The 57,671-nt window shown below is 49.8% G+C and carries 36 protein-coding genes, 2 tRNA genes, 3 rRNA genes and 1 other RNA gene; 11 read left to right on the top strand and 31 right to left on the bottom strand.

The window, feature by feature from the left end; genetic code table 11:
* Positions 1 to 136: 136 nt before the first annotated feature.
* Positions 137 to 739: a uracil-DNA glycosylase family protein gene (locus tag CCUR_RS00205; protein ID WP_012802463.1), complete on the top strand. Its 603-nt coding sequence runs from the start codon at positions 137 to 139 to the stop codon at positions 737 to 739.
* Positions 740 to 946: 207 nt separating this feature from the next.
* Here the strand turns inward: CCUR_RS00205 and ssrA are convergent.
* From ssrA to CCUR_RS00150, 12 genes are all read right to left on the bottom strand, one after another.
* Positions 947 to 1,317, bottom strand: a transfer-messenger RNA (tmRNA) gene (ssrA, locus tag CCUR_RS07375).
* A 485-nt stretch (positions 1,318 to 1,802) separates the two neighbouring features.
* Positions 1,803 to 3,374, bottom strand: a complete 1,572-nt coding sequence (locus CCUR_RS00200) for an alanine/glycine:cation symporter family protein (protein WP_012802462.1) — start codon at positions 3,372 to 3,374, stop codon at positions 1,803 to 1,805.
* A 417-nt stretch (positions 3,375 to 3,791) separates the two neighbouring features.
* The gene (gene ppdK / locus CCUR_RS00195) at positions 3,792 to 6,503 is read right to left on the bottom strand and encodes a pyruvate, phosphate dikinase (RefSeq protein ID WP_012802461.1); all 2,712 of its coding nucleotides are present in this window, start codon (positions 6,501 to 6,503) and stop codon (positions 3,792 to 3,794) included.
* A 9-nt stretch (positions 6,504 to 6,512) separates the two neighbouring features.
* Positions 6,513 to 7,388: a pyruvate, water dikinase regulatory protein gene (locus tag CCUR_RS00190; RefSeq protein WP_012802460.1), complete on the bottom strand. Its 876-nt coding sequence runs from the start codon at positions 7,386 to 7,388 to the stop codon at positions 6,513 to 6,515.
* A complete protein-coding gene (gene glyS, locus CCUR_RS00185; protein ID WP_012802459.1) occupies positions 7,385 to 9,469 on the bottom strand; it encodes a glycine--tRNA ligase subunit beta in 2,085 nt (694 codons plus the stop codon). The genes CCUR_RS00190 and glyS overlap by 4 nt, the downstream gene beginning before the upstream one ends.
* A gap of 4 nt (positions 9,470 to 9,473) precedes the next feature.
* The gene (locus tag CCUR_RS00180; protein WP_012802458.1) at positions 9,474 to 10,595 is read right to left on the bottom strand and encodes a glycine--tRNA ligase subunit alpha; all 1,122 of its coding nucleotides are present in this window, start codon (positions 10,593 to 10,595) and stop codon (positions 9,474 to 9,476) included.
* A 40-nt stretch (positions 10,596 to 10,635) separates the two neighbouring features.
* The gene (lepB, locus tag CCUR_RS00175; RefSeq protein WP_012802457.1) at positions 10,636 to 11,211 is read right to left on the bottom strand and encodes a signal peptidase I; all 576 of its coding nucleotides are present in this window, start codon (positions 11,209 to 11,211) and stop codon (positions 10,636 to 10,638) included.
* A gap of 188 nt (positions 11,212 to 11,399) precedes the next feature.
* Complete coding sequence (gene trmD / locus CCUR_RS00170) at positions 11,400 to 12,155, bottom strand: tRNA (guanosine(37)-N1)-methyltransferase TrmD (RefSeq protein WP_012802456.1); 756 nt, start codon at positions 12,153 to 12,155, stop codon at positions 11,400 to 11,402.
* The gene (locus CCUR_RS00165; protein WP_012802455.1) at positions 12,155 to 12,859 is read right to left on the bottom strand and encodes a ribosome maturation factor RimM; all 705 of its coding nucleotides are present in this window, start codon (positions 12,857 to 12,859) and stop codon (positions 12,155 to 12,157) included. Before CCUR_RS00165 ends, trmD begins: the two co-directional genes overlap by 1 nt.
* Entirely contained in the window at positions 12,860 to 13,114 is a 255-nt protein-coding gene (locus tag CCUR_RS00160) for a KH domain-containing protein (RefSeq protein ID WP_012802454.1), read from the bottom strand. It lies immediately after the preceding gene.
* Positions 13,115 to 13,118: 4 nt separating this feature from the next.
* On the bottom strand, positions 13,119 to 13,361 hold the full coding sequence (rpsP, locus tag CCUR_RS00155; protein WP_012802453.1) for a 30S ribosomal protein S16: 243 nt from the start codon (positions 13,359 to 13,361) through the stop codon (positions 13,119 to 13,121).
* 170 nt (positions 13,362 to 13,531) lie between these two features.
* On the bottom strand, positions 13,532 to 18,982 hold the full coding sequence (locus CCUR_RS00150; RefSeq protein WP_012802452.1) for an InlB B-repeat-containing protein: 5,451 nt from the start codon (positions 18,980 to 18,982) through the stop codon (positions 13,532 to 13,534).
* A gap of 485 nt (positions 18,983 to 19,467) precedes the next feature.
* Between CCUR_RS00150 and CCUR_RS00145 the strand changes: the two genes are divergently transcribed.
* The 5 genes from CCUR_RS00145 (at position 19,468) to CCUR_RS00125 (ending at position 23,283) form a co-directional block, all read left to right on the top strand.
* Positions 19,468 to 20,010 carry a UBA domain-containing protein gene (locus tag CCUR_RS00145; protein WP_012802451.1) on the top strand — a complete coding sequence of 181 codons (543 nt, stop codon included), beginning with the start codon at positions 19,468 to 19,470 and terminating at the stop codon, positions 20,008 to 20,010.
* On the top strand, positions 20,003 to 20,707 hold the full coding sequence (locus CCUR_RS00140) for a response regulator transcription factor (protein WP_012802450.1): 705 nt from the start codon (positions 20,003 to 20,005) through the stop codon (positions 20,705 to 20,707). Before CCUR_RS00145 ends, CCUR_RS00140 begins: the two co-directional genes overlap by 8 nt.
* Positions 20,688 to 22,031 carry a sensor histidine kinase gene (locus CCUR_RS00135; protein WP_012802449.1) on the top strand — a complete coding sequence of 448 codons (1,344 nt, stop codon included), beginning with the start codon at positions 20,688 to 20,690 and terminating at the stop codon, positions 22,029 to 22,031. The genes CCUR_RS00140 and CCUR_RS00135 overlap by 20 nt, the downstream gene beginning before the upstream one ends.
* Before the next feature lie 291 nt (positions 22,032 to 22,322).
* A complete protein-coding gene (locus tag CCUR_RS00130) occupies positions 22,323 to 22,766 on the top strand; it encodes a LytTR family DNA-binding domain-containing protein (protein ID WP_012802448.1) in 444 nt (147 codons plus the stop codon).
* Positions 22,767 to 22,788: 22 nt separating this feature from the next.
* Entirely contained in the window at positions 22,789 to 23,283 is a 495-nt protein-coding gene (locus tag CCUR_RS00125; protein WP_012802447.1) for a DUF3021 family protein, read from the top strand.
* A gap of 67 nt (positions 23,284 to 23,350) precedes the next feature.
* On the opposite strand, the gene CCUR_RS00120 is transcribed toward CCUR_RS00125, so the two are convergent.
* The 4 genes from CCUR_RS00120 to CCUR_RS00105 form a co-directional block, all read right to left on the bottom strand.
* Positions 23,351 to 24,382 (bottom strand): hypothetical protein, encoded by a 1,032-nt coding sequence (locus CCUR_RS00120; protein WP_012802446.1) that lies wholly within the window; start codon positions 24,380 to 24,382, stop codon positions 23,351 to 23,353.
* A 292-nt stretch (positions 24,383 to 24,674) separates the two neighbouring features.
* Complete coding sequence (locus tag CCUR_RS00115) at positions 24,675 to 26,927, bottom strand: C69 family dipeptidase (RefSeq protein WP_012802445.1); 2,253 nt, start codon at positions 26,925 to 26,927, stop codon at positions 24,675 to 24,677.
* Positions 26,928 to 27,223: 296 nt separating this feature from the next.
* Complete coding sequence (gene fdhF, locus CCUR_RS00110) at positions 27,224 to 29,944, bottom strand: formate dehydrogenase subunit alpha (RefSeq protein WP_012802444.1); 2,721 nt, start codon at positions 29,942 to 29,944, stop codon at positions 27,224 to 27,226.
* Positions 29,937 to 31,775 carry an NAD(P)-binding protein gene (locus CCUR_RS00105; protein WP_012802443.1) on the bottom strand — a complete coding sequence of 613 codons (1,839 nt, stop codon included), beginning with the start codon at positions 31,773 to 31,775 and terminating at the stop codon, positions 29,937 to 29,939. The genes fdhF and CCUR_RS00105 overlap by 8 nt, the downstream gene beginning before the upstream one ends.
* A 264-nt stretch (positions 31,776 to 32,039) precedes the next feature.
* On the opposite strand from CCUR_RS00105, the gene CCUR_RS00100 reads away from it, so the two are divergent.
* The gene (locus CCUR_RS00100; protein ID WP_012802442.1) at positions 32,040 to 32,672 is read left to right on the top strand and encodes a cyclodeaminase/cyclohydrolase family protein; all 633 of its coding nucleotides are present in this window, start codon (positions 32,040 to 32,042) and stop codon (positions 32,670 to 32,672) included.
* 4 nt (positions 32,673 to 32,676) lie between these two features.
* Positions 32,677 to 33,558 (top strand): bifunctional 5,10-methylenetetrahydrofolate dehydrogenase/5,10-methenyltetrahydrofolate cyclohydrolase, encoded by an 882-nt coding sequence (locus tag CCUR_RS00095; RefSeq protein ID WP_012802441.1) that lies wholly within the window; start codon positions 32,677 to 32,679, stop codon positions 33,556 to 33,558.
* Here the strand turns inward: CCUR_RS00095 and CCUR_RS00090 are convergent.
* On the bottom strand, positions 33,537 to 34,421 hold the full coding sequence (locus CCUR_RS00090; RefSeq protein WP_041225144.1) for a methionyl aminopeptidase: 885 nt from the start codon (positions 34,419 to 34,421) through the stop codon (positions 33,537 to 33,539). The genes CCUR_RS00095 and CCUR_RS00090 overlap by 22 nt on opposite strands.
* A gap of 361 nt (positions 34,422 to 34,782) precedes the next feature.
* On the opposite strand from CCUR_RS00090, the gene CCUR_RS00085 reads away from it, so the two are divergent.
* Both CCUR_RS00085 and CCUR_RS00080 read left to right on the top strand, forming a co-directional pair.
* Complete coding sequence (locus tag CCUR_RS00085) at positions 34,783 to 35,007, top strand: hypothetical protein (RefSeq protein ID WP_012802439.1); 225 nt, start codon at positions 34,783 to 34,785, stop codon at positions 35,005 to 35,007.
* Between the two features lie 3 nt (positions 35,008 to 35,010).
* Positions 35,011 to 37,131: a HelD family protein gene (locus tag CCUR_RS00080; RefSeq protein WP_012802438.1), complete on the top strand. Its 2,121-nt coding sequence runs from the start codon at positions 35,011 to 35,013 to the stop codon at positions 37,129 to 37,131.
* Between the two features lie 225 nt (positions 37,132 to 37,356).
* Here CCUR_RS00080 and CCUR_RS00075 read toward each other — a convergent pair whose 3' ends face one another.
* On the bottom strand, positions 37,357 to 38,343 hold the full coding sequence (locus CCUR_RS00075; protein ID WP_012802437.1) for an asparaginase: 987 nt from the start codon (positions 38,341 to 38,343) through the stop codon (positions 37,357 to 37,359).
* Between the two features lie 136 nt (positions 38,344 to 38,479).
* On the opposite strand from CCUR_RS00075, the gene CCUR_RS00070 reads away from it, so the two are divergent.
* The gene (locus tag CCUR_RS00070) at positions 38,480 to 39,421 is read left to right on the top strand and encodes an FAD:protein FMN transferase (protein WP_012802436.1); all 942 of its coding nucleotides are present in this window, start codon (positions 38,480 to 38,482) and stop codon (positions 39,419 to 39,421) included.
* A gap of 163 nt (positions 39,422 to 39,584) precedes the next feature.
* Here CCUR_RS00070 and rrf read toward each other — a convergent pair.
* The 13 genes from rrf to dnaA all read right to left on the bottom strand — a co-directional run bounded on the left by rrf (position 39,585) and on the right by dnaA (position 57,542).
* Positions 39,585 to 39,700, bottom strand: a 5S ribosomal RNA gene (gene rrf / locus CCUR_RS00065).
* A gap of 143 nt (positions 39,701 to 39,843) precedes the next feature.
* Positions 39,844 to 42,851 (bottom strand): 23S ribosomal RNA (locus tag CCUR_RS00060).
* A gap of 467 nt (positions 42,852 to 43,318) precedes the next feature.
* A 16S ribosomal RNA gene (locus CCUR_RS00055) occupies positions 43,319 to 44,830 on the bottom strand.
* The 16S, 23S and 5S rRNA genes sit together here, the layout of an rRNA operon.
* Positions 44,831 to 45,473: 643 nt before the next feature.
* Positions 45,474 to 47,288, bottom strand: a complete 1,815-nt coding sequence (gene typA, locus CCUR_RS00050) for a translational GTPase TypA (protein WP_012802434.1) — start codon at positions 47,286 to 47,288, stop codon at positions 45,474 to 45,476.
* On the bottom strand, positions 47,288 to 47,854 hold the full coding sequence (locus tag CCUR_RS00045) for a J domain-containing protein (protein WP_012802433.1): 567 nt from the start codon (positions 47,852 to 47,854) through the stop codon (positions 47,288 to 47,290). Before CCUR_RS00045 ends, typA begins: the two co-directional genes overlap by 1 nt.
* A gap of 70 nt (positions 47,855 to 47,924) precedes the next feature.
* Positions 47,925 to 48,000 (bottom strand) — tRNA-Ala (locus tag CCUR_RS00040).
* A 75-nt stretch (positions 48,001 to 48,075) separates the two neighbouring features.
* Positions 48,076 to 48,152 (bottom strand) — tRNA-Ile (locus tag CCUR_RS00035).
* A gap of 110 nt (positions 48,153 to 48,262) precedes the next feature.
* On the bottom strand, positions 48,263 to 50,875 hold the full coding sequence (gyrA, locus tag CCUR_RS00030) for a DNA gyrase subunit A (protein WP_012802432.1): 2,613 nt from the start codon (positions 50,873 to 50,875) through the stop codon (positions 48,263 to 48,265).
* A 43-nt stretch (positions 50,876 to 50,918) separates the two neighbouring features.
* Complete coding sequence (gyrB, locus tag CCUR_RS00025) at positions 50,919 to 52,856, bottom strand: DNA topoisomerase (ATP-hydrolyzing) subunit B (RefSeq protein WP_012802431.1); 1,938 nt, start codon at positions 52,854 to 52,856, stop codon at positions 50,919 to 50,921.
* 161 nt (positions 52,857 to 53,017) lie between these two features.
* Positions 53,018 to 53,569, bottom strand: coding sequence for a DciA family protein (locus CCUR_RS00020; RefSeq protein WP_012802430.1), 552 nt, complete (start codon positions 53,567 to 53,569; stop codon positions 53,018 to 53,020).
* Positions 53,559 to 54,695, bottom strand: coding sequence for a DNA replication/repair protein RecF (recF, locus tag CCUR_RS00015; RefSeq protein WP_012802429.1), 1,137 nt, complete (start codon positions 54,693 to 54,695; stop codon positions 53,559 to 53,561). The genes CCUR_RS00020 and recF overlap by 11 nt, the downstream gene beginning before the upstream one ends.
* Before the next feature lie 7 nt (positions 54,696 to 54,702).
* Positions 54,703 to 55,800 carry a DNA polymerase III subunit beta gene (gene dnaN, locus CCUR_RS00010; protein WP_012802428.1) on the bottom strand — a complete coding sequence of 366 codons (1,098 nt, stop codon included), beginning with the start codon at positions 55,798 to 55,800 and terminating at the stop codon, positions 54,703 to 54,705.
* 221 nt (positions 55,801 to 56,021) lie between these two features.
* Positions 56,022 to 57,542: a chromosomal replication initiator protein DnaA gene (gene dnaA, locus CCUR_RS00005; RefSeq protein ID WP_012802427.1), complete on the bottom strand. Its 1,521-nt coding sequence runs from the start codon at positions 57,540 to 57,542 to the stop codon at positions 56,022 to 56,024.
* Positions 57,543 to 57,671 lie beyond the last annotated feature (129 nt).

Here is a 57,671-nt window from a genome sequence, read left to right as displayed (position 1 = left end):
AAGCATTTAAGAGGGTGTCACCCCGATAAAAAGAGCAGGACAAGACACCAAGGTGCAGCCGTACCAAAACCAAGGTTCTAAGACGACCGTTTAGACTGTTTAAGAAGTAGAGGCAACATATTAAAGGAAGTGCCCTATGAGCGATTCAACATCCCAATCAAAATTCGACGAGATCTTTGAAGCCATTCGCCGTGATGAGCAGAATGCTTCATACACCGCACAAGGCATCGATCCTCTTTATAGCGCACATGCCGAGGCGCGCATTGTTATCGTCGGTCAAGCACCAGGGCGCATTGCGCAAGACACTCATATGGTATGGAACGATCGCAGCGGCGATCGCCTCCGTGACTGGCTGGGCATTGACCGCGAGACGTTCTACACCTCAGATAAGCTTGCCATTATGCCTATGGACTTCTACTTCCCCGGTACCGGAAAATCGGGCGATCTTCCCCCTCGCAAGGGCTTTGCAGACAAATGGCATCCGGCCTTACTGGCGCTTATGCCACACGTCGAGCTTACTGTATTAGTGGGTAACTATGCAACCCATGCATACCTGCACTTAAAGTCGTCAGCAAAGCTTACCGATATCGTGCATAACTACCAGCGATATTTGCCCGAACGGCTTCCGCTCGTACACCCTTCACCGCGCAATCAGATATGGATGAAAAAGAACCCTTGGTTTGGAGCAGAAGTACTTCCTGAATTGCAAAAGCGCGTGGCGCACATCATGAATGAATAGACGTAAGAATTACCATCGCCAGCCATCATAAAACCTTTGACAATTCCTGAGAGGGAATTAAATCATTTAACCCTGAGCCGGGATTGTGACCACTTTGATAGGTCTATTCGTCACATATGCCAATTTATGCCATTTAGAAACTATTTAACGATATAAGAAAAACGCCCTGTGACGTGCTTAAACACATATCACAGGACGTATGCTAGTTGGTGGAGGCGCGGAGAATCGAACTCCGGTCCATACCAGACAATCCCCCAGGCTCTACAAGCTTATGCGACGAAAAAATCCGAGACACACGAGCTCATCGCCGTACTGCATGCATCTCTGGCCGGTTCAGTCTTTTTTCAAGCCATACCGACTACGTGCTTGAAAGCATCTTCCTTAAAATAACACCGCAGCGGAAGCAGAAGAAATTCCCGCGTTGGCGCGCTGCGCTATAAATTAAGCAGCGAGGGCGTACTGACGCCCAAAAGATTTGTTGTTGTCAATTAAATTTGACGGTACCCCTGTTTAACGTGGCGAGGAGACCACGACTTGCTCCTCGGTTCAAACCTGCCATGTCGAAACCAGTCGCCCCCCTATTTCATGCGGAATGCCGCATGGGAAGAGCATGGCTCCACCTTTTCAAAGTGCTGCAAACAACTGAGGGTCGTGTGAGCACTGTCGATATCTACCGACATCTACGCGCTTGATCTCGTCTCGCACACTTTCATCATGCGTGACTTCAGCCACAGCCGCTGCGGGAAAGTCATTCTACGCTGTTTGCCGATCGACAACAAGGGCAGTATGAAAGGTGCTCCGTATTGTTAGATAGCATGCAGCTCGACTAACCGCTCAAGCCCCAACTGCAGTGCACTCAGTTACCGAGCGCTCCTGTAATAGCGAACTACTTGACTACCCTTGTTACTAGCTCCGCAGCTACGCGCTATTCATTATCAATGGCGCACACAACTACTCACCAGTTACTGTCCAAGCGCACCACAGCTACTCGACCAGTCGTCGTCCGAGCGTGCCGCAGTTTGGCAGCTTGGCTACTTAGCCACCTAGCTACCTAGTTACCTAGCTACTTATCGTTCAGCAGTTCAACAACCTGATGCTTCATTTTTGCATCGGCTGCAAGCGTACCACGCGCTGCATCAGCTGCAAGTTCCTCGGCTGTTTCATGCCAGCATTCCGTTTTGGGCAAGCCTGGAATAGACGCAGCCAAAAAGACAGGGTTTTCCCCTTTCTGCGATTGGCTTTCGTAGTCGCGCAACGCTTTAACAGCCCATCCTCCCAGTAAGAAAAGGGCAACCAGATTGACGAACGCTTGAAAGCCCATCGCGATATCAGCAAAGTTCCACACTAGGTCAAATCCTGCCTGTGCGCCCCAAAATACTGCAATAATGCAGGTAATACGGAAAATGAACACGACAATGCGGTTATCTTTGATAAACCGCATGTTGCTTTCGGCATAGTAGTAATTGCCAAGCAAGCTCGAAAAAGCAAATAAGAAAATGCTAAACGTAACGAAGTTCACACCGAAATCGCCCAACGAATAGCGCAAAGCCTCTTGGATAAGAGGCATACCGGTAAGAATGGCACCCGTCTGCGGATTTACAAACGAGGTAACATTTGTTATCGGATCGACCATAGTTTCCAAGTTGCTACCCACATAAAACACGAGCACCATCATACCGGTGCAGGTACAGATGATCATCGTGTCAATGAATACTGAGAGTGTCTGCACAAGCCCCTGTTTAACAGGATGAGAAACCGAAGCAGCAGCAGCGGCATTTGGTGAAGAGCCCATACCGGCTTCATTCGAATAAAGACCGCGTTTAATACCCCACGAGACAACCGACCCGGCAAACCCACCTGCAAATGATCGAAAATCAAAAGCCGACGAAAAAATCAGCCCGAATACAGCCGGCACAGCAGAGATATGCATGAAGGTAATAACGAGTGCGATAGCTAAATAGCTAAACGCCATAACCGGCACAATAATGCTCGTAAAGAAACTAATACGGCTCCCGCCACCAAAGATGCAGATAGCAGTAAATGCCGCTAAGAACAATGCAACGGCAACCACAACGTCACTTTTGAAATAGTCTGGCATATAGACTTCCAGTGTTGATGAGGCATTATAGGCCTGTAGTGCATTAAAACCATAGGCGAAGCAGACAATAAGTGCCAGGGCAAAAACCACTCCAAGCCACCGTTTGCCAATCCCCTGCTGAATATAGTATGCCGGACCACCACGAAACGAACCGTCCTCATTCTTTACCTTGAATATTTGAGCCAACGTCGATTCGATAAACGCTGAAGCCGAACCCACAGTGGCCATAATCCACATCCAAAACAGTGCACCAGGGCCGCCAAAAGCAATGGCTGTCGAAACGCCGGCAATATTGCCCGTACCAACCCGGCTGGCCGTGGATATCATCAATGCCTGAAACGATGAGGTAGTCTTTTCACCTTCGTTATATTTCTGTTCGGTAATAGACTTAATCATGTCCTTAAACAGGCGAATTTGCACGCCTTTAGTGCGAATGGTAAACAGCACACCAGATGCAACCAGCATGATAATAAGAATGTAGGTATACATAAACGTATCAATCTGCCCAGACAGATCAACGAGAAACTTCATGTCCATGCTTTGTATTCCCTTCCCAAATTTATAGGATACAAGGATAGCAAAAAGCGAGGTCGGCGACTATACGCTAACTTTCATATACACAGTTGAAAAGTTGACATTGCATTCTGCAATGTGCGTCGTTAGGAACTTAACGCCGCATCATCTTGAAACACACATCCATAATGCGCAAGTTTGAAGCATACAAGCGTGAAGTGTGCGATGGCCACAACTCGTACCTACAACCACTTGTTTGCCATGGAATCAGTAGCACCCTCATCAGATAGCGGCCTTAACGGTTTTTTGGTGCGGCGGGTAGCATCGGAAAGAATAAAAACAGTCTTGTATAGGAACAAATCTTAACAGCCAGCAATATAAAAACCGCCTTATCTCCCGGTGGAAAATAAGGCGGCTCGCATATATAAAGTATATCAGAGGTTAAACAAGCGCCGCCTGAGCAGCCGCGAGACGCGCAATCGGCACACGATACGGCGAGCAGCTGACATAGTCAGGGCCAACCTGGGCGAATTTCATGATGGACTCAGGATCGCCACCGTGTTCACCACAGACGCCGCACGCCAGTTTGGGATTTGCAGAGCAACCCTTTTCGCAACCCATGCGCACAAGTTCGGCAACACCATCGTCGATCGTGGCGAATGGATTACGCTTGAGCAGATGCTCTTCCAGATATCGCGGCAAGAACTTAGCTTCGGCATCGTCGCGCGAAAATCCCAGCGTGGTCTGCGTCAAATCGTTGGTTCCAAAACTAAAGAAATCGGCGTGGCGTGCAATCTGATCGGCAATCAGGGCAGCGCGTGGCAACTCAATCATGGTACCAATAGGAATTTCCAACTGTACACCCTGCTCTGCTTCAACCTCAGCGATAACCGCTTCAGCTTTTGCACGCAGCGATTCGATCTCTGATTCAAAGGAAACCAGCGGAATCATAATTTCAGGATGCGGGTCGAGCCCCTCTTTCTTGAGAGCAGCAGCGGCGGTAGCAATGGCACGCACCTGCATATCAGGCAGCTGCGGGAACAGAATCGACAGGCGGCAACCACGCAGGCCGAGCATCGGGTTCGCTTCAGCCCATGAATCGATCTGAGCCATAAGCGCACGCTTTTCTGCAACCGACTCGGCCGATGCGCCCTGTTCTTCCATGTGAGCGATTTCGACATCAAGCGCTCGCGGGTTCTCCAAGAACTCATGCAACGGCGGATCGAGCAAGCGCACAATAACCGGTAGCCCGTCCATCGCACGGAACATGCCAAGAAAATCGCCCGTTTGTAGTTCACCCAGCTTGTGAACGCACTCTGTGCGAATATCTTCATCATCATTCAGAATAAACTGCTGAATCAACTGTTTGCGATCACCTAAGAACATATGCTCCGTGCGGCACAGACCAATGCCTTCGGCGCCAAAATCGCGCGAAAGCTGAGCATCTTCGGGGTTATCGGCATTAGCACGCACACCGAGTACGCGCACTTCGTCGGCCCATTCCAAAATGGTATCCAAATCACCAGTTAATTCAGGCATAACCAGTTCCACAGCACCGGAAACAACCGTACCAGTGGTGCCATCGATTGAAATCATGTCACCCTCATGCAGTACTACATCACTACCAGCAACAGTAATTTCTTTCTTCTCTGCGTCGATCTTCAACGCGTCCACTCCACACACGCATGGTGCACCCATGCCACGGGCAATAACGGCCGCGTGACTCGTCTTGCCACCATGACTGGTAAGAATACCTTCAGCAGCAATCATACCTGCGAGGTCATCGGGATTTGTTTCCCACCGCACGAGCACGCATTTGCGCCCTGCTTCTGAAACAGCCACCGCATCAGCACTCGAAAAGACAATTTCACCCACGGCTGCACCCGGCGATGCATTGAGGCCGCGCGCCAGTACATCGTACGAAGCATTCTTATCAAACTGAGGATGGAGCAGCTGATCGAGCTGTTCAGGCTCAACACGCTTGAGAGCCTCTTCCTTAGTAATAAGACCTTCCTTTTCCATATCGATAGCAATGCGCAAAGCGGCGGCAGCTGTACGCTTACCTACGCGTGTCTGCAACATGAACAGTTTGCCTTGCTCGATGGTAAACTCAATATCCATCATATCGCGGAAGTGCTGTTCGAGCAGAACAAACACCTCTTCGAGTTCGCGACCAGCCTCTTCAAGACCGGGAGTGTGCTTGAGTTCGGCAATCGGGCTTGTGTTGCGAATGCCCGCTACCACATCCTCGCCCTGTGCATTCACAAGGTAGTCGCCATAAAATTCTTTTTCTCCTGTGGCAGCATTACGAGTAAATGCCACACCCGTCGCAGATGTATCGCCCTTGTTGCCAAAGACCATGCATTGTACGTTGACGGCTGTACCCATATTGTCGTCGATTTTGTTCTTCTGGCGATACAGCACCGCACGCGGATTCTTCCAACTGCCAAACACTGCTTCAATAGCAAGCTTCAGCTGTACTGTAGGATCCTGCGGGAATGTGGCAACGCCATTATGCGCAAGGTCAGGGTACGCTGCAGCATCAACGTTTTCGGCGAAGATGCGCTTGAATTCCTCTACGAGCTCTTGCAAGTCGTCGGCGGTAAGATCAGTATCGCTGCGCACACCGCGCAGATTCTTCTTCATGCTGATGGCGTTCTCGAATAGATCACCGTCGAGCCCCATAACCACATTGCTAAACATTTGAATAAACCGGCGATATGAATCCCAGGCAAAGCGTGGGTTTTCGGTCTGCACAATCAGACCGTTGATGGATTCATCATTCAACCCAAGATTCAAAACTGTGTCCATCATACCCGGCATAGAAATGGGAGCGCCAGATCGAACAGATACCAGCAGCGGGTCCTGTGCATCACCAATTTTCTTACCGGCGCGGGCTTCCAAGTCAGAGCGATATTCATGAATGACATCAAGAACGCCTTCAGGCCACACATTGCCGGCGTTGGCATATTCCATGCATGTTTGGCAGGAAATCGTGAAGCCGGGAGGCACGGGCAAGCCGATGTTTGCCATCTCAGCTAGGTTAGCTCCTTTGCCACCGAGCACCGCCTTCATAGAGGTATTTCCCTCGGTTACGTTATTGCCGTTTGCATCCTTGCCAAATGCGAAAACGCGCTTCACTTCTTCAGCCACTGCAACTCCTTATTCGACAGTTTGAAGATCGCCTTCTCCGCGCAAACTTCCCTTCCGCGGATGAGCGACTTCATAATACCGCATGATTTCCTGGGCCGTCTCTTCAACGGCTCGATTCTCGGTGTGAATGACAAAGCACCCCAGTTGACGCATAAGTGATCGTGCCTTTTCTAGATCTTGTTCAACTTTTTCACGATCGGCATAATCGCCCGCAACCGCCAATGCATTGCCTAAACGGCGACGGCGAATATCTACCAGTACATCGGGCGTGGTAACCAAGCCAAAAAGACGAGACGGATCAACCTTATGAATCTCTGCCGGCGGCGCACTTACTAAATCAAGAGGCACGTTAGAAACCCGATACCCTTCTTGCGCCAGATAGATAGAAGTAGGTGTTTTCCCACATCGCGAAACACCCAAAAGCACGATGTCAGCAGAGGGAAGATCTTGCGGGTTGCGGCCGTCATCGTGAGCAATCGTGTACTCGATAGCTTCAATCCGGTGAAAGTAACGTTCGTCGGTAATATGCAGCTCGCCCGGTACTACCATGGGCTCGCGCCCTGACACCTGCGAAATAGCATCAACCGCATCGGTAATAAGATCAACCGCATGGATTTCAGGGTGAAACGCCAGGTATTCCTTCAGCTGTCGCGTTACTTCGGCTTCAACAATCGTATAAAACACGATCATTTCAGGGCTTCCTGTGCGACGCCGTGTTTCATCAAGTCGCTTTTGCAGAAACGTTTCGACTTCTTCAAATGTACGCACGTTTGGCAATAGTTCGATAATGGGCTCGGTTTCGCCAAACTGACTTGCCGCCGCACGGGCAATAGCCTGAGCGGTGGTCCCGACCGAGTCGCTAATGATGTTGATGGTTGGAATCATGACGAAGCAAGCTCACCAAAATCGGCCACGTCTTTGAATGTCGATACGAACCGATTCAGGAGTCGTAGGCGGTTTTCACGCAGCGTCTGGTCTTTATCCATCACCATCACCGCTTCAAAGAACGTATCGATTGGAGCGCGCAAGCTTGCTAGCTTCTCTAGTGCACGTACGTAATCTCCTTGATTAAGCAGATCGGGAATAGCTGCGGTCACGGCATCGATAGCTGCTTGTAAGTCCGCTTCTTCTGGTGTGAACAGACTCGTGTCGGTTTTGCTTCCCAAGCTTGCATCGCGCAGATTATCGGCACGCGCAAATGCAGTAGCGAGGTCGGTCATTGTTTCTGGTGACGAAGCACGCGCGGCAGCAAGCGCACGGGTTCGCGCGGCAATCAGGGCCGGCTCAGTAACGCCTGCTGCCAGCACCGCATTAACGGCATCAATAGGTAGTCCTTCATCACGCAAGATAACTTTAGTACGTGCGATAAAGAAGTCGCTGATTGCCTCTCGAGCTGTTGTACGGTTAAAGGAAATACCGTCAGCCATCAGGGCATCAAGCGCACAATCAATAGCAGGCAGAAGCGAAACGGGCAACCCAGCATCAAGCATACCAATAATGCCAATAGCACTGCGACGGAGCGCAAAGGGGTCGGAAGAACCGGTGGGTGCTTGCCCTACGGCAATAAGACCACACACGGTGTCGAGCTTGTCGGCAAACGCAACAAACTGTCCCACCACAGAATCCGGCGCTGTATCGCTCGCAAAGCGCGGACGGTAATGTTGACTGATGGCCTGCGCTACCTGCTCGGTTTCACCTGATGCAAGCGCATAGTAACCACCCATAACACCCTGCACACTGGTGAATTCCACCACGGTGTTGGTAACAAGATCGGCTTTGCAGAGATAGCAAGCTCGTTCGAGATCACGTGCGTCAGCCTTGGACAGTTTCGCGTCAGCAGCAAGATGAGTTGCTTGACGCACAAGACGCTTCGTTTTATCGAGCACCGTACCCAAATCCTCTTGGAACACCACGCTTGAAAGCTTTTCAACATAGCTTTCAAGTGGCTGTTTGAGGTCTTCTTCGTAGAAGAATTTCGCGTCATCTAACCGCGCCCGCACTACACGCTCATTACCGGAAATAATCGTTTCCTGACAGGCGGGGTTCCCATTTGAAACAATAACAAAGCGATTGGTTAGCGCGCCTTTTTTGTCGTAGAGCGGGAAATAGCGCTGATGCATAAGCATTGCATCGATAATAATTTCCTGCGGCACCTGCAAAAACGACTCGTCGAACGTAGCCGCAAGCGGCTGCGGAAACTCCGACAGATTAACCACTTCGAGCAGAGTTTTGGCAGGAAGGTCTGCCACCAGGTCGTAGGTATGCTCGATAGCAGCTACGTCGTCGCGGATGATCTGCTCGCGTTCACTTTGCGAAGGAACAACCGAAGCCGCGCGAACAACTTTGATAAGATCCGTCGCCTCATTCACTCGATGGGCACCCGGTGCAAGCACCCGATGACCCCAGGTATCACGACCGGTAGAAACCCCCGCAAACTGTAGGGGAATAACCTGGTCATCAAACAGGGCAACAATCCAGCGCACCGGACGCACAAACACCTCGCGATAGGCAGCCCATCGCTGGCTTCGAGGCCATTTGATGTCTTCAATAAAGCCCTGCAAAATCGCAGGAAGTAAACTGATTACCGGCACGGCAGGAATCTGCTTAACAGCAAAAACGTATTCGACGTCTTTCACCAGGCGGCGCTCAAGATCGTCGGGAGTCAACCCTTTACCGCGCGCAAAGCCAATCGCCGCCTTTGTCGGCTGACCAGCTTCATCAAAAGCAATGCGGGCAGCAGGACCTTTGTATTTTTCCATGAGTTCTTCGGTTGCTTCAGGCAAGCCGTACGCCATGACAATCAAACGTCGGGGGCTTGAAAAGACCTCGATGCGGTCAAAGGGAATGCGGGCACCTTCAAAGGCAGCAGGCGCTAATCGCTCCAGCTGCTTCGTGGCTGAATCAAGATCGAAGGCGGGGATTTCTTCCACGCCAATCTCAAAAGCGAGCGTGTGCATTTCTGCCATGGCGTTACTCCCCCTGTACCGTGCTGTTGGTGCGAGCGTTATTTTTGGTGGCGCTGTTAGCGCTCGTGTTGTCGCGGCTGCCTGTGCTGGTTTCGCCGCTGCCGCTGGGGTTGGCATTGCCCCTACCAAGAGAGCTGGCATTAACTTTGGCACCGTCGCTGGCACCATCAACAACGCCGCTGTTGGCTTTGCCACTTGCAGCGCCCCCTACAACCCGATCGATATACGCACTACAGCACTCTTTCACCATCGAACGGACGCGCAGGATATAAGCCATCCGTTCGGTCGCTGAAATGACGCCACGCGCATCAAGTAGGTTGAAAACATGATTGCATTTAAGCACCCAGTCGTAAGCAGGAAGCGGCAAGCGGGCCTCAAGGCACAACTTTGCTTCTTGTTCGAAGTCATCGAAAGCAGTAAATAGGAATTTTGTATTCGCAATTTCGAAATTGTATTCCGAAAATTCGCGCTCGTTTTCCAGATAGACATCGCCATAGGTAAATTCAACGCCATCGTCGCCTCGCGCCCAGATAAGATCATAGACACTGTCGACACCCTGAATATACATAGCCAGTCGCTCGAGACCGTAAGCGATTTCAACCGGCACCGGAGCGCATTCAAATCCACCAACTTGCTGAAAATACGTAAACTGCGTGACCTCCATACCGTTAAGCCACACTTCCCAGCCAAGGCCCCACGCGCCAAGTGTTGGGCTTTCCCAGTCGTCTTCAACAAAGCGAACATCGTGCTTGTTCGGGTCAATACCAATCGCATTGAGGCTGCCCAAATACAAATCTTGAATGTTGTCGGGCGAGGGCTTCATAAGAACCTGGAACTGATAGTAAAACTGCAGGCGATTAGGGTTTTCACCATAGCGTCCATCAGCAGGACGACGGCATCCCTGCGCGTAGCAGGTACGCCACGTGTCAGGACCTAAGCTCCGAAGCGTCGTCGCTGTGTGATTGGTACCGGCACCAACAGCTCCATCGTAGGGCTGCAGCACCACGCATCCCTGATCTGCCCAATACTGCTGCAGACTCATAATGATGTCCTGGAATGTGCGGACACCCTCTTGAGAGCCGTGGAGGTGGCGTTGTGACTGTTCAGATGTAAGCGTCGATTCCATTATCATCCTTCTTGTGCGTCCCTTTTTGTGCGCCTACAACCTAGAGGGTTGCGATGCGATTAAGAGGCCAATAGATAGCTGCAGCACGCCCCGTGATATTTGAGGTTGGGACGGCACCAAAATAGCGCGAGTCGGCTGAATTAGTACGATTGTCCCCCATGACCCACACATAGCCGGCAGGGACAGTATACGGATACGATATCTGCACGTTACGCGCAGGGGTCAGTTCTTCGGAGGGAAGCCCGTGTGTGTAGGGTTCGTCGAGCACCTGCCCATCAACAGAAACTGCACCGTTAACGAGATCAACCGTCTGTCCTTCGGTAGCGATAACCCGCTTGATCAAAGTGCGGCCTTCTACTTCAGGATCGGCAAACGTCACGATGTCGCCCTGCTGCACATCGCGCAGGTGATAGCTAACTTTTTCTGAAAAGACGCAGTCATTGATCATGAGCGTCGTTTCCATGGACCCCGAAGGAATCGAATAGGGCTCAACAACAAAGACGCGCCCTGCCCAGAAAACAGCAAATACCACAACAAGCAGTACTATATACTCGATAGCGTCGCGTATGAATCCTCCGCGCTTTCGGGAAGAAGTTGCCCTTCGGGCAGATGACATGACGATCCTTCCATTGAAAAGCGCTACCAACCAAAAGCAGCGCGTACATGTGAACCTCAGCACTTGAGCTTCAAGACAACTAACTCGTACAGCCGTGCTTGCTGCTAGCGCTGTACGACCGTGCTTGTTACCTCAGCTGTACAACTGCGCTTGTTGCTGTGCGCTGCCAAGCTTCAAGCTGCTGTGCTTTATGATACCGTCTCGCTAGACGACCCCGCTTCGGTAGATAAAGATTTCAGAAAAGCCCTGTCAGCCTCTGAAAGATTTGCCTGTGCCAGCAGGTCGGAGCGGAGGTGCGCCGTTCGCTTGAGACTCTGTTGCCGGCGCCATGTTGCCACTTTGGCGTGATCGCCCGAACACAGTATGGGCGGCACTTCCATACCACGAAACTCAGCAGGGCGTGTGTACTGGGGATACTCCAATAACCCGTCGTAAAAACTTTCATCAATCGCACTACCTTCATCGCCAAGCACACCAGGAAGCAAACGTACTACCGCATCAATAACCACCATGCTCGCCAGTTCGCCACTCGTCAGTACATAATCGCCTAACGACAAGCACCGATCGGCAAGTGTGTAGGCGCGCTCATCGATTCCCTCGTAGTGACCACACACAAACAAAAGGCGAGGTTTTTCAGACAGCTCTTGGGCAACTGCCTGAGTAAACGCTTCACCCGTCGGTGTAAGAAAAACGGTGTAAGGCTTCATTTCACGTGCGGCCACTATTTCGTCGAATGCCTCAAATATCGGTTCACACTTCATAACAAGACCTTGACCGCCACCATACGGGCTATCATCGGTTGTCCGATGACGATCGTGCGTCCAATCGCGTAGGTCAAATGCTCGAAAGTCGAGGGCCCCTTGTTCTTGCGCAATGCGCATCATCGACGTACCCATAACCGAGTCGTACATAGCAGGAAAAGTTGAAAGCGTTTCGATAATCATCAAGCGCCACCTTGCAAGCTGTTGTCATCCTGCTTGTGCGCATCGATACTGCCCTCTTTGCCAGCACTTTTACAACCCTGCATCTTGTTGACGCCGGTATGACTACCGGCTCTGTCAGTGGCTTTGTCGCCTGTTATCGCACTAGCATCTTTATTGCTGACTACAGCATTCTCAGCAGCAAGGTCAAGCAAGCCTTCAGGAAGCTGCACGGTAATGCAGCGATCGGCTGTGTCTATCTGGCAGATAAATTCGTCGACTGCCGGAATAAGAATCTCTCCCAAGCGCCCCTCAACAGACCCTTCAACGGATAGCAAAGACTGCGCTGGCTGTTCGATTATCGCGCTCAGAGCTCCTAATTCACCCCGTTTTGTATCCACGACACGCCACCCTTCACACAACAGCGGAAGGGCGCCCTCGGACGGTTCAGGTACATCGCTTTTTGCAATAAGACACCACGATCCAACCAGTTCTTCTGCGCTCGCAATGTCGTCCACCGTATCGAAAGAAACCGTCCATTCCCCTTCGCGCGCAGGGGAAACAGAAACAACGTGCCCTTCACGCGGACCGCAGAGCGTTGGCGGAACAAAATAAACCTGCATGCCTTCAGACAACAGAAAAGGGAACCTATCGACCTTACGCACGACAAGTTCCCCTTGCAGGTGTTTCGTTTTGATGATGCAGGCGGCTTTAACCCACGCGCTCATCTAATCGACGATCTCCACTTCGACATGGCGAGCATCACGCGTTGCGGCAGCGCGTGCGAGCGTACGAATCGCTTTGATGACACGCCCCTGGCGTCCGATAACCTTGCCAGCATCCTCTTCGTTTACACGAATTTCAACCAGGTAATCGCCCTGTTCGCCTTCATTCTGTGTAACTTCGAGATCGTCGGGATAATCAACGATAGGCTCGACCAGCGTACGAACCAACCCGGAGAGATCAAGAGCTTCCCCGGACATCGCCTTAAGCTTCCTTACGAGCGGACTCGATAAGGTGTGCAACCGTGTCGGTGGGCTGAGCGCCATTAGCGATCCACTTATCCACCTTTTCAAGGTCGATCTGAATCATAGACGGCTCAACGCATGGGTTGTAACGACCGACTTCTTCAATCGGACGGCTGTTGCGAGCCGCACGAGAATCCGTGACAACTATGCGGTAGTACGGGCGCTTCTTTGCGCCGTGACGCGCGAGACGAATCTTGACCATAGAGGTAAGCTCCTTTATTCCAACGTGATGCAGAAGAACACTACTTGCTCTTCTGAAAAAAGCAATTCATGATTCTACGGCTTATGGCAGCCAAAAAGCAAGGCAGGGCGCGAAACGACCATACGAGATAGCGTTCGCGCCCAACCTTTAGCTCAAATCAAGTGTGTGTATTACTTCTCTCCTGAGCTTTTACGCATGCGATAAACCGCAATACCTACTGCCACCGCACTCACAGCCAGCAAACCAATAATGGTAAGCGGCAGAGCATCGCTCGTCTTTGCCAGTATGTCGTTATTCGGCGTGCCGTTGTTGTTTGGTCCTGGCTGAGGATTCGGATCCGGAGTTGGTTGTGGCTGCGGTTGTGGCTCTGGACCCGGCTGCGGTTCGTCTTCGGTAATCTCAAGCGTGAAGCGAATCGTGTTATCAGTAGGATCAGCTACAGCGTCACGTCCATCAGGCCATTGTGTACCGGTCCACGCAAAGCTGAAGACCTTACGCTTTCCACTAGCACTTATAGCATCCGCTGCAAACGTGCCCTCAACGGTACCCGTCACTGTCAGCTGCTGACCCGGCGAAACTTGGCTTGCATCAATGGTAATGCCCGGAACATCGAGCTTCATCCAATTGTTTGCATCCCCAGCAGTATTCACTGCTGCCTTCAAGTCAGCATAAGTCTTGATTGCTGAAGCGTTTTTCAACTTCATGGTTACCGTAACCGTCTTACCGCTTACCTGTACATCGGTTACTTCAAACGGCCCGAAATCATGAGTAGTGATATCCGATACCGAAAGGCTCGAAGGCAAGTTCATTTCATTTGGCACCGTAAAGGTGGCTGTAAATGTGCAATTCTTTACATTTACTTTAATCGTATCGGCAGAAGTACCCGGATACTGGCTTTCGATATAAGACATCTGTTGCTTGATAGGATCAACATTAAGTGCACCCGTATAGGTGAGCGTATCAGTTGCCTTGGCCTTATAGACAGCATCATGCTCGGTGTCATCACCAATCAGGATGTCGCCCGGAAGTTCAGACTGCAGTGTTGAAACAACACGTGCGGTAAATCGAATGCTGTTATCGCTTGCCGGAGCCGCAAAGTCTTTACCATCAGGCCATTGCGTACCATTCCACCTGAATGAGAACGTTTCCTGTCGACCTGATTGCGAGGTAGCAAGCGCCTTGAATGAACCGTTGACGGTACCAGTCATGGTAAGTTCCGTGCCACTTGCCAGGCCATCATCTACTTTGACATTGGGCACCGTGAGTTTCATCCAACCAGTATCAGTACCACTGGCGTCCTTACCGACAGCATCCACTATTGCTTTCAGGTCGGCATAGGTGCGAATAGCATCGGGATCACTCAGGACAAAATTGACCGTCGCGGTCTTGCCGGAAACAGTCACCGACTGGACCTTGAAGCCATTGCCAAATCCTTCGGTTGTGAGATCTGACACAGAAAGGCTGCTCGGCAATTCCATGCCATCAGGTACTGTGAAGTCTGCGGTAAATCCGAACTGCTTAACATCAATCGCAATAGTGGTGCCATCGGGATTGTTGAAACGGTTTTCAATATTGCGCATCTGCTGCTTGATGGTATTGGCATCAATGGCGCCCGTCAGATCCATCGTTGAACCCGCAAGTGTCTCATAGACAGCAGTGTGCTCGGTATCATCACCAGAAAGTATATCAGCTGGCAATTCTGCGTCGGTAGGAGTAGGTGTCTGCACGGTAAGCTGAATGGTTTTATCAGCAGGATCGGTAACCGTTACATCCTTGCCTTCGTCTATCTGCTCGCCGGTCCACCTGAACGAGAAGTCCTTGACGGTGCCAGAAGCAGATGTAGCAGTGGCATCAAAGCTGCCTTCAACCGTACCCTTCATGGTAAGGCTCGTACCATCAGCAACATCTTCATTCACCGTAACACCTGGAATGGTGAGCTTCATGGTATCGCCCAGCGCGTCAACTGCATCTTTCAGCTGCTGGTAGTTTTCGATTCCGTCCTTGAGACCCATCGTAACAGTAATGGTCTTGCCGCTTACAGCTACATTTGAAACCGTAAAGGTGTCGGCAAAACCTTCCGGAATTACTTTACTTGCGTCGAGTCCAGAAGGAAGCTCCATGCCGTCAGGCAGCTCAAAAGTTGCCGTAAAGGTGGATGAAAGCCCCGTCAGCTTGATGCTTGAAAAGCCACTCGGGTTCTGCCCAAACTGATTTTCTATTGCCTTCATCTGCTGCTTGACGCTAGTCGAATCAATGGTTCCCGTCACATTAAGCTTAGAGCCCTGATACACGCCGATAACCTTAGTGTGCTCAGTGTCCGTACCAGCTTGTTTAAGCTGGCTTGTTGTTGGGTTGTCAGGAAGAACAGTAGCAAGCATATCAGCGCCAAGCGTTAGAGCATAGGGCTTCTTGACCAAGATAGTCTGCTGAATAACGGTATCGTTTGCAGCCCGCACATCTTTACCGGCAGCAATCTGCTCGCCCGTCCACTTGAACGAGAAACGCTTTACTTTATCGTTAGAGCCTTTGGCAACAGCAGAAAAACTACCCGCTACGCTTCCCTTGGCTGTTAATTCATCGCCATTTGCAACGCTGGCTGAATCGACCTTGAGCCCCGGAATGGTAAGCGTAATCGAATCCGAAATCGGGTTGATTTCCTCACTCGTTCCGCCTGAAGCAGCGCCCGTTGAATCAACGGCGTTCTTGAGCTGCTGATAATCGGTAAATGCCTGTTTCAATCCAAAAGTTACGACAATCTTTTGGCCACTTGTTGTCACGCTCTTAACTTCATAGCAATCACCCAAACCGGTAGCTGTTACTTGAGGATCGCTCGGGACAGTTACCCCATTAGGCAGCTCAAACGTTGCCGAGAAGGTCGAGGTTGTCCCTGTCAGCTTGATATTCGAGAAATTATTAGCGTCCTGGCCAAACTGCGATTCGATAGCCTGCATCTGCTGCTTGATGCCTGCCGTATCAACAGCGCCCGTAAGACTAAAGGCACCATCACCGTCGGTCGACACTTTGAGCACCGACTTGCTATCTGCCTGACTATTAGCGCCAGCATTACCCCACATGTCTGAGGGAAGAATGCCATCAGCCTGGATCAAGGGGACAGAACTGTCTTCCTGCCACTTGAGGTAGTACGTAGTATCTGCAGTTATTGAGGGATTGTCACCAGTAATGGGGAAAATCCACACACTGTGATCGTCAAAACGGACCGTGCTGCCTGTTCCATCAGCCTTGGTATTCCAGTTATCTTTGTCGGCAAGTTTAAATCCAGTCTTTGAAGCTTCAGCCTTGGTGACCTTCAGATCGTTATACGAAACACCATTAAGGAGTTCGCGAATCTTCTGATTGTACGTAGCTGTCTTCTTGAGCACAGCGACTTCGCCGCCCGTTGAATCCTGTTCAATGGTAAATGCTTCGGGATGCGCCTTAAACACACTTGTGCTTGCAAAGGTGCCGCCGTTGGCGGAGAAGGCAACTCGATACTCATTATCTGTGTACTGAGCATACAGGTCGATCTGCGTTGTACCACTTGCAAAGGCCAACGTGTCTCCTGCGTTTACTGCATTGCCAGAACCGTCAGATGAGGTTGTCCACTTTGTAAACGTTTTGCCTGCTACATTAAAGCTTGCATCCTTATTGACAACCTCATCATAAGAAAGAGCTGTTGCGGAGCTTGCCGAAGTATCAAGCGCTTGAATATAACTCTGTCCTGCACCGTTATGGTAGATAACGGTCTTAGCATCCCACTTTGCGTAAACTTCAATATCACTTGTAAGCGTTTCATTCGACCAGTTGAAGGCATGCTCTACACCACTTGCATCCTTGTAATACCACCCAAGGAATGCAACTCCCGTAGAATCGGTTGGATTACCCGGCTGCACGTTGCCTACCACGTCGTCGAGTTTGTAGCCACGAATAGTACTGGCCGTTTTATCGGCAGTAGTGCCATCGGCAAAGGTCGCATTAGCGTTATTAAGCTTAAAAGTTACCTTCGCGGCTGGCGTCCATACATGCTTCTTTCCATCTTTTGACGGAGTCGCAACGTTATAGGTATATGCAGCACCATTTTTGTTGATGGGATTCAAAACGGTAGTGGAAGTGTCGGTAAGCGTAAAGAGAGACAGCCATTCATTTCCGTTGCTAGCGCCATTAGTAGGTGTCGTAACGTTGTAATTAAAACTGGGGTCATAAGCCACCAGGAATGAACCGCCCGTCACAACATACGTGCTATTTGTATCGCGATTTGCGCCACCGTCATCAGCGGTCTTATCCTGCGCATCGGTATTCACTACACTGTTACCCTGGAACGTGAGATAACACGGTCCATTTGACTGACCAGTACCATAAGAAGGCGTGTACTTCATATTGGTAGTTTCAAGCGTGGAATTCGTAAAGACCGCGGAGCCGGGCGAATAATTAATATTGAGACCGCCGGCAGTACTATTTTTGATAACCACCTTTGAGTCATCAACAGTTAATGCCGCCGACAGCGTAATACGAGATCCATCGCTTGTCAGTGTAGAACCATTCTTCAATTCAGACGGAGCAAAAATCGACATGGTCTGCTTATAAGCAGAAGCACCCGTTGCTTTATAGGCATAAAAATCGGAGTTATCTAGATGAACGCCCCCGACATACCCAGTAGCACTATTGCTCGGGTTGAAGTAATACCACACACCTTTAGTGGTAAGCGAAGCATTCTTTAGGTTCAAGCCATTGTATTGTTCACTGCTTTCGTTTTTCGCCTGCACATTTACCGTGCAGTTAACAAACGATGACTTGTCACCATATGTAAAGGCACGTCCTGTACTTTCAAGGGCAGAAACAGTAAGTGCACTACGTGTGCTACCGTTAAACTTACCGTCGAGATTGAAGCCAATAGCATTGTTATCAAGCTTATAGGTGCCATCATTAACTTCTGCATCGGCTTTAACAGTAAGAGCTGTATTAAAGCCACTCATGGTAAGCGTGCTGCCATTTTCGCATTTAAGGAACGAACCACTTGCGAGCGTAATGCCATTATTTCCGTTGCTCGTCATGGTTGTATTGCCGGCAACTACCAGCGTGACACCAGAAGGAATTGTCGCAGCGGGAGGATTGGAGAACGACCCCAGCATCTTAATAGTAGTAATAGTGGGGTTAGCTGCCTGTGTGCTAAGAGCCTGAGCTAATGTCTTAAAGGCCGTCGCCTGCGTAGCGCCGTCATTCGCGTCGTTGCCAGATGTGCCATCAACCCATAGCGTAGTAGTACCCGCAGGCGGACGAAGCGTTGGAGCTGCTGCACTGACGGCAGAGACTTCTTCGCCTTCCAGCTCTTGCGCACCTTCAACCGAATCGGCGCTGATAGCGGAAGTAGAATCCGTTGCGCTTACCGTATCAGTTGAAGCTGAGGCTTCGGTTGCCTCTGTCGGAGTAACTGCTTCAGAAGAAGAGCTCTCAGTTGATGTACCTTCTGTGCCAGATGCTACAGAAGAACCCGAAGGAGTGCTCTCGGCTGCAGCCGATGCACTAGGTTCTGCAAAGCTTAGTGTTGGTGAAAGACTCACCACCATCACACACGAAATAAATACTGCGAAAATATTCCTCGCAATTGACTTTGACGCCGTTTTCATTAGCGCACTCTCCTCCACTACTGGCTTTTTGCTCTATGATTAGACGCACATAGCCTTGTCATTGTAGAAGATTTATAAGAAAACTGCCAAAAAAGGGGGGGGGTAGCACACAAGTTACCCACATTAAACCGCTTCAAATTACTTCCACGCTGCTTTATTACTTATTTAATTCTTCAGATGAAACTATTTAACCTGTTCAATTGTAGAAACAATAACGTTACTACCAGCAACCTTTTTAATTCGGACAATGGTAGCCGTTTCTATCGCTATAAAACTGACTGCCTCTTGACTATCTCTTGCCGTTGCTTAAACCCACTCCTATAAAACCTGTCTTGATCTGCATTTGTTGAATCATTATCAAACGTTAATGAAATCGCAAGAATAGGTTAATCTAAAGACTCGACCATAGAGCCAGTTGAAACGCAGGCTGTAAACATAAGGCTGACCTGCCATGCGTTTACCGCCCAAGCGAAAGGATAATGGTCATGGATAAACTTGAAAAAGTTGAACGCATCTGCGAAAAATGCGGCGTAAGTTACGAAGATGCAAAGGCTGCACTCGATGCGTGCAACGACGATATGCTTGACGCTATTATTTGGCTTGAACGGGCAGGTAAAACGAACAAGCAAACAGCTCACTACACAACAAAGCCTACTTCACAAGAAATTGTGTCTCCTGAAATGGTTGCCGCACAGGCTGCCTACGAAAAATCAAGCAGGAAATCGGATTTTTCTCAACACATGAGTGCGTTTTGGGATGCTTTCAAAAAGCTGCTACACAAAAGTGTTGACACTAAATTTGTGGCAACTCGAAATGGCGAAGAGTTCTTTTCGCTCCCCGTTATCATCCCGATAGCTGGTATCTTCCTGTGGGGCGCTACTATCTGGCTGCTTATCATTGGGCTATTTTTCAATATTCGCTATCGCCTTGAAGACACGAAGCCCATCACCGTCGATGTAAACGATGCTATGGATAAGATCGCCGATGCAGCAGAGACGTTGAAAAAGGATGTTACGGGGAATGACTAAGATTCTCATTGTCGAGGATGAAGAAAAGATTGCGCGCTTTATTGAGCTCGAACTCAAGCACGAAGGTTACGAGGTCGATAAGGCTTCAGATGGACGGTCTGGTGTCGAACAAGCTCTTTCAGCTGATTATGATCTTATTCTCCTCGACATCCTTTTGCCCCAGATCAATGGATTAGAGGTATTGCGGCGTATCCGCCGAGAAAAGGACACGCCTACCATTATGCTTACCGCGCGTGATGCCGTCATGGACAAGGTAGCCGGCCTTGATGCTGGTGCCGACGACTACTTGACAAAGCCTTTCGCGATCGAAGAGTTGCTCGCTCGCATTCGCGTAGCTTTAAAGCACCACAAATCACCTGATCAACCGACTTCTCTTTCGCCTGAACCCACTGCAACAAAAACCCTTTCCATAAAAGGTGTATTGCTCGATATTGACCGCCGCGAAGTTCGCGTCAACAGCGATCCGGTAGAGTTGACCAACCGCGAATTTGAAGTACTACGCTGTCTCATGGAGCATGCGGGTGTAGTTATGCACCGCGAACGTATTGCTGCCGATGCTCTCGGGTACGAATTTATGGGCGACTCCAACAACGTTGATGTACACATAGCGCATTTGCGCGCCAAAATTGACGATAAGCATGACATCAAGCTCATCAGCACCGTCCGAGGAGTGGGATATGTCATCCGTAAAGAATAAGCAGCAAAAGCGGAGAAGCGCTTCCAGGAATCGCCCTTTTTCATCGATCGCTCGTTCTATCAGTTGGGGATTTTGGTGGCGCCGACTAGCTAGCTATCTGTTCTTCAATGTGCTGCTTGCTATCTGCGTCGTTGCCGTTCTCATCTACGGCTACAACCAGACCTTGCCATCGAACGCGTTTTTGTTCGGCTATATCCCCCTGAATGAAACTCACATAACGATTACTTCCGCAACTAACTCAAGCGGTATCGGGTCTCTTCAATATGTTGTACAACTACCTACACAAGCACCTCAGTCATTTGCGCTCGGAAAAGCACTGACTGACCTCTGGCTGCTCTATGTTGCTATCTTTCTCTGGGAGCTTCTTAGCCTTTTGCACTTCTTTAGCGATACGCGCCGCATTCGGCGTGAGCTTCTCCCGTTAAACGATCTCGCGCTCAAAGCCGAAAAACTCAGTAGCGCCGATCCACTCGCCCACGACTTCAGCTCTCATAAAATGGAAAGTCTTGAACAGGCAATCGAGCGCGCAACTATCGATTCGCCCCGCGTGAAAACGGGCGATAAGGATCTCGCAAGTATTGAAGTGGCACTGAACCGTCTTTTGCAGCAGATGCAAGAAGCAAAGCTTCAGCAGATGCGCTTCGTCAACGACGCAAGCCACGAACTGCGCACCCCTATTGCGGTAATTCGCGGCTATACCGATCTGCTTGATCGGTGGGGTAAAACTGATGCAACAGTGCTTGATGAATCAATTTCAGCACTCAAAGCTGAAAGCGAGCATATGCATGACCTTGTTGAACAGCTGCTTTTTCTTGCACGTGGTGATACTGGCAGAGGTTCCCTTGAGAAAAAAATGGTAAATCTTGCTCAGATTACCGAAGAAGTTTGGGAAGAATCCGAGATGATCGATGCCGACCATCACTATGTGCTCAAACTCGATAAATCAGCTTTAGAAGATGCGCGCTACCAGGTAAATGGTGATGTCGCCCTGCTTAAACAGACTCTGCGCATTATTGTGCAGAACGCCGCCAAGTACTCTCGCAAACAAACAACCATTACCTTTAAGGTGTCCCTTGGAGAAAAGCGCGTTTCAGTTTCCGTGCAGGATGAAGGCATCGGCATGGAAGCTGATGCAGCACGACATGCCTTTGAGCGCTTCTATCGAGCAGAAAATGCCCGCGCAACAAACACTGACGGCTCAGGACTGGGGCTTTCGATTGCTCAGTGGATCATTGACAAACACGACGGCACTATTGAGGTGCTTTCACACGAAGATGTCGGCACGCGTTTTGTGGTTACCATTCCCGCTAGCAACGAAGATTAATAGACTAATAGATCAGTTATCAAACTGGCCATATTGACCAGCAGACGCAAGTTTTTCGGGGTTGCCAAGCAATCGTTATGAAGTGGATAGCAAACCTTCCTTCTTTAAAGAAGGAACATTGAGCGCTAAAAACGCTCCACCTTCCATGCATACATTCAAGACCCGTGAAACGAGAATTCTTCGCTTTATAGGGCAAACCTGCAGGTTGGCAAACGCGAGATACAACTTGGTGCTTTGTCGTCCTGCAACCTCGACGCCTCCCCTACCATAAGCCTATCGGAAGGAGCGGCGATGAAGATAACAATCGAAGAGCAGCCCTCGGCACAAGACATTGAAGTAACCATCGTATGCAAGAAAACCGATGGATGCGTGCTCGATATGTTGGCACGACTTCGCATGCTCGACCGAAAGGTAACGGGATCAGTGGATGGGCGCACGCATGTTGTCAGCGCTGAAGACGTGCTTTACGTCGAATCGGTCGACAAACGCACATTCATCTACACGACAACCGAAGTGCTCGAAACTACCTTGCGGCTGTATGAGATGGAGGAGCGACTAACAGACTGCGACTTTCTACGCGTAGCTAAAGGATGCGTCGTGAACTTCCGCAAGATTACGGCACTAGAGCCTGAAATCAACGGAAGAATCATCGCGACGATGGAAAACAGTGAGCGAGTGGTGATATCAAGGCAGTATGCACCCGATGTCAAACGCAAGCTCGGACTATTGCAGTAGTCACAGTAAAGGAGGATTAACTATGAATACTAAGAATATAGTCGATACCGAAAAACGTACCCTCTCGGAAAATATCCGATTTTGTCTTCTGGCAATCTGCGTGGGGTTTACGATTGTTATGGTTGTTCTACTGGTGCTCGGGAGCATCTTTGCTGGCGAGGCAGCACAGCAGGGCATTGGGTACTGCTGGTCGGTGTTCGGCATCTGTGTGGTGGCAGCATTACTCCAGTTTGTGTTTTTCACGCCGATAGTTATCAAGCGTCTCTCGGGCGTACTGCGGCATGCGTTATTCGGCATATGCCTGTTTGCAGTTCTTGCAATAACAGCAGTGATAATAGGGTGGTTTCCAGCCACTATCCCATCGGCTTGGATTTCGTTTACGATTACTTACCTCGTAATCTTTGGCATTATTACAGCGGTGTTCGCATTCAAGCAGAAGCGGGAAACGCGAGAGCTCAACGAAAAACTTGCCACATATCGCAAGGACAAAAAGAATAAGCACTCCATCGAGAACTAAGCCCATAACCGCCTACCACGTTACGATTATCTACTGTCTCGTTAGTCTCTTGCACTTTGCGATCCTCTTACGCATCGCGTTTACTGCCTTCTGCCGTTTTCAGGCTCGCTGATTCATCATGGTTGCTTTCAGACACTTCACGACCTACTTTCGTATCAGTCTTACTTTCTGATGCTCCGCGGTTCACCACCATATCGGTCTTGCCTTCTGGCGCTTCACAACTCACTTTCGTACTGGTCATGCTTTCTCGTGCTTCGCGCTTACGTTCGGCCCGACGGCGTACCAGCAGTGCACTATAGACGCATATAAAGAAGAAATATATCCATGCCTGTCCCACATAGCGCGCAAGATCAATCACATAACTAGCTGGATTACTGGCGATAAGACGCATGGAAATCTGGCTATCAAATGGCCAGCCATATGCTGCGTGTCCAACCCCTAAAAAGAGACCCTGCAGCAGCATAAGAAACATAAATGGATACGCCAGTTTCTGTACCTTTCTCCAGGTTGAAGCCGGCATTTGACGACGGATGAACTTGAAAGAGGTTATCCACGGAATAAGAAAAACAATGGTCAAGAATACACCAACGATTACTGCCGCAAAGAACATAAACCAAACAGCCGGAATGCCCCACACGGCACGAAATTGCTCCGAAGTAAAATAAAATGGAAATGCGAGTACACGCATCACATGGCCCATAACGATAATGCCGCCAAGCACAGACAATTCGGAGCGCGCAGAATAGAGTTTTTTTACGACAGGGCCTCTATGAAGCACGCCAATGAACATGACAATCAGATAAAACCAGACCCCTGTACAGGCACCCGTAATAATGTCGATGACATCATCAAAAAGCGGTACTGCCTTACGCGCCCCTTCAAGAGCAACACCATATGACTGGAGAGGTGCCGGAGTATTACCAGCCATGATGACGTTACATGTATCCGGCAGACTGACCAGCGTCACAATAACTGCTATAGGGATATAAAAGGCAAGCGGTCGACGATGAAGTGGACGCGCGCAAAGTATGGCAAACGCAAGAACAAACGGCGCTGCCTGCACAATATCAGGGATAAAGCGAGGCACATAAGTGAGCATAAGTACTCCTTGGTCCGACTACTAACATACCCCTGTTACTATTTTGCCTGTTGGCTTGTCTACTAACCGCTTTAGCTTGCGACCCATCTTTGTTGGTGGGCTATGTTAGCTTACTAGTTACTTCAGCTTACCAACCGCTTTAAATTACAAGCACTTCGGCCTATAGGTCGCACAAGCGCCCAAAACAAGAACGGGGCGGGAACTATTATCCCCAACCCCGCTCTATTAGGTACCGCAAATCAGGACAAACCCTGACCCCTGGTATCTGGTATTTGGCAATTACTTCGTAAGCTTAGCCAATCCACGCTCCAGAAGAAGCAAAGCGCTGCATGACATTATCAACAGGATAGTTTCCTGCAGCCATGCCGCCCCACGTCTTGAAGTAATACCACGTGCTATCGAGCTGTAGCCAGCCAGTTGCCATGGAACCATCAGCGTTCAGGTAATACCAGTCGTTATCGACATAGACCCAGCCGGTTTGCATAGCACCGTCATTGGCAAAGTAATACCACGTGCCGTCAACCTGAATCCAACCGGTGGCCATAGCACCCGAATCAGTAAGGTAATACCAGGCGCCACTAAGCTGCAACCAGCCGGTCTGCATGGCACCCGCTGAATCAAAGTGATACCAGGTGTCGTCGACTAATTGCCAGTCGAGAGCCATGCCGCCCCAAGACTGCAGGTAGTACCACGCACCATCAAGCTGCACCCAGCCGGTCTGCATGATGCCTTCATCGTTGAAGTAGTACCAGGTACCATTTACTTCTTGCCAGGCAACAGCCTTACTACCATCAGCATTGGTATAGGACCACTGACCGTTATCATCCTGCGCCCAACCAGGCGTTGGTTCGGGGTTAGGAGCTGGTTCTTCAAAGAGACTCAGGTAATCCAGATACGCATTATTGGTACCATCAGCATTGAGTTCGGATGGCATAAACGGCTTGCTGGTATCCCCCGCCTGCTCGTATGCCTTCATTTCCTTAATAAGCTTGATGGTCTTTTGCGTGAGCTGTGTCTGAAGCTTATCAGCAACATCGGTTGCTTTTGCTTCACGCGCATCAGCCGGCAGTGCAAGCATTTTCTGGTCAACGGCAGACTGCTCGTCGATAAGTTTGTTCTGCAGGTTCTGCAGATACTTGGATACATTCTTCGCATAGAGATCCGGCTTGGTATCAACGAGATTATTCAGCTCAAGCATCGTGTAATACTGGGAATTTTCAACGCCGTCAAGACTGTTGAGCTTGTTGATGGAAGGCGTTGTCTGGTTGCCGGTATCTTGTGCGAGCGCACCGATATCATGCTGAACCGTTCCCTTGAAACCATCATCGCCATCAGGTAAAAGCAGCGCGGAATATGACGGCAGAAATACGTTATATCCGTTACGTCCCGTTGCCTGCCACTGAATGGTCTTCATGCCCACCGGCAAGTCGCCAGCACGCGTCTGGAAGATATGGCACTCCAACTGATAGGGATTGCTCAACGGATACAGATTGCTATTGGTGGTCGCATCAAATTCAGACCCCTGACCCCGCGTGCGCAGAGCGTTCATCAGCTTGGACGGACCGGTCATCTTCAACGTTGAAGAGCTGTACAAGTACTGCGGATCTTGAATGTCCGTTAACTTCCCATTGGCATCCTTGGTAATCTGAAGCGATCCAGCAACCGCCGGGTCAAGCTGATTGACGCCCATGTAGAAGCGCGAATACTGCCCCGCTCCTGAATTTGCCTTGCCATACGAAGTTGAAACGTCAAAGCTTCCATCGGCAAACGTCTTGGCGAAGCCATTGTCTTCGGCAAGCTGCTTTACCTTTTCGGAATGAAGCACATCGGAGCTGTCTAGGTTAATTTTGTACTGAAGGCGCCCCATGTTGGGGTCAACGGAAAACTTGTCGTTTGGCAGCTTAAAAGCAACCCACTGATGGCCCGAAAGCGCATTGAATACCCAGGTCTCACCCGTTGAATCGCTTGCAAAAATACGGAAATTCTCACCCGCGCCATATTGGTCCATAACGTCGCCTGCAATCTGCATAGCATGCTTAGCAGACGTGGCCTCGCCCAGTAGAATCGTCCCAATATTATTTTCGGTTACTCCGCTGTCGGTGAGAGGATCGGCCGCCTTGGCAGCGTCGTTATAATCGGTCGTGACTGTCGCACTCATCGAGACACCCAGTTCATTAGTACCTGCCTCGGCGTACGCCATATCGCCAGCGCCATAGTCACTTGAGTCACGAATGTAGCTGAACCGGTACGTGCTTGCCGGATACGGACGGCTAAAGTGGGTCTGGTCGACTCCGCCCATTTCTTCGGCATTGTTGTAGGTCTGCCCTGAGTTCTTTGTGGCAGCCTGTACGCCGAACACTTTCAGGTGCACAGCCGACGGCGGCACATAGGTGTAGTCCTCGCAACGCGAGAAGTACGACGAGCTGTCCGTGTCGTACTGAGATCCAATGTAGATCCCCGTACAGGCAAATGCGCTTCCTGGCAGCGCCACCGCAAGTGACGCCGAAAGCGCAACTGCGCAACCTATCTTTGCAAACTTACCCATAAGGCCTCCTTATGTGACGAGGTTTGACTTATATCGCCATCATAATTGAAGCCAAATTAAAAATAAGGTCTTTCTTTTTTTGAAAAATAAGGAATCAGCCTGCGGCATTGCGATAAATGCAATGCCGCAGAAGCACGAAGCGCCTTCATGCTGGCGTTGTCCTCTATTAGTTGCCCGCTATTAGTAGCCGAGCGCTGGCTACTTTCCGTTGCTTGGTTGCTGTTTGCTACTAAGCGCTACCTGTTTACTTGCTTGGCGTGAGCTCCCTTTCACTTACAGCCAGATGTTTGCACCCGTCACGAGCTGATCTTCTCGATGTTTATAGCGCATACTTTGTATTCGGGGCAAGCACTAATGTTATCCAAGGCAGCATTGGTTAACCAATTGGCGTTACCATCCAGAAAATGGAATGGCATCCAGGTCTCACCCATACCCGTCTTGTCGCTGACATGCGCTTCACTTTCAATGCAGGCGCGCCGACTGCACACGCGCACCCGATCGCCATCCTCTACGCCAAGATTGCGCGCGTCTTCGGTGTTAATTTCAATAAACGATCGATCTGAAATACGATTAATCCCTCGCGTGCGGGCAGTCATCGCCTGGGCGTTGTAATGGTACAAAATGCGCCCCGTCGTTAGCATCAGCGGATAGTCGCCACTTGGCATTTCCTGCGAAGCGCGATATTCAGTACCAGCAAACTTACCGAGTCCGCGTGCGAATGTGCCCACATGCATAATCGGCGTGCCCGGATGATCAGGCGCAAGACACGGCCACTGAAGACCCTTGCCGCCAATTTCTTTACTATCTAAGCGCTTATGACTAATGCCCGCAAAGCTTGGGGTAACCGAAGCAATTTCATCCATGATCTCGGCTGGCGTTAAATAAGGCTGATCATAGCCCATTCGGCGCATGATTTCAGTAAAGATCCAGGTATCTGGTCGGGCATCACCCGGCGCAGCAATTGCCGGACGAATGCGCTGAACGCGGCGTTCGGTGTTGGTGAAAGTGCCTTCCTTTTCGGCATAGCTAATACCCGGCAGTACGACATCGGCATACTTGGCTGTTTCAGTCATAAATAGTTCGTCGACGACCACAAAATCAAGAGCTTCAAGCCCACGAATAACATGGCCGATATCAGGGTCGGTACGCACTTGGTCTTCGCCAAAGATAAACAGGCCCCGAATTTCCTTTTTAGCCGCAGCATGGAACACGTTGGTAGCAAACATGCCTACCTTATGGTTCAGTTCAACGCCCCATGCTTTTTCAAACTTGGCCATGATCTCGGGGTTATCAACTTTCTGATATCCCGGGAAATCAGTAGGCTGAGCGCCCATATCGCAGGCGCCTTGCACATTGTTTTGGCCACGCAAGGGGTTAACACCGCAGCCGGGACGTCCCAACTTACCGCACAGCAATGCCATGTTGCTCATGGACATAACGCCTTCGGTGCCGCTGCTGTGCTCAGTAACTCCCAAGCAGTAAATAATGGGAGCAACCTGGGCTGTCGCATACATGCGAGCTGCCTGGATAAGATCCTCTGGCCGAATATGACAGATTTCCGCTACCCGCTCGGGCGTATACGATTCAACCAAGCGAGCAAATTTATCAAAGCCCTCGGTGCGCTCTTCGATAAAGGTGCGATCGATAAGCCCCTCTTTAATCATGACGTGACACATGCCATTTGAAAACGCGACATTAGTACCGGGACGCAGTTTTAAATGAACATCGGCTTTCCGTGCAAGCCCAATATCGCGCGGATCAACCACAATCAAGCGTGCGCCCCGTTCAACCGCACGGCGAATTTGCATGCCGATAACCGGATGCGCTTCTTCAGGGTTACTACCAACCAGCATGATTAGATCAACGTCTTTCGACGTGATATCAGGAATCGGGTTAGTCATCGCGCCCGATCCTAACGTACGAGCCAGACCCGAAACACTGGGGCTATGACATACGCGTGCGCAGTTGTCCACATTATTCGTGCCAAACGCGACGCGTGCCATCTTCTGCAACATATAGATGTCTTCGTTGGACGAACGGCTGCAGGCAAACGCAGCCAACGAATCGGGGCCGTACGTATTTTTCAGCTCTACGAACCGAGAGGCCACTAGATCTAGGGCGTCATCCCAGCTCGCTGGCTCAAATTCGCCAGTCGTGCGGTTCTTGATTAACGGCGTTGTCAAGCGATCGGGTGACTGTACGAAATCAAAACTCGCCGAGCGACCCTTAACGCACAGGGCACCATCGTTGCTCGGGCCCTTGGCCGCTTCCACGTCGACGATACGTCCATCACGCACCACCAAGTAGTACTGGCAGCCCGTACCGCAGTGGGGGCACGTCGTTAGTACCCGTTTTGTTTCCCACGAACGATACGAATGGCGCCGCTTTTCTACGATCGCCCCTGTGGGACAAGCGGCCGCACAGCAACCGCAGCTCTCGCAGGTCGTTGATTCCCAATCGTCGCCAAACGGGGCAAGGATAGTAGTACGCATTCCCTTCTTACCCGTTTGAATAGTATGGTTTCTCGCTTGGTTGTTGCAAGCTCCTACACAGCGCTGACAGCGAATGCAGAGGTTTGGATCAAACTGCAAGAAAGGATTACCGTCGTAGATTGGTTTACGTTCATCAGAAACCGGAAAGGGAGATTCCTCCACTCCACAGGCGCGACAAACGTCCTGCAATTGGCAAGACCCGTTCTTCACGCAACTGAAACAATAATTCGTCGTGTTCAAGCCATGATCGGCAATCAATAGCTGCAGTTGAATAGTGCGGCTTTCGATAACACGGGGTGTGTCAGTATGCACCACCATGCCATCGCGAGCTGGGGTATTGCACGCGGTTACGAGGCCTTCTTCTCCCTCAACTTCAACCGCACAAACACGACATGAACCGATGCTTGAAATACCGCGCAGGAAACAAAGCGTGGGAATAAATGCTCCCGCCTTGCGGGCAGCACCGAGGATAGTCATGCCTGAACGAAAAGAAACCTGCTTTCCATCAACAGTCATACTAGGCATACTGGATCCTCCCTCCTACCATCGCACCGCAGCCAAAGTGATCACAGCGCAAACAGCGAGCACACTCCTGCTGTGCTTCTTCAACGGTCATTTCAACTTCAGTTGCTAAAAAGTCACCTTTGCGCTCGCGAGCGGACCGCTCAGCAATATTCACACGTCCATACGCCTCACGAATATTCGCATCAGGCGCCGGGTCAGCAACACCACAATCGAGCTTGTGGTCATACCCAAGGAAGGCATCAATGTTGCGCGCCGCCACCTTGCCAGCGGCGATTGCCATAATTACTGTTTTGGGACCAACCTGACAGTCACCGCCCACAAAGACATTCGGCGCACTTGCCGCGGCATGCAGCTGCTTATCGGCCACAAAATACGTTCGGTCGGCCTGCATACCAGCCTCTTCAAACGGAGCGCTTTCAATCGCTTGCCCCACAGCAATAAGAATAATGTCAGCAGGGATTTTTACCTGCGGCTTATCGGCGGTAACCGGAGCAGGTCTTCCCCGTTTAACGGCGCCAATACGCTGGGGCTGCGTGATTAATGCAGCACAGTGCCCGTCGACCACTTCAATGGAATCAGGCGCCTGCAGCGTCATCATTTCAACGCCTTCCTGCATGGCGGAATCTACTTCTGCACGCAGGGCTGTCATATCTTCTAGCCGACGGCGATACGCTACCGTTACCGTTTTTGCGCCGGCGCGCACTGCGGTACGCGCGCAGTCCATAGCAACGTTACCGCCACCGATAACCACGACATTCTTACCGGTGAAATCGGGGTAGTCGTCATCGCCAATACGAGTAAGCAAGTCGACCGCTGACATAACACCCTTCGCATCAGCGCCAGCAAGATCAAGCGTCTTCCCCTGCTGAGCGCCAATGGCTACATAGACAGCATCGTATTCTTTGGCCAAGCGACGCATTTCTTCGGTACCCACCGTCTCTTCGGTGTGTACCTCTATATTGTCCAGCGAAAGAATGGCGCGAATATCTTGATCGAGCTTTTCACGCGGGAAACGATAAGCCGGAATGCCATAGCGCATCATGCCGCCAAGCTGACGGCGCGCTTCAATTAAGGTAACTGAATGACCCATAAGAGCTGCAAAGTATGCGCAGGTCATACCAGATGGACCGGCACCTACTACCGCAATGCGACGACCTGTTCCCACATTCGGCTGCGGCAGGGGAACTTCGTCAGCAGGAAGCTGATCGCACGCAAACTTCTTGATGCCGCGAATATTAAGCGGTGCATCGATAATCGTGCGACGACAGCGCTCTTCACAAGGGTGCTCGCACACGTAACCGCATGCGGTGGGAAACGGATTATCCTTGCGCACCATGTTGATGCAACCGGCATAATCGCCCTTGCCCGCAAGTGCCAAATACGACGGAACATTAACGTGCGCTGGGCACCCTGTTTCGCACGGTACCGTCTGCCCAATGTCGGACAAACAACTGCGCTGCGACAGATGACTTTCATATTCGTCAGCAAACTCTTCGAGCCCATCAAGCACTCCTTGACCGGCCTGATACCCAATCGCGCAATCACTCGTGTCGCGAATGGACTGCGCCAGCGCACGAATTTGTATAAGCGTCTCAGTGGTTGCATGACAGGTAACCACCTGATCAAGCAAGCGTGCAAGCTGGGGAATACCATCGCGACAGGGAACGCACTTCCCACATGTCTGTGCACCACAGGCTTGCAAAAACGAAAGTTGCAACGCAATCGGACACATTCCCGGCGGCGTAGTTTGCACGCGCCGTTGGAATGCTTCAGCGACACGGCCATTAGCAGCGTCAGCGTGTGCGTAGGGTCCAAAAGACAATACTGCCATGCTCCTCCTCGTCTTCCAGTGGAGTTTATCTGGGAAAAAGCGCGCCTCGTAAGCCTTGCGGCATACGGCTCTTCCATACGCACTTATTGGTTTGATTTTACCGTTAACGTCGCAGAAGAATGTTTCAAGCTGATGAAAACGGCAGGAATGCATCAATAATCCCACAGGATCACGTTTTTCGTGCCGCTGAGCTGCTTGTCTCCTTCATAGTAAGGTGTCTCTGCTATCTTGATCTGCTAGAACCATAAGAGAAACGAGCCCTGTATGCCCCAGCCGTTTATGCAGCAATCCTGCGCCGATTTTGCCGCCAACATTGCAGCGCGTAATTCATCGCCAGGTGGCGGTAGCGCTTCTGCTGCTGTGGGCGCTATTGCGGCCGCATTAGGGCAGATGGCAGGCAATTTCACGCTCGGTAAAGAAAAGTACGCCGACGTACAGGACGACATTGAACGCCTCTGCACACAAGCGCGTAACATTCGCTTGCGCCTGCTTGACTGCGTCGAAGAAGACGCTGCTGCCTTTGTTCCTCTTGCTCGTGCCTATGGTATTCCCAAGAGCGACCCCGATCGCACTATTCGCCTTGAGCGTGCCACACAAGCCGCTTGCAAGCCGCCTCTGGAAATGATGCGTGCGTTGTGCGAGGCCATCGAAGTACTCGAAGAACTTGAAGGAACGTGCAATCGAATGCTCGTATCCGACGTGGGCTGTGGTGCGGCGCTGGCTTTAGGCGCACTTCAGTCGGCCAGTATGAACATTTACGTCAATACCAAGACCCTCATCGATCGCGATTTTGCCCAACAGTACGAAGCTGAAGCCGACAAATTGCTTGCCACCTATGTGCCGCGCGCTCAACTTATCGTGGGTACCGTTATGAACACCATCCGCGGAAGGAAATAGCATCATGGCTCAAATTTGGAAGGCCGCACCAGTTGTTGAAGCACTTGCAGAAGAAACCGATCGTCTTGTTGCGCAGGTAACCGCACAGGGAATTACCCCCCAGCTTGCTATCATCCGCGTCGGCAACAGACCAGATGATATTTCCTACGAGCGGGGAGCACGCAAACGCTGCGAGGCGCGCGGCATTGCGGCAACAACCTTTGAACTCGCCGCCGAAAGTACGCAAGACGAACTCATGACAACTATTCAGCATATAAACGACGATCCAGCCATTCACGGCTGTCTAATGCTGCGCCCACTGCCTGCTTCGCTGAACGAAGAGGCCGCTACTGCAGTACTTCTTCCCCAGAAGGATATCGACGGCATTACCCCCTCTTCGCTCTTTGGGGTATTCGCTCAGGAAACGGTTGGATTTGCCCCTTGCACTGCTCAGGCGGTTATTGAAGTGCTTGACCACTATGGGGCGCACCTTGACGGGACGAATGTCTGTGTAATTGGACGCTCGCTTGTTGTAGGGCGACCAGTGTCCTTAATGCTGCAAAAACGAAACGCCACCGTAACCATGTGTCATAGCCACACGCGCACTATTCAGCAGGTCTGTCGACAGGCTGATATTGTGGTGGCAGCGATTGGGCAAGCCCACACGATTGATGTAGACTGGGTATCTCCTGGTCAGGTGGTTATCGATGTGGGCATCAATTGGGACAGCGCTGCGTCAAAACTTGTCGGCGATGTTGATTTTGATTCTGTTGAACCGAAGGTTGCAGCTATTACGCCAGTTCCCGGCGGGCTAGGCGCCGTCACAAGCGCGGTACTCTGTAAGCATTTAGCCCAAGCCGCAGTGAACCAACTAGCTGCTCCCCCCTACCAGGAAAGCAATTCATAACTTGTTTCGGTAACAACCAACTGCACTTCCCACTGAGCCGACGGCTTGCCGTCGGCTGTCCGCACGGTCCATCCATTCGGGTCGCTCATGTCGATAGCGGCCTTGCCCATATTTACCATTGGCTCAATCGTGAAACACATACCCGGAGCCAAAATAGGGCCCGTACCAGCACGTGCAACAAAGCTAACAAAAGGGTCTTCATGGAATTCAAGACCAATACCGTGTCCGCCAAACTCTGCAACCACTGAATAACCCGCATCAACAGCAACTTTATTCACTGCAGCGCTCACATCGCCCAAATGGCACCATGGCTTCACCGCATCAAGTCCCGCCTCAACAGCACGCCGCGTTATTTCCACCAGGCGCTTTTTTTCTTTACTAACCTCGCCTATACAAAACATACGTGATGAATCGCTGAAGTATCCGTCTTTGATGGTCGACATATCCACATTGATGATGTCGCCTTCTTTCAAAACATCATCTGCAGATGGGATGCCGTGGCACACCACTTCGTTGATCGATGTGCAGACGCTTTTTGGGTACCCTTCAAAATTGAGGTCGGCGGGTATTGCATCATGCTTGATGCAATAGTCATATACCCACTGATCGATTTCTTCGGTTGTTGTGCCCACCTGAATATGCTCAGCCACATAATCAAGAGCACCTATATTGACCTCTGCCGAACGTTTAATGCCCTCAATGTCTTGGGCAGTTTTCAATAAGTTGCGATACGGCACTTCTTCACCTAGTTCATAGAGTTCCTGCAAGCGCTCGTCGATGTGCAAGTGACATTTTTTGTACTTCTTCCCACTGCCACACCAACACGCATCATTGCGGGAGGGACTATCCATTTCATCGTACATGAGATTCCCCCGATCGGATTCTCTTGTTGTAACTGGCTCACCCAAAAGTTTGGCTTATACAAGGCGTTTGGTGTTGGTCCCGAAAGCCATTCGGAGAGGCGCTCTTTTGACTGCTTTATAGTAATTCATCGCTCGTATTTTGTCGTGATGCGCGCTAAACAGCAGAGGAAATCTTTTTTGCATCGCTGACCATGGGAAACCCAATTTATTGTATTGAAATGTGAATGCCCCATGAAACGAAGCGCTACCTGCTTGATGTCCCCCGCAACGCTTTTACAATCGACGATGCTTCTTATTTGGCAGAAATAACCGAGCTGCCCACAAACATGCGCTCGACAACGAAAACTGAAAGGGAACGTACATGAGCAGTCAAGTTAAACGACGCGGCACCGATACCGAAATCGCCTCTCTTATTGCGCTGATTACTGCTTTTGTTACATTCGCGATTATTTTTGCTCTTTCGGCGGCGCAAGCAAGCCTCGAGCTTGTTGCCGTATTCTCTGCTGCGGGTATTATTATCGCGTTACTCTTCCTTACTTGGCTAGCTTTTTACGCTCCGTTTTCCCCGTTCAACCGAGTCAAATAGCTTATGGATCAGATATTCGAAGAAGAGCAAGCACACCTTACGGAAACCTACGGGAAGCTCGACGTCATCAAACAGGACGCCGAGCAAAAGCTTGCGGCAGTTCAATCCGAAGCTGCGCACAACATGGAATCCATGCGCAATGAAACGTCCCTTGACTTCAGTGATGATGAAAACGCACTCGAAACGGTGGCTGCACTCGAGGCGGTTAACAGCGTCATCGATGCGTACAATCGCACCATCCAGGTAAATAGCGAGCGCTTGAAAAATGCCACGCAGCTGATGGCACAGCCGTATTTCGCTAAGGTGAGTCTTCAGTTTCACTCCGACGAGCCCACTCGCGATATCTATTTGGGAAGTGTTGGAATAACCGACGAAGCGCGACGTCATTTTATTGTTGACTGGCGCAGCCCGGTGGCCGAAACCTACTACAACCAGGAAAACGGCCCTATGTCGTACACGGCAAATGGCCGAACGATATCTGTTGACTTGAAATTACGGCGCCAGTTCGACATTACGCGCAACACCTTAAACGCCTACTTCGACACCACCGTCGCCATTGAAGATCCTCTTTTGCTGGCATCGCTTGCTGCAAACCATTCGGAAAAGCTTAAGGCCATCACCGCCACCATTCAAAAAGAGCAAAACGAAGTGGTGCGTCACGATGATGTGCCGGTTCTTCTGGTAAACGGCATTGCTGGCAGTGGCAAGACATCAGTGTTGTTGCAGCGCATTGCGTTTTTGTTTTACCAGAAGCGAGATACGCTGCGTCCCGACCAAGTGTGTCTGCTCACGCCGAACCCAGTGTTTGAAAAGTATATCGACAACGTGCTTCCTGATATGGGCGAGGCAAACCCACAAATCTTTACGTGGGCAGATTTTGTTGCGCTGCTGGGCCTAAGTGAACGCGGCGACGGCAGAGACACTTCTGCCGAAACGCTCCATACACTTGAGCAAAACATGGCGTCTCTTCACCTTGAAGCGCACGATTTCTCTGAGATAGCTATCGACGGAATGCGCCTGGTAAAGACAACACAGATACAAGGCATCGCCGCCAAATATAAGAATATCCCTGTCGGTCCACGTCTTATCGCGCTCATGAAAGAAGACCTGCATGCGCGCCTTGATACACGGCTGGGACAACTTGCTTCTGACGAAGACATTCACGATCGTATGTTGTCTCTTGAAGTAAGCGAGCAGATTCGCCTGTTTGGGCAGACGCTTGCGCCCCAAAGCGAAAAAGAGACTATCGAGTATGCACGTACTTTTGTTCAGCATCTGTATGGCACTGCACATGACAAGATAGAACAGGTTAGTTGGCTGCGCTTTGATCGTATCGGGATGCGTATGCTTAATGCGGGACATCTCTCATCGGTTGCATGGCTTTTCTTAAAAACCCTGATCACAGGAACAGGCGCACACGATATTCGCTATGTCACTATTGATGAGGTGCAGGATTACACCGAGGCACAGCTTATGGTTCTGGCTCGCTATTTTAAACGTGCGCATTTCTTGCTCTTGGGCGATGAAAATCAGGCCATCAACGAAGGCACTGCGTCGTTTGATCGCATTCGTGCGATATTTGCGGCGAGCCATGGTTCTGTCGATGAATGTCGTCTTATGACAAGCTATCGATCGACAGCGGAAATCACTGCCCTTTTTACTGGACTCATGGACTCAACCGAACGAGTAAAAACACACTCGGTGCAGCATGGAGGAAAACGACCGCGTATCGAAGTACTCCCCGATGAAGAGGCACTTCTGGAAGCACTACGGGGCATACTGCACACTGAACAAGATTCAGAAGGATTGTGCGCGATCATTGCGCCCACCCATCAGGACGTCCAACGGATAGCTCAGAAGCTCACTGGCATTACCGTTATCGATCATCATGCAGTTCTCCCTGGCCGGGGAGTTGTGCTGCTTGATTTGCCGCTGGCCAAAGGACTTGAATTCGATCACGTAGTTATCGTTGATGCCGATAGGCACGTTTACCCGGATACGCAGCTTGCACGCCGACGTCTTTACACTGCTCTTTCACGAGCAGCTCATCAGGTAACGGTGTTGGCACAAAAGTCTCTTACTCCGTTGCTTGAGTCAGCAACCAGCGCTTCGCTTGATCTCTAACAACTACGACCGCGCCATTGTGCGTTAGAGTTATTTGCTGACCACGGAATTGTTTTAAGCTGTTTGCTTCAAGACAACTAGCAGTGCGTGTTCGAATCGCTTTAGCAGCCATGAGACTGGGAATATTTGGGCAGATAGTAGTGTACGACCGGACCCGTTTAATCATGAGATTAGCCACTTGAATCGACTCGTGATATGTACGGCAAGGGTACGCGCTGTCTTAACCTAGTACCGCTCAAACATCTTTTGAATCAAGTGAGGCTTGTCGGTTACGCTCAGCGCAAGACGAAGGAGCACCACTGCCTTCTGTGGAGAAAGATCGCCACCAAGCACCAGATTGCCTCGATAGGAATCATCGGCGATAGCGGGACCATTGCCAACGCGCGAACACCGCACAACACAGATCTTTTGGCTTATCTGTTCAATCCGTTTATTCCATTCCTGGCTATAGCAACCGGCTCCAGCGCCAGCAACAACAAGACCGCGCACACCTGAAGATGTAAAGTAGTCAAGGACGCCCGCATCGCTTTCGCTTGAGAAATAAGCAATACCTACTGTCGGCAAGCTCGCGCTGTCCCCTACATCAAATTCTGTGTCGGTGGTATGCGCACGAACAGGCTGTTGATACAGCTGAAAATCGTCCTCTATCACAGAGCCTAAGCAACCAGAATTCCTTCCGATAAACCCCTCTACGCCAAACGTGGTCGCCTTTTCAACATCGCGAGCGCCGAACACACGTCCCGCAAAACAGACAAGAACTCCCAGACCATACGCCTGGCGATTTGTTGCCAAACGTATGGCCTGTATAAGATTCAAGGGGCCGTCGGCTGATAGAGCTGTTGCTGGACGCATGGCACCGGTTATCACTACCGGCTTTTTCGTTTTGACTGTCAAGTTCAGGAAGTACGCCGTTTCCTCAAGCGTGTCCGTACCATGCGTGACAACAAACCCGTCCACATCAGGGTCGCTCGCACGAGCATTGATACGACACGCAAGATCGATCCACTGTTGTGAAGTAACGTCATCTGAATTGACGTTACAGATTTGCTGTCCCACAACAGTTGTGTGCGAGCGCATATCAGGAGGAATGTTCTGCAACAGGTCGTCAACGTCCAGCTGACCAGGCTGGTAATTGATTGACTTTCCAGCACTCCCTGTTCCCGCAATCGTGCCACCCATGCCAAAGACAATAACTTTTGATTGCGGTTCCATCAGTTCCTCCTGATTGCACAGCAAAACACATACTGTCGCAGTTGCGCCATCGTGCTGCCATCATACAGGCAAGCGATTCGCTGTGCTATGCTGCATACGCTCTCTTTTCAGTTTCCAACGACGATCGGCATCTCTTATGCTTTCACGGGACTTTTTTCTTTTCAACACCGAAAACCATATCGAAGTAGAAACAGACGACGACACCATTCTTGATCAGGTAGAAGCACTCTGTCAGCACTATGAACGCATGCTGTCCTGTTTTAATCCGGAAAGTGAACTCTATCGTCTTAATCAGCAAGCGGGTAAAACTACCCCTATTAGCGATGAACTTGCAGAGATTATCGAAGCCGCTCTTTTTTATTGTCAGGCAACAGACGGTGCCTTTGACATCACAATGGGTACAGTCACCCGCCTGTGGAATCTTCAAGATCGCATTATTCCCTGCCGCGAAGATCTTGCTGCAGCATTAGCGCATGTTGATTGGGAAGCTATTACGTTAAGCGGATCTGCAGGCCAGCGCACGATAACGATTTCTGATGCTGATGCATGCCTTGATCTTGGCGGTATTGCGAAGGGGTATATCACCGATAGCATCACACGCCTGCTTAAACAGCAGGACGTTGCGCGGGCGATCATAAATCTTGGAGGCAACGTAGCGGTACTCGGAGAAAAACAGGCTGGGAAGCCTTGGCACGTTGGGCTGCGGAGTCCGCTGCCTTCAAGCAGCATGAGTACGCTTACCTGCTTCGGCGTAGTCGAGATTGCCGATGCCTCAGCGGTCACCAGCGGAATCTATGAGCGAGCTGCTGAAATTGAAGGGGTCTTTTACCATCATATCCTCGACCCAACAACGGGTATGCCCGCTGAAACTGATGTCTTAAGTGCTACTGTCATAGCTCCACAGTCAATAGATGCCGACGGCTATACAACAGCACTTATTGTTATGGGAGCTAAACGAGCTCTTGAATGTATCGAGTCAATTGATGGTTTAGAAGCAATTATTGTAACTACCCATGGGGATGTTATCGGCACCTCGGGCATTGGAGAGACAATACCATTTGCCCTTTTGCAAAGCTAAAGCTACTGAAAACACAAAAGGCAGAGCAATATACCCTGTTCCTGCTAGAGAGGCACGGATAGTGTTTACAGGAGAGAACTGCCGCAGCCGTTCTAAACACAAAAGACCCGCTAAGCGAGTCTCGTAGACATCCTATAAGCACCCACCTCTTCAGTGCACGACACGAGCGCGGCGCCCTATCCTCCCACGGACTTACCTCCGTAGTACTTTCGGCGAGGGCGGGCTTAACTGCCGGGTTCGGGATGGGACCGGGTGATCCCCGCCTCCATGGCCGCGCTCGTGCCGGGCGCTCAAGAGTAAGGTCTCTTTAAGGCGCGCCGGCGCCTTAATCCGAGTGTTCTTCTATGGGACTTGTCATGCACCCTGAGGGCCGCATAGCGTCTCGATTCTTGATGTATACAAGCGCAATTGTCATATGGAATATGATGAAGAGCTCGGGCTATTAGTACCGCTTGCCTAAAAACACATTGCTGTGCGTACAGCTGCGGCCTATCAAACTGGTAGTCTACCAGTGCCCTTACCAAAAAGAGGACTCATCTTGGAGACGGCTTCCCGCTTAGATGCTTTCAGCGGTTATCCGTTCCGGACGCGGCTACGCGGCAGTGCCGTTGGTCGACAACCGCTGCACCGGAGGTCCGTCCACCCCGGTCCTCTCGTACTAGGGGCAGATCTCCTCAATCCTCTTGCGCCCGCGGAGGATAGGGACCGAACTGTCTCACGACGTTCTGAACCCAGCTCGCGTACCGCTTTAAATGGCGAACAGCCATACCCTTGGGACCGACTCCAGCCCCAGGATGCGATGAGCCGACATCGAGGTGCCAAACCTTGCCGTCGATGTGGACTCTTGGGCAAGATCAGCCTGTTATCCCCGGAGTACCTTTTATCCGTTGAGCGACGGCCATTCCACGCTGTGCCGCCGGATCACTAGAACCTGGTTTCCCACCTGCTCGGCTTGTAGGCCTCGCAGTCAAGCCCGCTTATGCTCTTGCACTCAAAAGGATGATTGCCAACCATCCTGAGCGGACCTTACGCGCACCTCCGTTACTCTTTAGGAGGTGACCGCCCCAGTCAAACTGCCTACCTGACACGGTCCGCACGACCCGTTAAAGGGGCCTGCGTTAGGACGCCGGCGCGATGAGGGCAGTATTCCAAGGTCGGCTCCACCCAGGCTTGCGCCTAGGTTTCATAGCCTCCTGCCTATCCTCTACGCACCGCGCCTGCGCCCAATGCCAAGCTGCAGTAAAGGTTCACGGGGTCTTTCCGTCCTTCCGCGGGTAATTCGCATCTTCACGAATAATGCAATTTCACCGGGTCCATGGTTGAGACAGCGCCCAAGTCGTTACGCCATTCGTGCAGGTCGGAACTTACCCGACAAGGAATTTCGCTACCTTAGGACCGTTATAGTTACGGCCGCCGTTTACCGGGGCTTAGCTTCAGCGCTTCGGGTATACACCCTAACGCATCCGCGTGACCTTCCGGCACCGGGCAGGCGTCAGACCCTATACTTCGCCTTGCGGCTTGGCAGAGTCCTGTGTTTTTGGTAAACAGTCGCTTGGGCCTCTTCACTGCGGCCTCCCCTCGCTTTGGCTTGTGAAAAGCTTCACGAGGAAAGGCGCCCCTTCTCCCGAAGTTACGGGGCTAGTATGCCGAGTTCCTTAACCATGGTTCTCCCGATCGCCTCGGTATGCTCTACCCGCCTACCTGTGTCGGTTTTGGTACGGGCACCTCGTGTCTCCCTAGGGGTTTTTCTTGGGAGCATGGACTTGGCGGCTTTGCCAAAATGGCTTCGTCTCGCGTCTCAGGCATATGTTCTCGCGGATTTGCCTGCCAGAACACCCTACACGCTTTCACGGGGACGTCCAGAACCCCGCCCGCCTATCCTCCTCCGTCGCCTCATTGGATAAAACGACACGAGATGGTACAGGAATATCGACCTGTCGTGCATCGGTTGCGCATGTCTGCCTCACCTTAGCTCCCGACTGACCCTGGGGGGATTAGCCTTCCCCAGGAAACCTTAGGCTTACGGCGGCGGCGTTTCTCACGCCGCTTGTCGCTACTCATGCCAGCATTCTCACTTGCCTAACACTCCACGCAAGATCGCCCTTGCGCTTCATCGCTGTTGGCAACGCTCCCCTACCGCTTAAAGAAAACCTCTTTAAGCCCGCCGCTTCGGCGCCATGCTTGAGCCCCGTGAATTGTCGGCGCATGTCCACTTGACCAGTGAGCTGTTACGCACTCTTTAAATGCATGGCTGCTTCTAAGCCAACATCCTGGTTGTCTAGGCAGGCGCACATCCTTTGCCACTGAGCATGGACTTGGGGGCCTTAGCGGGCGGTCTGGGCTGTTTCCCTTTTGAGCGTGCGGCTTAGCCCACACGCTCTGACTCCCGGGCTTTTTATCCCGACACCATTCGGAGTTCGGCTCCCATCGGCAGGCGGTGAAGCCCCCTTTGGGATCCGGTGCTCTACCTGCGCCGGGGAAATGCCCGAGGCTAGCCCTAAAGCTATTTCGGGGAGAACGAGATATCTCCGGGTTTGATTGGCCTTTCACCCCTATCCACAGGTCATCCCCTCCGTTTTCAACCGAAGTGGGTTCGGCCCTCCACGGGGTCTTACCCCCGCTTCAGCCTGCCCATGGATAGCTCACCCGGCTTCGCGTCTGCCATATACGACTAAAAGCGCCCGTTTAAAGACTCGCTTTCGCTGCGGCTCGCTTATAAAGCTTAACCTCGCCGCATTACGGCAACTCGCTGGCTCATTCTACAAAAGGCACGCCGTCACAGAGCAAAATGCTCTGCTCCGACTGCTTGTGGGCACACGGTTTCAGGTACTATTTCACTCCCCTCTCGGGGTGCTTTTCACCTTTCCCTCACGGTACTAATTCGCTATCGGTCATGGGAGAGTATTGAGCCTTGGAGGGTGGTCCCCCCTGCTTCTCGCCGGGTTTCACGTGCCCGGCGATACTCTGGGTCATATGACTCGGCGTGCATCGCTATTTCGCATACGGGGCTTTCACCCTCTTTGGCCGGCCTTCCCATGCCGTTTTGCTATAACGATGACACATACTCCGCTTAAAGACTCGGGCTTTAAGACTCATATGCCCAACAACCCCGCTGTGGCATCCCCCCGAGGGTATAACGCTCACATGCGGTTTGGGCTTTTGTGCGCTTTCGCTCGCCACTACTCGCGCAATCTCGGTTGATTTCTCTTCCTCCGGGTACTGAGATGTTTCAGTTCCCCGGGTTACCTGCATCCATCCCTATTTGATTCAGGATGGGCCGACCTGGCATAACCCAGGTCAGGTTTCCCCGTATCGGACATCTGCGGGTCAAAGGCTGTTTGCGCCTCTCCGCAGCTTTTCGCAGCTTGCCACGTCCTTCGTCGGCTTCCCATGCCAAGGCATCCACCGTGTGCCCCTAAATATCTTCATCTAAAGTAGGTATTAATTACCTACTGTGTTTACCTCGATATTCGGGTATCCATATCGTGCGGAGGCAACAAGAATAGTGTTTTGCCTCCGCTTGTGTAATTGCGATCGTTTCAAGATGCGAACCACCTATCGCGTATCAGAGGGACCCTTAATATCTTCTCGCGTTTTGCAAGACGAGGGAATCTCTATTACTTGATTGATGATTCTTCTCGAGAACGCTATGCGGCTTTCAAGGTGCAGACACAAGATACGAAAAGGTATAGATACCTATTTTTGTATCCTTGCCCCGGGAGAACCCCGGAAACCGAATACTGCAATGAGTATGAGAAGTGACTATCAAGCAGGTTGTGTCTTTCTCTTGGTAGAAAGACATGCCTTGATGTAAGGCACCTTTTGTCGGGCTCGAAGGACAAAATGCCTCGACAAAAGGGGTGGTGCACATTTGGCACCTCTAGGTTTACTCCCTAGAAAGGAGGTGATCCAGCCGCACCTTCCGGTACGGCTACCTTGTTACGACTTCACCCCCCTTATCCCCCGCGCCTTCGGCGCCTCCGTCCCAAAAGGGTTCGGCCGGCGACTTCGGGTGCAGACGACTCGGGTGGTGTGACGGGCGGTGTGTACAAGGCCCGGGAACGTATTCACCGCGGCATGCTGATCCGCGATTACTAGCAACTCCGGCTTCACGGAGGCGGGTTGCAGCCTCCGATCCGAACTGGGACCGGCTTTGGGGGATCCGCTTGGGCTCGCGCCTTTGCATCCCGTTGTGCCGGCCATTGTAGCACGTGTGCAGCCCAGGGCATAAGGGGCATGATGACTTGACGTCGTCCCCGCCTTCCTCCGGCTTGCCGCCGGCGGTCCCGCATGAGTCCCCAACTAAATGCTGGCAACATGCGGCAGGGGTTGCGCTCGTTGCGGGACTTAACCCAACATCTCACGACACGAGCTGACGACAGCCATGCACCACCTGTGTAGGCTCCTTTCGGCTGCGACATCTCTGTCACTTCACCTACATGTCAAGCCCTGGTAAGGTTCTTCGCGTTGCTTCGAATTAAGCCACATGCTCCGCTGCTTGTGCGGGCCCCCGTCAATTCCTTTGAGTTTTAGCCTTGCGGCCGTACTCCCCAGGCGGGGCACTTAATGCGTTAGCTGCGGCACGGAAGGCAAATGCCCCCCACACCTAGTGCCCATCGTTTACGGCTGGGACTACCAGGGTATCTAATCCTGTTCGCTCCCCCAGCTTTCGCGCCTGAGCGTCAGTGTCGGCCCAGAAGTCTGCCTTCGCCATCGGTGTTCTTCCCGATATCTGCGCATTTCACCGCTACACCGGGAATTCCGACTTCCTCTACCGCACTCGAGCACACCGGTTCGGGATCCGCCCGGAGGTTGAGCCCCCGGTTTCGAGATCCCGCCTGGTGCGCCGCCTGCGCGCGCTTTACGCCCAATGAATCCGGATAACGCTCGCCCCCTACGTATTACCGCGGCTGCTGGCACGTAGTTAGCCGGGGCTTCTTCTGCAGGTACCGTCCTTAATGTCTTCCCTGCTGAAAGCGGTTCACGGCCCGAAGGCCTCCATCCCGCACGCGGCGTCGCTGCGTCAGGGTTTCCCCCATTGCGCAAGATTCCCCACTGCTGCCTCCCGTAGGAGTCTGGGCCGTATCTCAGTCCCAATGTGGCCGGTCGGTCTCTCAACCCGGCTACCCGTCGTTGGCACGGTGGGCTACTACCCCGCCGTCTACCTGATGGGACGCGACCCCATCCCCCGCCGCAAAAGCTTTCCTGGGTATGACATGCGCCATACCCGGCATATCCGGTATTAGCCCGGGTTTCCCCGGGTTGTCCCGATGCGGGGGGAAGGTTGGTCACGCGTTACTCACCCGTTCGCCACTGTATATCCGCCCAAGGGCGGTTTAATCGTTCGACTTGCATGTGTTAGGCGCGCCGCCAGCGTTCATCCTGAGCCAGGATCAAACTCTCCATTCAAAAAGACGCTTGCATACGAGCAATTGCTTACTTTTATGCTCAAGCGTCATCTGTTTGAAGATCATGATGATCTTGGTGTTCATCTATCGTACAGTTATAAGCTTATTTCTCCTATGAGTGATAAGCCCATACCTGCGTGACAGGGTTGTCCGTCTAGCTTGAATTCTTCTCTTCATCACAGTATCCGGTTTTCAAGGTTCTCCACCACCAAAAAGGTGGGGTGCCGATTGAAACGGCAAATAGATATGATACTGCCGAAACAACGCTGCTGCAAGAATTATTTTACCCTCCACAGATTGAACAACCTAAATATAGTAAAGGCTTTCAGCGAGCAGTATCCATTTGCTCTCCTCTGACCCAAACTCATATTTAATTCTCTTAGGTTTGCGAGCGTAATAATTTATTGGTGCCGTTGATACATTTATAGATGTACAAATAATCCTCCCCGAACATGAATGCTCTTCCTTATTGGCAGAAGAGCATTCTGCGGATAGGGTTAGCTATCTCTAAATCCTTATACACACTTTATCAGCAGGCTTACTATGCAGTGCCCTTCCGATATAAAGAAACACAGAGGTAGTCAAACGACCCGTAATGATTAAACAAAACGGTTACTTACAAATGCATATCGTACAAGCAATTGCTACCTATTCTTATTCGCTTTCTTGCGAGCAACCGTATCAAGAATACGTTTACGCAGGCGGATGTTCTTGGGAGTTACTTCAACTAATTCATCCTCTTGAATGTATTCAAGCGCTTCTTCCAACGTGAAGGTGGTTGGCGGGGTCAGCTGAATGGCTTTATCGGCACCGCTTGAACGCTGGTTGCCCAGGTTCTTGCTCTTCGCGATATTCACCACCATATCGCCCTCTTTGGCAGACTCCCCGACGATCATACCTTCGTAGCAATCTTCACCGGGCCCAATGAACAGCGTTCCCCGCTGTTGCAGGGTATCAAGCGCGTATGCCACACTTTTTTCCGTGGTCATACTGATCATCGAACCATTCTTGCGACCAGCATATTCACCGCGATACGGGCCATATTCACTGAAGCGGTGGAACATATTTGCCTCGCCACGTGAAGCATTCAGCAATTTGGTACGCAACCCCATTGTCCCACGGCTGGGAATCTTAAACACAAGATGTGTTTGATCGCCCTTCGAAGCCATGTCGGTCATTTCGCCGCCTGCATTACCAAACACTTCAATGCACTTGCCAGCATATTCGCTTGGCACTTCAACAGTTGCTTCTTCAATAGGCTCAAGTGTCTTGCCGTTGGCGTCCTTTTTCATAATGACGCGGGGGCGACCAACCTGCAGTTCAAACCCTTCACGACGCATCGTTTCAATAAGAACCGATATTTGTAAGATGCCACGGCCGGCCACTTCAATGCCCGTTTTATCTTCAAGCTCGGTAATGCGCATGGTTACGTTACCTTCAGCTTCTTTCATTAGGCGTTCGTTCAGCTGACGGGCACCCACAATGTCGCCGTCGCTGCCAACAAGAGGGCTATCCGATGCCTGGAATACAACAGCCATGGTCGGCTCGTCAATCTTAATCGGGTCAAGCTCGATCGGTTGATCGATGCTGGTAACCATGTCACCAATATCAGCATCTTCTACACCAACCACTGCAACGATGTCACCCGCATGGACTTCGTCTTCTTCTTTCTTTCCCAAATTATCAAACGTGAACACCTGTTTAATGCCCGTGTTATAGCGCGTACCGCTACGCTTGATAACCAAGACCTGGTCGTTCTTATGGAGAGTTCCGCTGAAGAGTCGACCAACCCCAATACGGCCAACAAAGCTTGAGTGATCAACCGTACAAATTTGCAGCGCGACAGGACCCGCGGGTTCGCAATCCGGTGCAGGGATTTCTTTCAGAATGGTATCGAGCAAGGGTACCATATCCATGTTGCCATCGTTCGGCTCGAAGCGAGCATACCCATTGACAGCACTTGCATAAATCACCGGGAAATCGAGCTGTTCGTCGTTCGCATCCAGTTCAACCATCAGATCAAATACTTCATCAAGTACTTCATCGGGCCGTGCGCCAGGACGGTCGATTTTATTAATGACTACAAGAATCCGCAGCCCCAAATCAAGAGCATGTCGCAGTACAAAACGCGTTTGTGGCATAGGACCTTCAAAGGCATCAACAATTAACAGTGCGCCGTCAGCCATGTTGAGAACGCGTTCAACTTCACCGCCGAAATCGGCGTGACCCGGAGTGTCAATAATATTGATCTTTGTGTCCTTGTAGTGGATGGAAATATTCTTCGAAAGAATCGTAATGCCACGCTCGCGCTCTTGATCGTTACTATCAAGCACGCGTTCTTCCACCTGCTGGTTTTCACGAAATACATTTCCTGCGTAGAGCAGTCGATCAACCAGCGTAGTTTTGCCATGGTCAACATGGGCAATAATAGCGACGTTACGAATATGCTCCTGCTTCATTAACCTATTTCCTCCAATTCGGATAGGATCTGCTGCTTTTCTTTTGCTAATGCATTGAGTCTTTCCGTGAGACTATTGATATTACTCGTTGTTGACACTACGTCGATAAGTCCCCACACAACGGCAACGCCTGCAACACCCGCCAACCAGACAAATCGCCTGAAAAAGAATGCCACCAGCGCGCCAATGCCCATCATCGCTGCGGCATTACGTCGGCGATCAAAAAAACTGTCGCGCTGTTCAACAAGCTGAACGCGAGCCGCAGCAATACCCGCAAGGCGGGCACGTAATTCTTCTTCCTGCCGCGATATGCCAGATGAACGAGATGTGCCCGCTTTACCTGATGAACTCGACACACCTGAGGCACAGCCCTTACCACTGATAAGAAGGTCGTATGCTGCCTGTAAATTCTTAAACTGTTCGGTTGCTCGTTCTTGAAGCTTTTTATTACCCGCAAATCGATCGGGGTGAAGGATCTGAGCCGTTTCTCGATAGGCGATTTTTATTGCTTCGGAAGATGCATCTCTGTCAAGGCCGAGAATGCGCAGCGCTTCTTGTCTGTCCATTCTTGCTCCTTGTTACGTGAAGATTGAAGAAAACGAGCCGGTGCGTTTCCGGACCGGCTCGTTACCCTTGTGGTGGAGCATAGGGGGATCGAACCCCTGACCTCAGGCTTGCAAAGCCCGCGCTCTCCCAGCTGAGCTAATGCCCCGTATGGCGTTCACGTTTTATATGAATAAACGCTCCACCGGCTAACTCGGCTCACGGTGGAGCGTTTATCGACATATGGTGGGCCCGAATGGATTTGAACCAGCGACCTCACGCTTATCAGGCGTGCGCTCTAACCAACTGAGCTACGGGCCCGTGAAAACGCTTGACTAGAATACCCGCCTATCTTTTTTTCAGCAAGTATTTTTTTCTAGTGTGAAGAAAATTCACTCGTCCTCACTGTCAACATCAGATGTTTATTTACCTTACAGATCTCCCTCGTCGCCATCAACATCAATGTCAAGATCGTCGGTTTTTCCGCCTACTCGCTTATGCTTGCGCCCTTTCCCATCGTCAGCAATGCCCACAGCACGCACCTTGTCTTTATCGACAACATTCATGATGCGAACACCCTGTGTTGACCGCCCAAGCTTTGAAACGCCCTTCACTGGGGTGCGTACCACAACGCCTTCATTCGTAATAATAATGAGCTCTTCATCGTCGGTGACAATCTTCGCTGCCGCGAGCTCACCTTTCTTTCGCGTCATGGTAATCGTGTAGACTCCCTGTCCACCACGATGATGCAGCGGGTATTCGTAGACCGAAGTCCGCTTGCCGTAACCCTTTTCAGTAATCACGAACAAGTCGGCTTGCGGCTTGGCAATTGACATCTCAAGTACGTGTTCATCAGCAGGAACCTTCATACCGCGGACACCTTTGGTATCGCGACCCATGGCGCGCGCTTCAGATTCATCCCACACAATGGCTTTACCAGCGCTTGAAACCATAAAGACTTTTTCGCCATCGCTGACACGCTTCACTGAAATAAGCTCGTCGCCGTCGTTGAGATTAATAGCAATCAATCCATCGCGACGCGTGCGATCATACAAGCTCATGCTGGTCTTTTTGACCATGCCGGCTGAGGTTGCAAACATGAGATATTCCTCTTTCGGGAAATCCTTAGTCGCAATAACAGCAGCAATCGATTCACCTTTTTCAAGAGAAAGTAAGTTAACGATTGCGGTACCGCGTGCATGACGTCCTGCTTCAGGCAATTCATACACCTTCAGGCGATATACCTTACCCTTTGATGAAAAGAACAGCATGTATGCATGGGTTGAAGCAACAAAAAGATGCTCAACAAAGTCATCTTCTTTGAGGTTGACACCCTGCATACCCTTACCACCGCGCTTTTGCTGACGATAGGTAGTCAGCGGCAGGCGCTTCACATAGCCGGTTTTGGTAACCGTTACTACCATATCTTCATCGGCAATAAGATCTTCCACATCAATATCTTTTGCCGAAGCACGTTGAATCTGCGTGCGACGTTTGGAGGAGAACTTCTTTTTAATCTCTCCCATTTCTTCTTTGATAATCTGCTTCACGAGATTTTCGTCTTCGAGCACACGCTTGTAGTATGCAATGCGTTCTTCGAGATCTCTCAACTCTTCAACGAGCTTGTCATATTCGAGACCAGTTAAACGACGCAAGCGCATTTCAAGAATGGCATTTGCCTGGATTTCATCAAGATTGAAATTCTCGATCAAACGGTCGCGTGCTTCTTTATCAGTCTTCGAGGATCGAATGATGTGAATAACCTCGTCGATATTATCGAGCGCAATAAGCAAACCGCGCACAATATGAGCGCGTTCTTCAGCTTTTTGCAGGTCGTAACGTGTACGACGAGTAATAACATCAATCTGGTGGGCGATGTAATAGCTCAGAATTTGCTTGAGCGATAAGGTATGGGGAACATCATCCACCAGTGCCAGCATATTTGCGCCAAACGTGGTCTGCATCTGCGTATGCTTATACAACTTATTCAGTACCACTTGTGGAATGGCGTTTTGCTTGAGCTCAATAATAATATCGATACCATGGCGGTCAGCACCATCGTGTACGTTTGATATTTCAGGGAGCTTCTTATCGCGAATCAGTTCGCCGATCTTTTCAAGCAGTTTCGTTCGGTTCACCATATAAGGGATTTCTTTTACGGTGATAATTGAACGTCCGCGCTTCGTTTGAGATATTTCGCACTTCGCACGCAGTGTCATTGACCCGCGGCCGGTTTCATAGGCTTCCCGAATTCCTTCACGACCCATAATGGTTGCGCCAGTAGGGAAATCCGGTCCCGGCATAACCTTCAGTAATTCATCAAGTGATACGTCGGGGTTATCAATAACAAGACAGGTTGCATCGATAACTTCCGCCAGATTATGCGGCGGAATGTTAGTGGCCATGCCAACCGCAATACCTTGGCTGCCGTTAACAAGCAAATTAGGAAAACGAGCAGGAAGAACATTTGGCTCTTTGAGGCTCTCGTCATAGTTTGGCTGCCAGTCAACCGTTTCTTTATCGAGGTCACGTAGCAATTCCATTGCTGGACGCGCAAGACGAGCTTCGGTGTAACGCATAGCAGCTGCCGAATCGCCGTCGATCGATCCAAAGTTGCCATGCCCATCAACCAGTGGCACACTCATTGAAAATGGCTGCGCCATACGTACCATCGTGTCGTATACCGCTGTATCGCCATGAGGGTGATACTTACCAATAACATCACCGACAGTACGTGCTGACTTTGCATGAGGGCGATTTGGTAAAATGCCGCTTTCATTCATCGCATACAAAATACGGCGATGAACTGGCTTTAAACCATCGCGTACATCAGGAAGAGCACGCGCAACAATAACACTCATCGAATACTCAATGAATGACTGTCGCATTTGTTGTCCTAAATCAGCAGGAAGTACCTGAGAAGCACTCTCATACGTGCTCTCTCCAGTAGTTTCCTCTTCGTCCGCTTTATCTTCCAGCTGATCAGATGAATCAATAGAGTTGTTATCGACCATATCGTCAGTATCTTTTGGTTTATCTGCCACCGATAATCTCCTTAATCGAGGTTATACCCGAAATAATTTGCTTTTAAATATCAAGGAAGCGCACGTCTTTTGCGTGCTTTTGGATGTATTCCTTACGCGGTTCAACCTGATCACCCATCAGTTCACTGACCGCCCGTTCAGCTGCCGCAGCATCCTCGATACCAACTTGCATAAGAATGCGTGTTTCAGGTTCCATGGTCGTTTCCCACAGCTGATCAGGATCCATTTCTCCTAGACCCTTATACCGTTGCACCGATGGCTTTTTGTCTGTGGGATAATCTTTCATTGCTTCGGCAAGAGCATTATCGTTGTACACATACCGAATCTTTTTCTTACCTTCTTTAATGCCATAGAGCGGCGGCATGGCAATGTAGATATATCCACGATTGATAAGTTCTGGCATATACCGATAGAAAAAGGTCAACAACAAAATTTGAATATGAGCACCGTCAACATCAGCATCAGTCATGATAATGATGCGATGGTACCGTGCCTTTTCAGCATCAAAATCGTCACCAATATTGGTACCAACGGCCGTAATAAGAGATGAAATCGTGTCACTTGAAAGGGCACGATGTAAACCAGCACGTTCAACGTTGAGAATTTTTCCGCGCAGCGGAAGGATCGCTTGATATTTACGGTCGCGGGCCTGCTTAGCAGATCCACCAGCCGAATCGCCCTCCACAATAAACATTTCGCAGTCCGCAGCATTTTTACTACTACAATCAGCAAGTTTTCCTGGAAGGGCAAATGAATCAAGAACGTTTTTACGCCTTGTCATCTCACGGGCTTTACGCGCTGCTTCGCGCGCCTTCAATGCCTGTGATGCCTTGTTAATAATACGTTTTGCGGGAGTAGGATTTTCTTCAAGATACTCACCAAGACCTTGATTAACAGCAGATGAAACTAACTGGCGCATTTCGCTATTACCAAGCTTGGTTTTTGTTTGCCCTTCAAACTGCGGATCGTGAAGTTTAACTGATATAACTGCTGAAAGGCCCTCACGACAGTCGTCACCCGTCAAATTGGAATCCTTTTCTTTAAGAATTCCTTTTTCACGCGCATAATCATTAATAGTCCGCGTAACCGCTTGTTTAAACCCATCAAGGTGAGTACCACCTTCGATGGTGTTAATGTTGTTAGCAAACGAAAAGACTGAATTTGTTGAGAACGAACTGGTCCACTGCATGGCCACTTCAACTTCGCCCGCAGGACCTTCCGCTTCAAAATAAATCGGCTTGGTGTTGAGAACTTCCTTACCAGTCGTTAAAAATTTGACGAAATCCTTGATACCATCCTGGAATTGGAAGGTTTCATGTTTAGCAACCCCTTCCCCATCAAGTTCTCTCTCGTCATACAACGTGATTTTAAGACCCTTGTTAAGGAAGGCCATTTCACGGAAGCGTTCGGCAAGTGTGTTGTAATTAAATACCGTCGTCTCCGTAAAAATTTCTGGATCGGGCCAAAAGCGCACCGTTGTACCGGTATGTTTCGAATCACCAACAACATGAAGCTTTTCAACGGTCTTCCCTCGTGAAAAGGTAATTTCATATCGTTTTCCATCACGGCAGACTTGTACTTTCATTTGGGTTGAAAGGGCATTAACAACGGAAACACCCACACCATGAAGACCACCGGATACCTTGTATCCCTCGCCACCAAATTTTCCACCAGCATGCAAAATAGTTAAAACAACTTCTACGGTCGGAATATGTTCTTTCGGATGTTTATCAACAGGGATACCACGTCCATTGTCTTGTACTTTGATACTACCATCGTCGCAGATCCATACTTGAATATCGGTACAATATCCTGCCAGCGCTTCGTCGACGGAATTGTCAACTACCTCATACACGAGATGATGAAGACCACGCTCACTGGTGGATCCAATATACATACCCGGGCGCTTGCGGACTGGTTCAAGCCCCTCAAGAACCTGGATATCTTTTCCGTCGTAATGTGATGGTTTGTTATCAGCCACGTTGCACTCCTTCTGCAAATAGCCTCATATCAAAGCACTTTTCTAATAACTGTCTAATTCTATCATAGGAAAATATAAATTAGAAACCTCAATAAAATAGACCATATAAGGATATTGAGAGCGGTTCTAAGGCGTTTAAAAGCTTTAGTTAGACTTTTTTATCACGATTGAGACTTCTTACATTCCAAATCGCGAATCATCGCTTGTATAAAATGACGCTTTAGTCGCTCGTCGGGGATAGCTGAAACCTGATCAGTTATACGATTCTTTTCTTCATCTGAAAGGTGAAAACTTTTTTGTTGCCCTGAAAGATACGGATTCTCTTGCTCTTGTTGACTTGAAAGTGTGTGTGTAGACGTTTTTTCCTGATGTTCCTGATAGGGATATTCTTTCTTTCTCATACCACGAGAAATATGTATCTGAAAATCGTCGAGTACCTCACCATACTGTTCTCGACACGCTAATTTAATAAGCTCTCGCCGATTATTAAGTTCAGCAGCATAAATGCTTTCATCAACATACACATGCATTTCACGACGGTTGTCGTTCGTAAAAATATACACCGCATTAGTATGATTAAGAATTGGTTGTTCTACCAGTTGAGACCAGATGTCACGAACTTCGCGAATACGGAGAGCACGTCTTATTTTATCGCCATCAAAACCGGGAATATGAGTAAGCTGTGCGGTAACCTGCCGCCCATTAAGCTTCATTGTTATCCCCTCCAAGATATTGAATAAGGGCTTTTTCCTTTATCTCATCAGTAAAATATTCAAGATTTGTTGTCGTAATAAATATCTGGATATCCTCTTCAATCATCGACATAAATTGATCACGTCGCTGATGATCAAGTTCACTCATCACATCATCAAGCAATAAGATAGGTCGCTGATTTAATGTTTCCTCGATAACCGCTGCCTCCGCCAACTTATACGCCAGCACTAATGAGCGCTGCTGTCCCTGACTGGCAAAATGAGCTGCATCATGCCCGTTGATAAGAAATACAACCTTGTCGGCATGAGGACCAACAACTGATTTTCGTCTGAGGCGTTCTTGTAATCGTGCTTGCTGAAGAGTTGACGTAAATATCGCAAGACACTCTTCACGCTCAAAAGTCCACTGAGTTTGATTTTCTTCATTCCAACAGGGAATATATTGAATATCAGCCGTTTCATTTGCTTGAGCAATACGTTCGTAATACAACTGAAAGTAAGGAAGCAGACGTTTAATCATCACTGACCTATGAGAAAGAATTTGTACCCCTACTAAGGTAAGAACCTCATCAATACTATCGATAACGGTATCAGATGCTTCATCTCGAAGGGCTTGATTTTTTTGGCGCACTAATTTCGTGTAATCGCTTTGAACCATTGCAAAGTTTTTTGATATTTGAGCACCAAGATCGTCAAGAGCGCCACGCCGTGCAGAAGAAGGACCTTTCGCTAATCCAAGATCGTCAGGAACAAACGTGACAGCAGGAAATAAACCACGTAGATCACGCGCGCGACGAGCTTTTCCATTTAAGCGATATGATCGTTTTCCTTCTTCAATACGAAGTTGAAGATCTAATTGGCGATGATCACTTTCTATTGTTGCTATCACGCTCGCAGCTGTCTGCCCCCACCGGATTGCCCGACCAATCTGCGAAGCGCGAAATGATTTAAGGGCAGAAATAAGCTGAATTGCCTCCACCACACTTGTTTTCCCAGTTGCATTAGGACCCGCAAGAATAGTTATTCCCTGTAACCCTTTAAGAGAAAATTCCTGGTGGTTGCGGAAATTTCTTAATACAAGGTTAGTAAGACGGAGATTTTTATCAGGTTCTTCTAAAGAAGGCATTGGTACTTTAAGACAACCGAACCGGCATAATAAGGTAAAGGAAGTTTTCTTGTTCAGTGGCGCGGAGAATCCCTGGTTTCATCGAACCTTGTAATTCAAGTTGAACCGATTCAGTTTCAATGGATGAAAGACCATCGATAACATACCCAAAATTAAAGGCAATTTCTTCATCTTCCCCTTGTATTTTTGCGCCCAGGGTTTCATGCGCTTCGCCCACATCCTGACTGGCTGTAGAAATTTGGACCGTCTGCGAAGCTTTATTCACATCAAACCGAACGGGAGCGGTCTTGTTACTTAAAAGCGAGGTACGTTTTACCGCTTCAATAAGCATTTTTGTGTTAAAAATGGCACAGGTTTCATACGTTTCAGGGATTAATTGGCTATAGCGCGGATAGTTACCTTCAATCCGCCGATTGATAAACGTCGTCCCATCGTAGGTAACAACAATTTGGTTTTCAGCCAATGCTAAGGTAAGCGACTCCCCTGTATCTGAAAGGCCAGCAAGATCAGACATAAAACTGCCTGATATCACAGCGGTGAAATCTTCAGAGGGAGTAGTGAAATCGATATCAGTAACCGCAAGACGGTATGAATCGGTTGCCACCATTCTTAACATACCATCATGAACTTCAAGCAGCACCCCTGTTAAGATAGCACGCGATTCATCACGTGATACCACCCGTGCAACACGCTTAACCATATGGGAAAACGTTGAAAATGGAAAAGATATTGCGAGGGTCTGCTCGACTTCTGGGAAACCAGGAAAATCTTGAGGGTCGAACGTTTTGAGTGAAAAGGAAGAGCTTTCGCACATAATTGAAGCAGTTTCGGTCGTTGTTTCAACATGAACAGCTGCTTCTGGCAAACTTTTTACCACGTCGGTAAGTAATTTAGAAGGAATAACCGCTTCTCCTTCTTCTTCAATAAACGCAGGGATAGAACGCTTAATAGAGAGATCAAGATTTGTCGCTTCCAGGGTTAGCATGTCCCCTTCAGTAATACAGTGAATACCTGAAAGAATTGGAAGAGTTGATCGAACTGCTGCACCTTTAGCAACAATCTCTAAGGTGGATTGGAAGTCTTCCTTGTTGATGTTGAATTTCATGAGTACCCCTTTTATATATAGTTAAATAATAATAGTAATAACGAGTGTGGATTGGTGGAAAACTTCTAAACAGCCAGTTCATGTTCAGTTTCACTTGCTGTAATAACAGTTGATAACTCGCTTACATTTTCCACTAATAATAAGGGGTTTATTATCTTTCCCTTAATAGAGTTACTTTCCCACAGAATGTCATATACATTTACACACCGTTTTCAACATCGCTATTGTTCTATGATCATTTGCCTAATTATCTCCAGCTCTTCGTTCACCTGGCGGCTTTCTTTTACCTTTTCTTCAACGGAACGGAATGAATACATAATGGTTGAATGGTCACGATTAAATTCAGTCCCAATGCTATTAAAAGGAATATCAATCATCGTACGGCAGAGATATATTGCAATCTGTCGGGCGTAGGTGATATTAGCCGATCGTTTACGCCCCACCAGTTCGGTATGACTGACGTTGTAATACTGTTCAACAGCTGTTTGTATATCACTAATTGAAAGCCGTTTCATCGCTCCCCCACTAAAGTGATCAGTCAGCAGGCGAGCAGCTTCATCGATAGTAATCTCGCTTTTTCCGTTATTACGTAGTTCAAAAACTACTTTAGTAACAGCGCTTTTTAATTCTCGGATATTTGAACTGGAATTTTGCGCAATGTATTCCTGTACGTCAGCTGGAATAGAAAAATCGTCGTTTGCACCTCGTCGGCATTCTTCGAGATAGTTTTTAATAATACCGAGTTTTGTTTCAAGTTCAGGTGGTTGTATATCGCATGTTCCACCCATATTAAAACGGCTCATGTAGCGTTCATCGATGTCAATGTTTTTTGGTGCACGATCAGCTGAAAAAACAACCTGTTTTCCCCGGTCGATCATGCTATTAAGAATTTGAAACACCATGTTGAGTGTTTCTTTCTTATTTTGAAGACCTTGGACGTCATCAATAAGGAGTACATCGGCTGTCTCATATTTTTGTTTGAATTGGGAAAATGACTTATTGCTACGACTAATGGCAGCATCGGTGTAGTCGTTAACTAATGCCATCGTATCAACGTAGACCGTTTTAGCGGTAGGGTATGCATGGTGAACGTAATTTTGAATAGAACGCAGTAGATGAGTTTTCCCAAGCCCACTTTTCCCATAAATAAAAAGAGGGTTAAACTGGGGTTGACCAGGTGTTTCTGCGACTGCAACAGCCATAGAATAAGCCATTTTATTTGACGTTCCAATAACAAAGCTTTCAAAGGAATAACCCGATATCACCGAATTAAGAAAGTCTTGGTTGTGAGAAATTGTTTCTTCAGCAGTGGGTGTAAACGGTGAAGCACTGTGGTTATTACTAACCGGTGAAAAGGGTGATTGGGAACCTCTTTCATTTAATGATTTTACAGACGGTTCACTCTGTTGTGACGTGTGTTGAGGTGTGGTGTGAGTAACATCGTTTTGTTGGTCCTGCTGAACGCCCTCCGCAGCAGACGAGGGTGTATCAACCTCGATCGCGATAGTAAAAGGAACTTGATAAATTTCTTCAAGCGCCTGTTTAATAACGTCAGTGTAATGAGACTCAATCCATTTTTTGATGAATTCAGTATCAGATGTCAGCATGAGAAAACCCTCGCTGAACGCCTGAGGAACAAGTCGAGAAAAGAACGCATCTATCTGGGATGCATCAATATTTTCATATGTTTTAATGCGTTCAACAACTGTATTCCACAGCGCGTCATATTTATCTGCTGACATAAACCCTCATTCACCATGTTCCGTGCACTGGTGTAGTGTATCAAGAAGTTGGGCTTAACGTGGATGCCTTTACCTATAAGCTTTTCATAGTCTTCAGCAGTAGGTAAAAAGAAATAACGTATACACTAA

This window comes from Cryptobacterium curtum DSM 15641 (assembly GCF_000023845.1).
Taxonomy (GTDB): domain Bacteria; phylum Actinomycetota; class Coriobacteriia; order Coriobacteriales; family Eggerthellaceae; genus Cryptobacterium; species Cryptobacterium curtum.
Note: the sequence above shows the minus strand (reverse complement) of the source record. Positions and strands in the feature narration are given on the sequence as shown.

Bases quoted from the DNA above. Each gene is read 5' to 3' on its own strand.
- CCUR_RS00205 (WP_012802463.1), top strand. From the start codon at position 137: ATGAGCGATTCAACATCCCAATCAAAATTCGACGAGATCTTTGAAGCC.
- CCUR_RS00200 (WP_012802462.1), bottom strand. From the start codon at position 3,374: ATGGACATGAAGTTTCTCGTTGATCTGTCTGGGCAGATTGATACGTTT.
- CCUR_RS00190 (WP_012802460.1), bottom strand. From the start codon at position 7,388: ATGATTCCAACCATCAACATCATTAGCGACTCGGTCGGGACCACCGCT.
- glyS (WP_012802459.1), bottom strand. From the start codon at position 9,469: ATGGCAGAAATGCACACGCTCGCTTTTGAGATTGGCGTGGAAGAAATC.
- CCUR_RS00180 (WP_012802458.1), bottom strand. From the start codon at position 10,595: ATGGAATCGACGCTTACATCTGAACAGTCACAACGCCACCTCCACGGC.
- lepB (WP_012802457.1), bottom strand. From the start codon at position 11,211: ATGTCATCTGCCCGAAGGGCAACTTCTTCCCGAAAGCGCGGAGGATTC.
- trmD (WP_012802456.1), bottom strand. From the start codon at position 12,155: ATGATTATCGAAACGCTTTCAACTTTTCCTGCTATGTACGACTCGGTT.
- CCUR_RS00165 (WP_012802455.1), bottom strand. From the start codon at position 12,859: ATGAGCGCGTGGGTTAAAGCCGCCTGCATCATCAAAACGAAACACCTG.
- CCUR_RS00160 (WP_012802454.1), bottom strand. From the start codon at position 13,114: ATGTCCGGGGAAGCTCTTGATCTCTCCGGGTTGGTTCGTACGCTGGTC.
- rpsP (WP_012802453.1), bottom strand. From the start codon at position 13,361: ATGGTCAAGATTCGTCTCGCGCGTCACGGCGCAAAGAAGCGCCCGTAC.
- CCUR_RS00150 (WP_012802452.1), bottom strand. From the start codon at position 18,982: ATGAAAACGGCGTCAAAGTCAATTGCGAGGAATATTTTCGCAGTATTT.
- CCUR_RS00145 (WP_012802451.1), top strand. From the start codon at position 19,468: ATGGATAAACTTGAAAAAGTTGAACGCATCTGCGAAAAATGCGGCGTA.
- CCUR_RS00140 (WP_012802450.1), top strand. From the start codon at position 20,003: ATGACTAAGATTCTCATTGTCGAGGATGAAGAAAAGATTGCGCGCTTT.
- CCUR_RS00135 (WP_012802449.1), top strand. From the start codon at position 20,688: ATGTCATCCGTAAAGAATAAGCAGCAAAAGCGGAGAAGCGCTTCCAGG.
- CCUR_RS00130 (WP_012802448.1), top strand. From the start codon at position 22,323: ATGAAGATAACAATCGAAGAGCAGCCCTCGGCACAAGACATTGAAGTA.
- CCUR_RS00125 (WP_012802447.1), top strand. From the start codon at position 22,789: ATGAATACTAAGAATATAGTCGATACCGAAAAACGTACCCTCTCGGAA.
- CCUR_RS00120 (WP_012802446.1), bottom strand. From the start codon at position 24,382: ATGCTCACTTATGTGCCTCGCTTTATCCCTGATATTGTGCAGGCAGCG.
- CCUR_RS00115 (WP_012802445.1), bottom strand. From the start codon at position 26,927: ATGGGTAAGTTTGCAAAGATAGGTTGCGCAGTTGCGCTTTCGGCGTCA.
- fdhF (WP_012802444.1), bottom strand. From the start codon at position 29,944: ATGCCTAGTATGACTGTTGATGGAAAGCAGGTTTCTTTTCGTTCAGGC.
- CCUR_RS00105 (WP_012802443.1), bottom strand. From the start codon at position 31,775: ATGGCAGTATTGTCTTTTGGACCCTACGCACACGCTGACGCTGCTAAT.
- CCUR_RS00100 (WP_012802442.1), top strand. From the start codon at position 32,040: ATGCCCCAGCCGTTTATGCAGCAATCCTGCGCCGATTTTGCCGCCAAC.
- CCUR_RS00095 (WP_012802441.1), top strand. From the start codon at position 32,677: ATGGCTCAAATTTGGAAGGCCGCACCAGTTGTTGAAGCACTTGCAGAA.
- CCUR_RS00090 (WP_041225144.1), bottom strand. From the start codon at position 34,421: ATGTACGATGAAATGGATAGTCCCTCCCGCAATGATGCGTGTTGGTGT.
- CCUR_RS00085 (WP_012802439.1), top strand. From the start codon at position 34,783: ATGAGCAGTCAAGTTAAACGACGCGGCACCGATACCGAAATCGCCTCT.
- CCUR_RS00080 (WP_012802438.1), top strand. From the start codon at position 35,011: ATGGATCAGATATTCGAAGAAGAGCAAGCACACCTTACGGAAACCTAC.
- CCUR_RS00075 (WP_012802437.1), bottom strand. From the start codon at position 38,343: ATGGAACCGCAATCAAAAGTTATTGTCTTTGGCATGGGTGGCACGATT.
- CCUR_RS00070 (WP_012802436.1), top strand. From the start codon at position 38,480: ATGCTTTCACGGGACTTTTTTCTTTTCAACACCGAAAACCATATCGAA.
- typA (WP_012802434.1), bottom strand. From the start codon at position 47,288: ATGAAGCAGGAGCATATTCGTAACGTCGCTATTATTGCCCATGTTGAC.
- CCUR_RS00045 (WP_012802433.1), bottom strand. From the start codon at position 47,854: ATGGACAGACAAGAAGCGCTGCGCATTCTCGGCCTTGACAGAGATGCA.
- CCUR_RS00020 (WP_012802430.1), bottom strand. From the start codon at position 53,569: ATGAAGCTTAATGGGCGGCAGGTTACCGCACAGCTTACTCATATTCCC.
- recF (WP_012802429.1), bottom strand. From the start codon at position 54,695: ATGCCTTCTTTAGAAGAACCTGATAAAAATCTCCGTCTTACTAACCTT.
- dnaN (WP_012802428.1), bottom strand. From the start codon at position 55,800: ATGAAATTCAACATCAACAAGGAAGACTTCCAATCCACCTTAGAGATT.
- dnaA (WP_012802427.1), bottom strand. From the start codon at position 57,542: ATGTCAGCAGATAAATATGACGCGCTGTGGAATACAGTTGTTGAACGC.